Source organism: Streptomyces scabichelini (genome assembly GCF_011045015.1).
Taxonomy (GTDB): domain Bacteria; phylum Actinomycetota; class Actinomycetes; order Streptomycetales; family Streptomycetaceae; genus Streptomyces; species Streptomyces scabichelini.
Genome location: NZ_JAAKZY010000011.1, coordinates 56,132 through 99,073 on the forward strand (window position 1 = coordinate 56,132; position 42,942 = coordinate 99,073).

Here is a 42,942-nt window from a genome sequence, read left to right on the forward strand (position 1 = left end):
TCCGCAGTTTCGAACCGGGTGAGGGCTGGTTCTGGAACTACGAGACCTCGGAGGTGTACGAGTCCGGGCCGGAACTCGCTCCGCCGCTCAGCCACCCGGCGGACCAGCCCGCGCCAGGACCCGTGGGCCGGGTCCCGGCGAACTGGGCCGACACGCTGCGCTGACGCGGGCGGGCGTGTTGTGAGGCCAACTCCGGTCATTTCACTGTGAGTTGTCCGAACTCGACGATGCCGCGGGTGCCTTGGCCGCCGTGGGCCGCGGTCATGAAGACGCCCACGTCCTGGGCTGCCGCCGCCGCGCCGGGGGTGGCGGTGCCCACGGTGGTCCAGGTCGTGCCGTCGGTGCTGTAGGCGCCGGTGTACGCCGCTTCCGACCGGGTCAGCCGCAGCATGAGCGGCGCACTGGTGGAACCGGCCGTCTCGATGCGGTCGATCCGCCCGTCCTCACCCGAGGACCAGGACAGCACGCATCCGTTGGACGGGGTCACCGCGAGATTGACGAGACCTGAACTCCCTTGCGCCGCGAGGTCGTTGCGGACGATCAGTCCGGCGCGGGCCCAAGGACCCGTCGCATCCTGGGAGTTGACTCTCACCGTGGCCGTGGACGACGTACCGTACACGCCCGGCAGGTAGATCGCGCCGAACTCCTGCGTGGCGCCCCACAGATCGGCGCCGCCGCCTTCGACGGCGAGTTGTTCGCCCAGCTGCCCGAAGACCGCGTCGTTGAAGTCGGCGGTCCGGTACGGCTCCTGGACTCCGGTGCCCGCGAGCAGGCGTACGGAGGCGGCCGCCCTGCCGGACGCGCCGACCGGAATCCGGGTGACCAGCGTGTCCGCGGCGCCGGTGAGGCCGATGCGGTAGGACGCGGTGAAGCTCTCGCCGGGCGCGACGGAAGCGGCGGTCACCGGGCCGAGCGGTGTGGCGGTCAGGCCCTTGGGCGGTGCGGCGGAGAGGGTCACATCCGTCGCCGGGGCGAACCCGTTGCGGTTGGTGAAGGACACGGAGACCGTGACGGGACGGTCGGGCGACACCGCGCCGTGGTCGGCGGTGGCGCTGAGCCGCACGCAGTACGGGTCGGCGGCCAGAATCCTGCGTGCCTCCCGGGCCAGCCGGTACGCATCGCCCTTGGGCGTCGTCGGGAAAGTGCCGTGGCTGCGGTTCCAGGCGTCCTCGATCTCGTACCAGTCGATGGCACGCGGCTCGCGGTCGTCGGTCAGCGCGGCGGTCAGCTCGTCGAAGTACGCCGACCAGCGCTTGTGGTAGAGCCCGGACAGCAGCCCGGACCACTCGCGGTTGGCGTAGTCGTGCAGGCCCTCGTCGGCGCTCGCCCGGTCGCCCCACGTGGTGAGGATCGACCGCGCGTCGTACTCCAGCCGGTCCTTCTCGGCGACGCTCGCACCCCAGGAGCGGGCATCGGCCAGCCACCGGCCGAGCAGGTGCTGGGGTGAGGCGGCGAGCAGGGTGTCCATGAGCCGCATCCAGTCCAGCCAGGTGCGGGTCAGCTTCCCGAAGAGGGGCGCGTTTCCGGTCTCGTACGCCGCCTTGATCTGGGGCAGCAGTACGCGGGTCCGGTTGGAGAGGGTCTGGCGCGCGATGTCGGTCAGGTCATAGCGGTAGGCACTGCTGTCGCGCAACTCCTGTGACACCAGGAGGAGTTCGGTGAGGGCGGTGTCAAAAGCGGTGGTGTCGTAGCGGTCGGCTTCGGGGCCCCAGGATGCGGCCTTGTTCGCCGTCAGGCTCGGGCGCGCGCCGAACAGCCCGTCGGGGGCCTCGCTCCACGCGTCCTTCCGGGTCATGCCGTACGCGGTCTCGCGGATCGTCTGCCAGGCGGCGAGCGCGTGCGGGTCCTTGCCGCCGTAGCGGGAGGTGGCGTACGCGGCGAACCAGTCGTCGAGGTCGATGGTGCCGGGTGTCCACGCCAGGTCGGTGAGGAGCGCGAGCGCGGGCGCGTTGTTGTCGGCGGCCTCCGGCATCGCCGCGATCCCGGCGAGCGCACTGCCCTTCTTGTCACGCCACTTGGGGTACTGCTCCACCCAGTCCGGGGCGTTGGCGCCCATCGGCGTGTGGCCGCCGAAGTTCCAGATGCTGCCGAAGGCGTACGGGGTGCCGCCCCAGTCGCTCTCCCGGTCCGTGACGCTGGTGTAGCGGTCGGACAGGCCGTCCACGATCAGCATCCGGGACTTGTCGACCCCGTCGAGCAGCGCCTTGGACGGGTTGGACTGCCAGCCCAGAATGGCCCAGATCGCGCCCGGGTGAGCTTTCTGCAGCGCCCCTTCGACGGCTGCCGCCGCCTCGTCCACCGGCACGTCACCGGGGTTGCCGCCCTCGTGCAGCAGGTCCATCTTGTACATCGTGCTGTCGCCGAAGCGCTCCGACTGGGCCCGGTAGAAGGCGGCGGACACCTCGTCGAAGGCCGTCGTCCGCGGGTCGAGCCAGTCGGGTCGCTTGAAGGCACCCCAGTCGCCCTGGGGGACCACGGCCGCGTCCCCGCCGTGTTTGGCGACGAAGTCGTCCGGCACGGTGCCGAAGTAACCGGGCAGCACCGGTGTCATGCCCAGTTCGCGCACCCGGTCGGTGATCTTCCGGGCGAGATCGGCACGCCTCTCGATGAGTTGCTTGGACACCGGACCGCCGAACCCCGACATGTTCTGCAGCAGCCACCACGGCTGGTGGGCCGGTGCCGGAATCCACGCCCGCATCTCGGCGTCGGAGTAGCCGAACTGCCGGAAGGTGTCGTAGTAGACGGCGTCGCCGCCGGTGTAGACAAGCACCCTGTTGATGCCGTGCAGCGCGAGCACGTCCAGCTCGCGCTCCCACGCGTCCCAGTCCCGGTAGGGGCCGGTGTAGCCGTCGTTGGTGTCGTTGAGCGCGAACCGGTGCGGCACGTTCGCCGATCCGGTGATCTCCCCGTCGGGGGCGGGCAGCAGCCTGGGGAGGTTCAGCTGTTCGCCGTTCCAGGAGATGTCGGCCTTCGCCGCCCGCGCGAGATAGGTGTTGAGGCCGGTGAGCAGCACCGCCGGGCTGGTGCCTTCCACGGTGATCGCCCCGGCCCGGCCGGTGACCTTGAACCGGTCGGCGCTGCCGGCGCTCAGCGCGCGCAGCGTCACCTGCCGGTGGTGGTCGGGCAGCAGCCGTTGCAGCGCGACCGATGCGGGGGTCGTGTCGAACGGCTTCGCGTCCTGGTCCGCAGCCGCGGGTGCGGCGTGGGCGCCCGGCTGCGGCGTCAGCAGCACCACTGAGCCGAACGCGGCAGCTCCGGTCAGCAGACGTCTGCGGCTGAGGGGTTGATTGCCTGTCATGAGCGTCCTTCCAAAACTTTTCGGATCTTCCGAGCCGCGGTGCGATGCGGTCGCACCGCACCGCACCGCACCGCGGCTCGGTTCAGGCGACGGTCATCGCGAAGATGTGCAGAGCGGGTCCACCGCTCGGCAGGCCGTCGCTGACCTTCGGCAGCACGACGGAGTGCAGTTCCTTGTCCTCCAGGTCGACGCCGAAGGTGTAGAGGCTGACCGGGTTCCTGTCCTGGCCCGAGGGGGTGTTGCGGTACGGCAGTACCACCGCGGCCGCGGGGTTCGCCCAGTACCAGTCGGGGACGTCGACGGAGAAGGCCTGCTCCGTGCCGTCCGCGTACACGACCTTCCCGGGCCCCTTGCCGTCGCCCCAGGTGGAGGTGCCGAGGAAGGCCAGCCGCGAGCCGGTGCCGGACAGCCGCACGGTCTGCCCGGAGGACACCACGTTGTCCTTGGCCCCGGGCTTGGTTTCCGGCCAGGTGAAGGTCGTCCCGCCGTAGGTGACCGAGGCCCCGGGAGTCAGTCCGACCGAGGCCAGCGCCTGGGCGGACAGGCTGGAACGCGAGCCGTCGATGTCGGCGGTGGTGGTGGCGTCGTCGGAGGAGATGCCGGCGTTGTCGAAGGCACTGGCCAGCGACCTGTACGGCAACAGCAGCCGCGAGGTGGCGCGGGTGCAGTCGGATCCGTCCTCGTGCACGTCGAAGAGCGCGTGCGCGATGCAGGGGACCACCCCCTCGGCGTCGTCGGGGAGCCGGGTCTTCCAGGTTCGGGTGACCGACCGTCCGGGCGCGATGTCGCCCAGGTTGTCCGACTCCTCGATGTCGCTCACGGCGAGGTAGAGAACGGTGCCGCGCAGGGTGATGCCGGTGGTGTTCTTGAGGGTGGCGGTCAGGGTCACGACCTGGCCAGGACCGGGGGTGGCCGGGGTGATGGTGAGGGAGACGGGCGGCGGGAGGAAGTCCTGTTCGGAGCGGTAGGCGGCCTGGGCGAGGCTATGGGTTGTCATCTCTACTCCACTGAGAAGTGGTCGAACACGGCCTGCACGGTGGTGCCGGGGTAGTTGAGGTTCACGGCGCTCGCCACCACGCCGGCGTCCAGGGCGCCGCTCGCGGAGGGGACGTTCGCGCTCGCGACCTCGCTCCAGGAAAGGCCGTTGTTGACGCTGGAGTACGCGGTGTACGTGGTGCCGTCGCGGACCAGGCGCAGCCAGGCCGGGTGGGTGGAGCCGCCGCCACCGGCCCAGGTGTCGAGCCGCCCGTTTCCGTCGCTGTCGGTCATGAACTCCAGGCCGAACGACTTCGACATCGTGAGTACGGCGTAGCCGCCCTTCTCCGGGGCGGTCAGGTCGTTGGCGACCGCGATCCCGTACTTGGCGGTGGGGTTGTCGCTGCCGGTGAGGCTGACCGTTTTGACCTGCACCACGCTCGCCTCGGCGGCGGAGCCGGGAAGGAGGATGCCGCCCTTCTCGTCGGTGCCGCCGGAGAAGTCGCGGCCGCCCGCCCAGATCACCAACTGGCTGCCGTACTGGCCGAACTTGGCGTCGTCGGTGGTGGCGAACGTCCGGTACGGGTCCCGCACCTCATTGGGCTCGTACGGCACGGTGACCGTCTTCGCGGACCGCGCGCAGTCGCTGCTGCGCCCGTCGACGTCGAAGACCACGTGCGCGGTGAACGACACGTTCCCGGCCACATCGGCCGGCATCGCCGTCTCCCAGCGCCGGGTTGTCTTCGCGCCCAGCCGCAGGTCGCCGAGCGGGATGGTCTTCGCCGCCGTGGTGGCGCCGGGGTTGATCAGGTGGAGCACGGCGTTGCGGAGCGGGAAGGGGCAGTCGTTGGTGAGGACCGCGGTGGCGGTGACCGTGTCACCGCTCGCCGGCTCGGCGGGTTCCGTGGTGACGGTGAGCGTGGGCCCCAGGGTGTCGAACTGCGTACCGTTACTGATTCCCATGCCGGTCACCGGGCCCAGTCGACGGTGAAGACATTGGCGATGTCGCTGGGCAGCGAGGACGGGACGGTGATGTTGATCTTTCCGTCACCGCGGGTCCACCTCAGACTGCCGCTCGTGCCGAGCAGCCGGATCCGGGACGTGGCGCTGATGGGGATGTCGCCGGGCACCGAGAGGGTGCCGCTGGGCGCGCCCAGCACGATGATGTTGAACTTGCCCGGGGAGACGGTGTAGCGGATGCCGAGCGAGCTGCCCTCCTCCTCCGCCCGCACCCAGGGCGTCGACCCGTAGATCGCCGGGCCGTTGACCTTCAGCCAGGCGCCGATGTCCCGCAGCCGCTCCTGCATGATCTCGGGGATCGTGCCGTCCGGCCTGGGACCGATGTTGAGCAGCAGGTTGCCGTTCTTGCTGACCACGTCGGCGAGCAGCTGGATCAGGAACTCGGAGGTCTTGTAGTCCTCGTCCGGCTCGTGCTTGTTGTAGCCCCAGGAGTAGCCCATGGTCATGCAGCACTCCCACTTCTGCGGATCCATCGTGGGATTGGTGCGCTGCTCGTACGTCGCGAAGTCGAAGTGGGTGTCGAACCGGTCGTTGATCACGACACCCTTGGGGTACTTACGGTTCTTGGCCTGGTTGTAGTAGTGGGCCAGGGGTTCTTCGCTGCGCCACGGCGGTTCGCCGGTGGGCCGGAACCACTGTCCGTCCGCCCACAGCAGCTCCGGGTCGTAGCGGTCGATGATCTCGTAGAGCTGCTTGAGCTCGTAGTCGCCTATGTAGTCGTCGACCGGCTTGTAGCCGGTCATCGGGATTTCCTTGTCGGTGTAGAAGTTGCGCATCGGCCGGCCGATCGCCGGGTTGAAGTACTCGCCGAGCGAGTAGTACAGGCCCGGGCGCACGGTGCCGCGCTTGCGGGCCGCGGTCATCAGCTCACCGACGAGGTCGCGCTTCGGGCCGTACGCCACTGAGTGACGGTCCGTCACCTTGCTGGGGTAGAGGGCGAATCCGTCGTGGTGCTTGCTGGTCAGCGCGAAGTACTCGGCGCCGGCCTGCTCGAACAGCTTCACCCAGGCGTCGGGGTCGTACTTCTCGGCCTTGAACTGCGGGATGAGGTCGTCGTAGGTGACGTCTTCGCCGTAGGTGTCGCGGTGGTACTTCCACTCGGCGGTGTCCTTGGTGCTCTGGTACCAGAGGTACCACTCGGAGGCGCTTCTCGGCGTCGCGCCGGCGATCACCGAGTAGACGCCCCAGTGGACGAAGATGCCGAACTTGGCGTCCTTGTACCAGCGCGGCACGGGATGGGTGTCGAGGGACGCCTTGGTGGGCTGGTAGTCGGGAATGCCCGCGGCGCCGGGCGCCACACCTCGGGCGAGGGCCTGGGCGGTGCCGGGCGGGGCGAGCAGCACCGCCCCGCCGAGGGCGGCCGCGGTGGTCATGAAGTGTCTGCGGTCGACTGCCATGAACGTGCCTCTCACTGGTGGATGGAGAAGGAGTCGAAGAGTGCTGTCGTGGTCTGGCCGGGGTAGTTGAGGTTGACGGCGCTCGCGACCATTCCGGCGTCGCCGGTGCCGGTCGCGGACGGCACGGTGGCGGTGGCGACCTGCTGCCAGGCGGTGCCGTCGGGGCTGGCGTACGCGGTGTAGGCGGTGCCATCGCGGACGAGCTTCAGCCAGGCGGGGTGGTAGGAGGAGCCGCCGCCTGCCCAGGTGTCCAGGCGGCCGTCACCGTCGCTGTCGGTCAGGAACTCCAGGCCGTACTGCGCGGACATGGTGAGCACCGCGTAGCCGCCCGCCTCGGGCGCGGTGAGGTCGTTGGCGACGGCGATCCCGGCCTTGGCGGAGGGGCCGCTGCCGGTCTGACCGACGACGCGGGCGGTCACCGTGCCGGACGGCGGCGCGGCGTCGGCGAGGTAGACCGCCGCCTTCTCGTCCTTCCAGCCCGACAGGTCCTGGCCGCCCGCCCAGATGGCGAACTGGTCGCCGTTCTGCGCGTATTGGGCCTCTTCGGTGGTGGTGGCGGTCGTCCGGTACGGCGCCCGCACCTCGGACGGAACGGGAGTCACCGTCGCGTCCACGCTGTCGGAGTCGTGGCGTGTCCGGCCGTCCTGGACGAAGGAGGTGCGTACGCCGATCTCGTGGGTACCCCAGGCCGCGTCGGCCGCCGGGGTCACCGTCCAGGTGGCGGTGGCGCTGTCGCCCGGGGCGAGGGAGCGTATCCGTACGCTGCCGGCCGGTTCGGCGGACCAGCCGTCGGGGAGCGCGAGGCGAGTGCTGACCTGAGTGACCGCCGTGGGACCGGTGTTGGTGACGGTCGAGGTGATCTCCGTACCGTCACCGCCCGCTTGCAGGGTCGGCCGGTACGGGGTGAGCCGGACGCGCGCCGACGGGCAGTCGCGGGCCGCCCCGAGGGTGGCGAGGTCGACGGCGTCGGCGAACGCCTTCATCCCGGTGTCGTTGGGATGCAGATGGTCACCGGAGTCGAACGCGGCGCCGTACCGGGTGGGGTCGTCCGGGTCCCGTACCGCCTTGTCGAAGTCGGCGTAGTCGTCGAAGACGCCACCGGAGTCGCGCACGAACGTGTTGACCTTCTGCCGGTCGGCCTCCTTCGCCTCGGTCCACCAGTCGCCCCAGCCGCGATACGGGACGACGGTCGCGCCGATCAGGCGCAGCCCGCGGGCATGGACACGGCGCCCGATCTCCTTCATGCCGTCGATCACCTGATCGCCGGTGGCACCGCCCCAGCTGAGGTCGTTGACGCCCTCGAACAGGACCACCGTGCGGGCGCCCGGCTGCGACAGCACGTCGCGTTCCAGCCGGTCCAGCGCCGACGGGTTGCCGTCGACGCCGGCCGTGATCCGGTTGCCGCTGATGCCCTCGTTCAGCACTCCGGCTGTGGACGAACAGGCCGACAGCCGCCCCGCCAGATAGTCCGGCCAGCGCCGGTTGGCGTTCGCCGTGGAGGACGCCCCGTCGGTTATGGAGTCGCCGAGCGCCACCACCGCGCCCGCCGTGTCACCGCCCTGTACGTCGACACCGGTCAGGAACGGGAAGGTGGAGTCGGTTCTGGTGAAGGCGTCCCCGTCGGCGTCCGAGGCGTGGTCGCCGCCCCCGTCGGGTGTCCAGTAGACGGTCTGGAGACCCATCCAGTGCTGGCTGATGTGGGTGAGCCGGCCGGGGAAGTACAGGCTGACGACCAGTTCGCTGCGGGCCGGCACGGGAACCCGGACGGCATCGCTCACCGCCTGCTCTCCGGCGGCGATCGTCACCTCGTCCTCGCCGCCGAACCGCAGCTCGTATGGTTTCGCGACGCCGGAGCCGCCGTCACGTCGCCCCACGGTGGCGTGCCCGATCGTCACCGGCTCGGCGGTGAACCCGTTGGTCAGCCGAATCCGTACGCTCGACCCGCCCGCGCTCACCCGCACCGGTATCCGAACCGTCACCTCCGAGGTGCCCGGGTCGTACGAGGCGTGCTGCGCGGTCGCCCAAGTCCCGGTCCACTCCCCCGGCTTGGCCCCGGCCTCGGCCGAAGTCGCCGGGAGCAGGGCCGCCAGGACGGCCACCACGGTCGCGGTCAGGGTGGCGCATCTTCGGCGTCCACGCAGGTGTCCAGGTCGATGTCCACGTAGATGTCCAAGCACGGGTCCTCCTCAGGAACAGCCGCGGCCGAGCCCGAGCGCGGCGAGGTCGATGGAGTCGGCGAAGGCCTTCATCCCGGCGTCGTTGGGGTGGAGGTGGTCACCGGAGTCGTACGCCGCACCCAGCCGCCGCGGGTCCGCCGGGTCCCGTACCGCCCGGTCGAAGTCGGCGTAGTCGTCGAAGACCCCGCCGGAGTCCCGGACGAACTCGTTGACCTGCTGCCGCCGGGCCTCCGTCTCCTCGCTCCAGCCGCCCCAGGTGAAGTCCTTGTACGGCGTGATCGTGGCGCCGACGACCCGCATCCCGCGCTGGTGCGCCCGGTCGGCGATCTCCGTCATCCCGGCGATGATCTGCTCGGCACTGGCCCCGCCGAGATCGTTGATGCCCTCGAAGAGGATCAGGGTCCTGGCTCCCGGCTGGGAGAGCACGTCGCGTTCGAGGCGGTCCAGGGCCGAGGGGTTGGTCGCGGTCCCGGCGGTGATCCGGTTGCTGGTGATGCCCGCGTTGAGCACCCCGGCGCCGGGCAGGCAGGCGTTGAGGCGGGCGGACAGCAGGTCGGGCCAGCGCTGGTTGGTGTCGGCCGTCGAGAAGGACCCGTCGGTGATCGAGTCGCCGAGCGCCACCACCGACCGGGCTTTCGGCGCGGTCACATCGACGCCGCTGAGGAACGGCCAGCTGGTGGTGGTCCAGGTGAAGGCGTCACCGGCGGTGTCGGCGGCGTGGTCACCCGCCCCGTAGTCCGTCCAGTACACGGTCTGCTGCGCCCACCAGTGATCGGTGATGTGCGTGACCTGGCCGGGCAGATGGAGGCTGACCACGAGGTCGGCCAGGGCCGGTACGGAGAGTCCCACCGGATCGCTGACGGCCTGGCCGCCCGCCGGGATGGTGACCGCGCGCTTCCCGCCGAACCGCAGGTCGTACGGGCGCGCCACGGCGGAGCCGCCATCGCGCAGCCCCACGGTCGCGTGCCCGATGGTCACCGGGTCGGTGGCGTAGGCGTTGGTCAGGCGGATGCGTACGGATGAACCGCCGACGCTGGTGTGGACCGGCATCCGTACCGTCACCTCGGACATCCCCGAGACGTCGTAGTGCTCGCTCGGCGCGGTCGCCCAGGTCCCCGTCCAGCCGCGCCGATCGTCCTGCTGACCGGCCTCGGCGGGCGCCATCGTCCCCGCCACGACGGCCGCGACCGCCAGGAGCAGAGCCGCGAGCCTGCCGCGGATCCCGTGCATGTGCCGCCCCTTACCGTTCCGCGCCGGTGCGCTTGAGTGCCTCGTACGCCTTGGTGGCGCCCTTGGCCTTGAGGTTCACGAAGGCCGGGGTCACCCCGAGCGGGGCCGCGTATCTCTTGAGCGTCACGGGACCGCGGACGACCTTGCCGTTGGTCACGTCGCGCCATGTTCCGGTCGGCAGGAAGACGTCCCGGGTGGTGCCTTCGTCGAGCTTCGGCGCGGCCAGCACGGCCGGACCGAGCATCCACTCGTCGGCGACCGTGTAACTCGCCTCGTCCTTCGGGAAGTCGAAGAACAGCGGCCGCATGATCGGATCACCGGTCTTCAGGGTGCTCTGCACCTGGTCCCAGATGTACGGGGCCAGCCGCTCGTGCGTCGCGATGGCCGACCGGTAGAGGTCAACCGTCTCCCGGTCGTAGCCGACCCAATCGCCGGTCGTCGCGTCCCGGACACCGGTGGGCGAGGTCGAGGCGTACATCAGCGGCATCAGGGAAGCCGCCTGTGCCCAGCGGGCCAGGACCTGCTTGGTGGGCGGCGGGTAGCTGAGCGAGCCGCCGATCATGTCGGTCTCGACGAACGGGTAACCGATCGTCGAGACCGCCAGGTTGGCCGAGACCGCCGCGCGCAGCCCCGCGAAAGTGGTCGGCTTGTCGGCCGTGCGGGTGGCGAAGCCCTTGTCCTGCGCGGCGTTCCAGGCGACCCGCAAACCCGCTCCCTGCTGGTCGAACTCGTCGGCCAGCTCGGTGCCGTACTTCACGTAGTCGGCGCGCGTGGCCCCGGGATAGGGGGCGCACCGGTCGTCGAAGAAGGCGGTGTCGAACTTGAACCCAGCGACCCCCAACTCGCTTGTCTGCGCTTTGAGATCCTCGGTGTACCACTGCCGCGCGGCCGGGTTCGCCAGGTCGATCAGCCCGGTCTGGCGGCCGTTCCACCAGGTGAACAGGCAGGGTTTGGTCGGGTCGGACGGGTCCTTCAACAGATAGCCGTTGTCGACGGCTTCGGAGAAGTTGGCGGCGGTCTCGGGCATGTACAGGCCCGTCCACATGCCCAGGTCGAAGCCGAGGCGGCCCAATTCCTTGGACAGGCCCGGAAGATCGGGGAAGCGCTCCTCGAAGTCGGCGGCGATCACGCTCTCCTCGATCTGCAGGGCGTGTCCGCCGAGCCCGGCGCCGACCAGTGCACGGGCCCAGTCGAGGACGTTCTCCTGGTTCTGCTCGCCGTAGAGCTGGGCCCAGGAGTTCCACAGCGGGGTGGCGTACTGCTCGTAGGAGGTGTCGGAGCGCTCGGGCTTGCCGACCAGCGCGATGTGGTCGCGGTAGACCTCGGCGGGGGTGTCCTCGACGAAGACAGTGGAGGCGGCGGGCCGTTCGCCGGTGACGGTGAACTCGCCGAGTCCGTTGCCACCGGAGTTGATCCGCACGTCCATCGGATCGTTCGTTTTCGCGCGCAGCCCGGTGGCACTGGAGGTGTACCAGAACGGGGAAACCACCTGGTACGACGCCGGGCTGAACCCGGTGTCCACCAGCTGCCCGGAGTCCAGCGGCCACGGCTGGACGGTCTGGTCGCTGTTCTCGCCGTGGCCGTACCAGTGCCCGGCGCTGTTCAGCTCGTACGCCGTGCTGAGCACATCAGCGGTGGCCCCGGACAGCGACCAGTCGACGTCGTACCGATCGGAGCGCAGCGTGATCTTCAGGGCGATGGTGACGCCCGGCAGGTCGGTGGCGGCGGTGACGCGCAGGGTGTTGCCGTCACGCGTGCTGCCGGTGACCTCCCGGACGAGGTACCAGTCGCCGTCGATCCGGAACCGGAACGCGGCGGGCGAGGTGGCCAGGACGGTCCTGCCTTCCCGCACCGTGGTGAGGGCCAGCCGGTCTGTCGCGACGTGCAGTTCGTAGCCGGGCGTCGCAAGGGTGATCGGCCCGGTTTCGGCGGCGGTCGCCGGGGCCGCTGTGCCGAGCAGCGGGGCGGCCAGGATCAGCGCTGCCGAGCAGCGGCGGACGGTTCGCCTTCCGATAGCGGGCATCAGGCACCGCCGCCGCAGGTCAGCTTGGCGTCCGCCCAGTCCGCGTGGTCGAGGGCGTTGCCGTCCCCGGCGTCCGAGACGACGAGTTCGAGCCGCCGCGCGCCTGCCACGTCGACGTCGATCTCCTTCGTCGCCGTATCCCGGTCGACGGTGCCGCTCTCGTAGACGGGCGTTCCGTCGGCGAGGACGGTGTAGGTGACGGTGGCCGGGCCGTCGGACCGGCCGTAGGTCTCCTGGTCGAGGCCGAGCGCGGCGTGGAAGGTGGTGCAGGTGCCGCCGAGCCACACCTGGGCGCTACTGCCCGCGTGGGTGCCGAGGCCCTTGTCGTAGACGGTGTCGTGCAGGGTGAGCGGCAAGCCGTCGCCCTCGGCGTTCTCGCCGTTGGACTGGTCGCGTTCGACCGGCCCCCAGCCGTTGCTGCTGGACTGGAACGGCAGATCGCTGACGTAGTGTTCGCCGGCCGTGAGCGGCGGTGGCTGCGCCGCCACCACCTGTTCACCGGTCACCGAACCGGGTTTGCCGCGCTGGGTGAAGTCGGCGGTGACGCGGATGATCGCGACGGTGCCGGTCTTCTGGTCGGTGGGAACGGTGACGGTCCACTGGGCCTTCGCCGAAGCACCGGGCTTGAGGGTGCCGAGTCGCACCGGATCGGCCGGGGTCGCGGTCCAGCCGTCCGGCAGGTTCGGGCTCAGCGTGAGGTCGCGGAGCGTCTGGCCGTTGTCCGGAACGGCGGCCGTCGCCGTCACCTGGTAGCTGTTGCCCGGCTCAACGGTGTCGGGGGCGTCGACGGTCACCCGCGCCGGGGTGGCCGGGTCGGCGTAGGTGGCGGCGTCGTAGGCCGGGGCGGCCACATCGGTGACCTTCAGCGAGGAAGTGACATTGCCGAGTGTGGTGAGGCCGACCTTTCCGAGGCCGCCGCTCTTCGCGTCCTCGCTCCACGAGGCGATGGCGATGGTGTTCTTGCCGTCGGCGCGCAGAATGCCGTTGGGGATGGGGAAGGTGTGCTGGGGGCCCGTGTCGTTGACGTAGTGGCCCATCAGCCAGCCGTTGACATAGATGAGGGCGCGGTAGTTGCGGTCGGGGTCGTCGGTGATGGTGACGCCGACGGAGACGTCCTGGCCCTTGGGCAGGCGGGGGTTGAAGGTGGTGCGGTACCAGGCGATGCCGGGGGTGTTGTCGGTGGCCGGCAGCGTGGCGTCGTCCCAGGAGCGGTCCGGGTAGCCGGGCAGGGTCCAGCCCGAACGCTCCCCGTACAGGCCGCCGTTGTTCATGTGCCCGCGCACGGTGTCGACGGGCTGCTCACCGCCCCGGGCGCCCTGGATTCGCCAGGTGATCTGCGCGTCGGATCCGGCGAGATAGGCCGTGGTCAGGCCGCGCGGCTGCTTGTGGTCGTCGCTGTTCCAGGTGAAGTCCTCGTTGTGGCCCATGGTGCCGACCAGGACGGAGATCACGTTCTCCTTGCCCTTGTGCAGCAGGCCTTCGGCGATGGGGAACGTCTTGCGGCCGGTCTGGCTCGTCCCGGCGAACTTCCCGTTGATCCATACCGAGTACGCGCCCACCGCCGCCGACGAGGTGTCGGGGTTGGTGGCGTATCCGGTGAGGGACAGGGACTTCTCCGTGCCGGTGGCCTTGAAGCGGCCGCGGTACCAGACGTAGCCGTGGTGGTAGCCGTACTCGTCCTGGTAGAGCACCGGCAGAGTCCCGGGCTTGGTCGGGTTGTTGGTGGTCAGCTTGTCGGCGTACGTCCAGGACGAGTCGTCGAAGTCCGGGGCGGCCTCGGGGGTTTCGGCGGACGCCTTCCAGCCGGTCAGCTCGGGGAGCTTGACGTCCTTCGGGCCGGGCACGGTGCCCAGCAGGCTGCCCGAGGAGGTCGGTTTCACCTTCAGGGGTACGCCGTTCCAGGTGACGGTCCGTACGCCGGGTGGGGCGAAGACCTCCAGCGGGCCCGTCTTCTTCGCATCGCCGGTGAGGGCGAGCGTCGTCCGGCCGGTGACAGACGCCGTACGGACCAGTTCGGTGCCGCGCTCCAGGACCGGACCGGCCGCCGTGTCCTGCCGCCAGAATCCGGCGGCCTCGTCGTCGGTGCCGATGAGCAGCAGCAGATCGGGGCGACCGCCGCCCTGGACGAGGACCCGGGTGAGGCCGGAGTGGGTGTAGTCCAGCTTCAGGTCACCGCGCTCGGCATCCCAGGTGGCGTCCGCCTTGCCGTCGAGCACAGTGACCTTGGGCTCGGTGGAGTAGCGGAGCACGGTCTGTCCCGGGTCACCTTCGCCGCCGTACAGCACGGCTTGCGTGCGGTCACCGGTCCGGGTCCGTGTGCTGGTCAGCAGCTCACTGGTGGAGTAGACGAGCCGCTGGCCGCCGCCGAGGTCGTGGCCCGCGACGAGGATCTTGCCGGTCTTGCCGTTCAGCCGTGCGGTGACCGGATACGTGCCGTCGGGGGTCTGCCAGTCGAAGGTGGTCGTGGCGTCGGCGTCGGCCATCGGGTCGCCGTGCCGGAGGTAGAGGAACCGGGTGTCGGTGTCCGGGTTGGCGCGGGCCTCGATGTGCACGGCGTTGTTGGACGAGGCGGGTGCGTCGGCCGGATCGGTCGCGGTGAGCGGTCCCGTGGTGGTGTAGAAGAGGCCCTGCCGCTTCATCTCGTCGTAGTCGGCGCCGGTCTGGCGCGGCTCGCTGATCGGTGCGCCGTAGTCGTACGAGGTGTAGACCTGACGCGGGTCGGCGAGCCAGCCCCAGTTGGTGCCGCCGTAGGTCATGTAGAGGTTCTCGATCGTCGTGCCCTGCATGACCTCGTGCTTGTTGACGATCTTCTGGTAGGCGGGGCCCATCTTCTCCCGGCACTTCTCGTAGCCGGTGTCGCCCCACGTCTGGAACCAGCCGGTGCCCGCCTCGAAGATCGCCAGCGGTGCGTCGTCCTGCTGCCGCTTGAGCGTGGGCAGCCACCACTCCCCCTTGCAGAAGGAGTTGTACTGGTCCAGCTCGCCGACGAAGTCCAGGCCCTCACCGCCCGCGTACTGCGGCATCGGCTCGTTGCCGACGAGGGGCACGGTGATGCCGTCGGCCCTTACCTGCTTGGAGAGTTCGACGATGTGCTCGCGGCCGTCCGGGTCGTACAGCTCGTTCTCGACCTGGTAGAGCAGCACCGGCCCGGTGCCGTCCGTGACCTGGCGGCGGGCGAGGATCTTGTCGATTTCCTTGAGCCACTCGCGGGCGGCGTCGAGATATTCGGGATCGGTGGAGCGGGCCTGTCCCTTCTGGGTCATCAGCCAGCCGGGGAAGCCTCCGCCGTCCGTCTCGGCGTTGATGTACGGCCCCGGCCGGGCGATGACATAAAGCCCTGCCTCCTCGGCCATGTCGAGGAGCTTGTCGACGTCACGGACACCGGTGAAGTCGTAACGGCCCTTCGCCGGGGAGTGGAAGCCCCAGTCGAAGTAGATCGAGACGGCGTTCATACCGCTCGCCTTGATCTTCTGGAGCACGTCGCGCCACAGGTCGGGGCTGGGGAGCCGCCAGTAGTGGAACTCTCCGGACCAGACGAAGAGCCGCTCGCCGTCGACCTTGACGGAGTACTTGTCGTAACTGACCGTGTGCGGCGTGGCCTTGGCGGCCATGCCGTCCTCCGCGACTTCCGCGACTTCGGCGGCCGGGACCGTGGCGTGGGCGGGCACCGCCGCGGACAGGACCGCGAGCAGTACGGCGGCCAACGCTGCGGCCAGCAGGGGACGCAGGTGTCCGACGCGGGCGAGGTTCACGAGGTGCCTCCCGCACAGGTCAGCTTGGCGCCGCCCCAGTCCGCGTGGTCCGTGGACACATCGCCGTCGCCGTCGACCAGCAGGTCCAGCCAGCGGGCGCCGGTCACGTCCACGTCGACCGCGGCGCCGGCGTCGGAGCCGTACAGCACCGGGGTGGTGGCGAGGGAGCGGCCGTCGGCGATCACCTGGAAGGAGACGCTGCCGTTGTCGCCGACCTCGTCGTCCACCCCGGCGGTCGCGGTGAACCGGGTGCAGCCGCCGCCGAGATAGACCCGGACCTGGCTGTTCGCGTGTACGCCCAGGCCCTTGGCGTAGGTGGTGCCGCCGACCGAGAGCGTTCGCCCGTCACCCGCCGCGGACTCGCCGTTCGAGGCGTCCTTCTCGACCGGGCCCCAGCCGTTGACCGCCTTGACCAGGGTCAGGTCGCTGACGTAGGCGTCGTCGGACAGCCCCGGCGGCGGCACCTGCACGGCGCGTACACCGGTGACCGTGCCCGGACGGCCGGGCTGCGTGAGCTGGGCGGTCGCGGACAGGACGGCGTAGTGGACCGGGTCGCCGGGCGGGGTCACGGTGTAGGCCGCGGTCACCGTGTCGCCGGGCCGGACCAGGTCGAAACGGGTGGTGTCGTCGGTGGTCGCGGTCCAGCCGTCCGGGACCTTCAGCGCCAGCTCGACGTTCCGGGCGGTCAGCGCGTCCTTCGGCACGGTGAGGGTGACGGGGACCTTGGTGGCGGTGCCGGTGCTCAGGAACGGCTCCGCGTCGACGGTGACATGGGCGCCCGCCGTCGGCATGGCGTAGGTCGCGGCGTCGTACGAGGGGGCGCCCACCGCACCGACCTTGATCCCGCCCGCCGTGGCGCCGAGGTCGACGAGCTTCGCCGAACCCGGCCCCGCGCCGGCCTCGGTGGACCACACGGCCAGGGCGATGGTGTTGCTGCCCTGCTCGCGCAGGATGCCCTTGGGGACGACGAATCGTGTCTGCGGTCCGGTGTCCGGCAGATAGCGGCCGATCAGCCAGCCGTTGACGAAGATCTGGGCGCGGTAGCCGGTGTTGCCGCCCGCGGCCTCGGCGAGATCGAGTGCGATCGCGTTGTCCTGGCCCTGCGGCAGGTCGAGCCGCGCGGAGGTGCGGTACCAGCGCACGCCGGGCCCGGTCTTCCCGGTCTGCCCGGAGAGGGTGGTGCTCTTCCAGCCGCCGTCGGGGTATCCCGGCAGCGACCAGCCGGCCCGCTCCCCGTACAGCCCGCCGTTGTTGTAAGGGCCCCGGGCGGTGTCGACCGGATCCTCACCACCCCGGCTGCCCTGGATCTTCCAGGTGAGGGTGGAGGCCCCGCCGATCACCTCGGCGGAGAGCAGACCGCGCGGCTCCTTGGAATAGTCGTGGCCCCATTCCTCGTTGTGGCCCGCGTTCTCCACCAGGACGGACAGCACGTTGTCCCCGCTGTCCTTCAGCGTGTCCGCCGGAATGTCGAAGGTGTGCGCGCCGTCGCCGGAGGTGCCGAGGTGGCGGCCGTTGAGCCAGACCGCGTACTGGCCGGTCCTACCGGTCTTGGCGTCGAGTGCGAGCGCGGTCGCAGCACCGGTGGTTCTGAACCGGCCGCGGTACCAGACGTTGCCGTGGTGGTAGCCGTACTCGTCCATCGCGAGGACAGGCAGCGAGCCGTCCAGGGCGGGGTTGTTGGCGGTGAGGTGGTCGGCGGTGGTCCAGGCGGAGTCGTCGAAGCCGGGAGCGGACTCCGGTGCCTCCTCCTTGTACTTCCACGTCGTCAGCGCGGGCAGCCCGACCGGGCGCGGCGCCTGGGTGACGGCGACATCGCGGCCGTTCCAGGTCACCTTCTCGGCGTCCGCGATGACCTCGATCTTGGTGGCCTTGGTGGAGTCGCCGGTCAACTTCAGGGTGCCGTCGGCCAGTTCGGCCGTACGGACGAGGGACGGTCCGCGTACGAGGACCGGGCCCTTGGCGGTGTCCTGCCGCCACCAGTGGGCGGTCTCGGCGGTGTCGGCGATCAGCAGTTCCATGCCGTTCACCAGCACCCGGGCCAGGCCCTTGTGGGTGTAGTTCAGCCGCAGGTCGCCGCGTTCGGCGTCCCAGGTGGTGGTGACATCGCCGTCGAGGATGGTGACCTCGGGCCGTTCGGCATACCGCAGCACGGTCTCGCCGGTCTCGCCCGCACTCCCGTACAGCATCGCCACGTCCCGGTCGCCGATCCGGGCGTGCGTCATGATCTCCGAGGTGGAGTAGACGAGCCGCTGGGTCTTGCTCAAGTCGTAGCCTGCGACGAGCAGTTTGGCGTCCCGGCCGTCGACGGTGATCGTGCCCTGCTGCGGTACACGCGGGTACTCGCCGTCCGCGCCCTTCAGCGACAGGGTGGTCTCGTCCTTGTCCTTCACGCGGGTGTCGGCGTGCCGGACGGTGAAGAACTGGGTGCCGTCGTCGGGATTGACGCGCCGGTCGATGCGCAGGGCGTCGTCGGACGGGGCCGGGGCCTCGGCCTTGTCGGTGCGCGCCAGCGAGGTCACGGAGTTGACCATGTACCCCAGGCGCTTGAACTCCTGGTACTTGTCCGTCAGTTGACGGGACTCGTTGATCGGGGCCCCGTAGTCGTACGACGTGTAGACCGCGTTGGGGTCGGCGAGCCAGCCCCAGTTGGTGCCGCCGTACGTCATGTAGAAGGACTGGCCGCTCACCCCGGCGGCGATGTTCATCTTGCTGAACACCCGGGTGAAGTCGGTGCCGGTGAGTTTCGCGCAGTCCTGGTATCCGGTGCCGCCCCAGGGGTCGAAGGCGCCGCCCTGTGCCTCCGGGATGATCAGCGGTGACTCGGGCTTCCACTCATTGACGTACGAATAGTCGGGCAGGTTCTTCCAGGTGTCGGGGTCCTTGCAGTCGAATCCCTGCGGGTAGGCGTCGAAGCCGTAGATGTCCGGGGCGCCCTTGCCGCTGACCCAGTTCTTGTTGGCGCCACCGTCGTTGACGAAGGTCGGGACGTCGATGCCGTCGGCCCTCGCCCAGTCGATGAGCGTCTGCATGTAGTCGGCGTCCTGACGGCCGCCCTGGTACTCGTTCTCGACCTGATAGAGGATCACGTTGCCCGTGCCGCGCGTGAGTTGGTGGCGCGCGATGATCGGGTTGATCCGGCTCATCCACTCCCGGGCCGCCTTCATGTACTCCGGCTCGGAGGTGCGGTTCACGCCGGCCTGTGTCTTCCGCCAGGCGGGCATGCCGCCGCCGGAGACCTCCGCGTTGATGTACGGGCCCGGCCGGGCGATCACATACAGGCCCGCGCGCTCGGCCTCGTCGAGCAGCCGCTCCACGTCACGGGTGCCGGTGAAGTCGTACGAGCCCGGCTTGGCCGAGTGGTAGCTCCAGTCGAAGTAGAGCGAGACCGCGTTGAATCCGCCCGCCTTGATCTTCTGGAGCACATCACGCCAGGCATCCGGGCTGGGCAGCCGGAAATAGTGGAACTCGGCGCCCCAGATGTACAGGGGTTTGCCGTCGACCCGCACGGAGTACTGGTCGTAGGTGACGGTGTGCGGGGCCCTCGGCTCCTCTTGAACCGGTGCCGCGGCAGCGTTCGCGCTGGTCAGGGGCATGACAGACAGGACTGCGGCGAGCAGCAGGGATCTCCACTTCCCCCTCATGACGTCAGCCCCTTCACGACTGCCGCCCGCGCGGTCTCAATGTCGTTGACGTCCTTCGTCCGGCCGTCGAGGTTCCGGGTCGCGGTGGTGAGGGCCTCCGTCAGCGCCTCGCTGTCGGCGCCGCCGTCCTTCTTCCGCAGCTGGGCGATGAGTTCGTAGTCCTCGATGCCCTCCTTCAGCTGCTCCCAGCGGATGCTGGACATCGGGCCGTCCTGGCCCGGGTAGACCAGGTACTCGTCGCCCTGCGTGAAGATGTGCACCGGCTGCTTGAAGGGGTCGCTGGTCCAGCTGTTGTACGACCAGCGCAGGAAACCGTCGAGGTTCCGCTGGGCGGAGATCCAGGGCAGCATCCGCGACTCGACGGCGGGTGAGTACGACAGCGTGTTGGGGTGGGCCGGCGCGCCGTACACATAGAAGGTCGTGGTCTTGCCTGCCTTGCGCCGCTCCGCCACCTTCTCCTTCGTCATCGCGTCGATGCCACCCCAGTCGACGGACAGGTTGGACGCGACACCCTCGGTGCTGATCGAACCGGCCACGGAGATACGGTCGTCGAAGGTCGGCGCGACCTCGTGGACGAAGTCCTTGACGACCGTCATCGTGCTGATGGGCCGCTCGTCGAAGGACAGCCAGGTGTCCTCCAGCCAGCCCTTGGCCTTCAGGTGCTTCTCGAAGGCGGGCAGGAACGCCCCCCATGCCTCGCGCCAGCGGTCCCCGCCGAGGTCGACGTTCTCGTAGACGGTCTTGCCGGTGCGGGTGTCGGTGTAGGTGAGGTGCTCCTGGTCCTGGAACGCCAGCATGGAGAACGCGCCGATGTCGGGGCCGAGACCGGCACGTCTGGCGGTCTGGACGTACTTGTCCCAGCGGCCGAAGTCGAAGGAGAACTTCTCTCCGTTCCAGGTCCAGCCCACCATGCTGGTGTACGGCGTGGCGGTCTGCGACTCCCGGGTGCCGAGCGACCACTGGTGATGCCACGGGTTGTCGACGATGGTGGTGTTGATGACCTTCTGGCCGCGCGAGGCCAGGTCGCGGTTGTACTTCTCGATCAGCTGCCAGTGCTGGTCGGACCAGAGCTTGACGCCGTGGTTCTTGGCCATCGTCTCCGGCTGCGCCCAGACGTCGAGGAAGAAGTCGTAGTCCTTCGGGTCGGGCACGCTCGCGTCCGCGACCTCGATGGTCAGCGGGTAGGTGGTCTGGGTGCGGCCGTCGGCGTTGACCTTCACCGTGCCGGTGTAGGTGCCGGGCTCGGCCGACTTGGGGATCTGGAAGGTGAACCACAGCGGCTGCGCCGCGTACGCGGGGACGTCCACGGAGGACCGCTCCTCGAGCGCGTCGCCGACCACATCGGGGTTGCGGTCGCCGGACACCTCCTTGCCGGAGCTGACCTGGTCGATGGTGGCGGACCAGTCGACCTCGCTCTTGGAACGCTGCACGGGCACGTACTTGACGAACCGGACGTCCGTGTCGGCGCCGGACAGCTTCGCTCCGCCCGGCCCGGTGAGGTCGCCGACCACGGCCTTGACGTCGTCGAGGTCCTGACCGGAGGCGATCGCCAGTTGCGCGGAGACCTGCTCGTTGCGCACGGCGGAGAGCTTGAGCTCCTTGGTGTCCTTGCCCTGGATGGCGGTCATCGGATAGCGCGGGACCCGCTCCTCCGCGGAGCCGGCGAAGGAGCCGGTGGGAACCCAGGTGATGGTGTCCCTGGTGCCCATGGCGTCGGCGACCTTGACGGTCAGCCAGGTGGTGGTGGCCTTGGAGTTGAGGTCGGAGCCGGTGGTCGTGCCAGTGGGGCCGGTGACGGCGATCGCGGTGGTGCTCGCGGCCACGACGACGCCCGCGACGAAGCCGGCGACAACTGAGGACGTACGTGCCATGGGGGTGGGTTCCCTCTCTCACGGCTGTGCAGGGAGTTGGTCCCCGGCAGACCCCCCGGGGGGGTGGGAGGCCTGCCGGGAAGCGGGGGTGGTGACGAGTGACGCCAGTGGCTTCAGTGCTGTCAGTGGCGCCTGTGGTGTGTCAGGAGGTGACGGAGAATCCGCTGAAGACGGCTTCGATGTTCTCGCCCGGATAGTTGACGTTGGCCGCGCTGGCGACCATCCCTGCGTCACCGGTGCCGGTGGCCGACGGCACCTGGGCGGTGCCGACCTGCGACCAGGTCTCGCCGTCCTTGCTGGCGTACGCGGTGTAGGTGGCGCCGTCCCGGGTCAGCTTGAGATACGCCGGGTGGTAGGTGGAGCCACCGCCCGCCCAGGTGTCGAGCTTCCCGTCGCCGTCGCTGTCGGTCATGAACTCCAGGCCGTACTGCTCGGTCATGACCAGCACCGCGTAACCGCCCTTCTCCGGCGCGGTCAGGTCGTTGGCGAAAGCGACACCCGCCTTGCCGACCGGTGAGGCGCTGTCCTGGGAGACCAACTGGGCCTGCACGGTGGCCTTCTCCCCGGCCGCGTCGTCGCGGTAGATGACGCCCTTCTCGTCCTTCCAGCCGGACAGGTCCTGGCCGCCCGCCCAGATGGCGAACTGGTCGCCGCTCTGGGCGTATTGGGCGCCCCCGGAGGTGGTGTCGGCCGTCAGGTACGGCTCCTGCACGCTGCCCGGGGCGGCCTTCACCTGCGCCCGCACGGTGTCGGACACCTTCTGCGAGCCGTTGGATCCGGTGTAGGTGACGGTGCCGGTGAGGTCATGGCCGGCCCAGCGGGCGTCGTCGGCCGGGGTCACCGTCCAGGTGGTGGTGAGCGTGGCGCCGTTCTTGAGGGACGGCGCGGTGGTCGGGCCGGTCGCCTTGGCGGTCCAACCGTCGGGCAGGTCCAGGGCCGCCTTGGCGTTCTTGAGGGTCCCGGTGCTCCAGTTGGTCACCTCGGTGGTCACCTCGAACGGCTTACCGGCGTCGGTGGACGGGGCGTCCGGGGTGATCAGGACGGAGGCGGCCGGAGCGTCGTCGCGCTTGAGCGCCTTGACGGCCTTGTCGGCCCCCTTGGCCTTGAGGTTGACGAAGGCCGGGGTGACGCCGAGCGGCGCCGCGTACCCCTTGAGGGTCTTGGGGCCGCGGATCACGGTGCCCTGGTTGACGTCGTACCAGGTGCCCGGCGGCAGATGGACGGAGCGGGTGGCGCCCGTGCTGAGCTTCGGCGCGGCCAGCACGGCCGGGCCGAGCATCCACTCGTCGGTGACCGTGTAACTCGCCTCGTCCTTCGGGAAGTCGAAGAACAGCGGCCGCATGATCGGATCACCGGTCTTCAGGGTGCTCTGCACCTGGTCCCAGATGTAGGGGGCGAGCTTCTCGTGGGTCTCGATCGCCTCCCGGTAGAGGTCGACCGTCTCCTGGTCGTAGTCCACCTTCTGCCCGGTGGTGGTGTCGTTGGTGTCCACCGGGGAGGTCGACGCGTACATCAGCGGCATCAGTGAGGCTGATTGCGCCCACCGCACCAACACGTCCTTCGTAGGTGCGGGCTGGCCACCGGAGCCGCCGATCATGTCGGACTCGACGAACGGGTAGCCGATGGTGGAGATGGCCAGGTTCTGGGTGGCGGAGGCGCGCAGGGAGTCCCAGCCGGTGCCCTTGTCGACCTGGCGGGTGACGAAGCCCGCCTCGTGGGCCGTCTGGTTCCAGTGCACTCGGATGCCGGCGCCCTGGAGGTCGAACTCGTCGGCGAGCTGCGTACCCAACTTCTGGTAGTCCGTGGCCTGGTGGCCCTCGCGCGGCGCGCACTTCTCGTCGAAGAAGCGGGTGTCGAACTTCAGCCCGTCGATGTCGTACGTGTCCATCAGCTTCTTGAGGTTGCCCTCGTACCAGGCCTTGGCTTCGGGGTTGGCCAGGTCGATGATCCCGGCCTGACCGTTCCACCAGGTCACTTCACAGGGCTTGCTGGTGTCCTTGGCGTCCATCAGCAGATAGCCGTTGTCGACCGCGTACTGGTAGTTCTCGGAGTCCAGGTTGATCCACAGGGTGACCCAGATGCCGAAGTCGAACCCCATGTCGTGGATCTTCTTGGAGAGGCCCTTGGGATCAGGGAAGGTCTTGGGATCCCAGGTCAGATTGCCGTAGTTCGACTCCCACTTGTCGTCGAGCTGGATGGTGTGCCCGTCCAGACCGTTGTCGTAGAGGTCGGTGGCGTAGTCGAGCAGTTTCTCCTGGTCGATCTTGGTGTAGAACTGCGCCCAGGAATTCCACAGCGGCTTGGCGTACTGCTCGTACGTGGCGTCGCTCTTGGTCGGCTTGCCGACGATGCCGATGTAGTCGCGGTAGACCTCGAGCGGGGTCGACTCGACGAACACGGTGGCCTTGTAGGTGTCGGGCGACTCGACGATGAACTGGCCGAGGCCGTCCTTGCCCTTGTTGAGCGCCACGTCCATGACGTCCCCGGTGTCGACGTAGAGGCCGGTCGACTTGGAGGTGTACCAGAACGGGTCGATCATGTTGTACGACGCCGGGCCGAAGACCTCGTGGTCGACCTCGCCGGTGTCGAGCGGCCACGGCTGGTTGACGCCGGGGCCGCCCTGCGGGGTCTCCGCCTCGCCGTGCCCGTACCAGTGGCCCGCCGACTTCAGGTCGTACGCCAGCCCCAGTTGCTCGGGGCTGCCGCCCTTGACGTCCCAACTCAGCTCGTAGCGGTCGGATTTGGGTGTCAGCCGCGCCGTGACGGTCGCCGCGTCGAGCGTGGTGTCGGCGGTGAGGCTGAGGACGCCGTCCTTCCACGACCAGTCGGTGACGTCCGTGGCGTACTGCCACTTGTCGCCGGCCTTGAAGCGGAGGGCACCGGTGTCACCGCCTGCGGTGTCGAGCACGACGCTGCCCGAACGGCTGGTGGTGAGGGCCAGTCGGCCCTCGGTGGCCACGGCCACGCGGTAGCCGGGGGCGTCGCGCGTGGCCGGCACCGAGACGGCGATCGCCTCGTCGGTCTTCGTCAACTGCGGTTCGGGGGCGGCCCGTTCGGCATGGGCAGCGGGGGGTGTGAAGGCGAGGGCCAACGCGGCGGCGAGGAGAACACCGAGTCTGCGGGGAAGGGTGCGCACCACTCATACTCCTTCGGCGGAGGGAGGGGAACCGTGACGGTTTCTTGCTTGCGACGCTCACTGTGATGCTCGTTTGTGCTCGATTCCGCAGATGTTCTTGCGTAAAACGTCATCTGTCAACAGCAGCCTCACCGGCCCCCGAGGCCTTGTCAGCCCCCAAAAACCCTGACTACCTGGGCGGTTGAACTCCCCATCGCCTCTGAAGAGACGGCACGGGACATCGGCATCCGACGGTAAATTCCCTGTGAACCACGCGTACTGTCGGCGATGGAGTCGCCCAAGCGTCGTCGTCCGACGCACCATGAGGGAAAGCCGGAGGAAGGCGACAGCGATGATCGACACATCGGCGTACCCGGGCTCAGCCGGGCCCGCTCCCTACCTGCCCATCGCCGAGCACGGGCTGATCGGCGACCTGCGCACCGTCGCGCTGGTGGGCACCAACGGCACGATCGACTGGTACTGCTGTCCGTCCTTCGACGCCCCGAGTGTCTTCGGCTCGATTCTCGACGCGGAGCGCGGCGGGTCCTTCGAGCTGGCCGCCGCCGTGCCGGCGACGACGAAGCAGTTCTACTTCCCGGACACCAACGTGCTCATCACCCGCTTCCTCACCGAGGACGGGGTGGGTGAGGTGCAGGACTTCATGCCGGTCGCCGACGAGACGGCCGCGGCGACCGAGGCCGACCGGCACCGGCTGATCCGGCGGGTGGTCTGCGTGCGCGGGTCCCTCCCGTTCCGCGCCCGGATCGCGCCGAGGTTCAGTTACGGAGAGCACTCGCACACCCTGCGGCAGCTCGAGGACGTGGCGCTGTTCGAGTCCGCCGACCTCTCGCTCGCGCTGACCGCCACCGTGCCCATCGAGTGCGATGATCTCGACGTGACCGCGGAGTTCAAACTCGGCCAGGGCGAGGAAGCGGTGTTCGCGCTCGACCGGGTCGACGGTGACATCGAGGCACGCGGCTGCCCGCACGCCGAGGCGGACGAGCAGTTCGCCGCCACGGTGGCGTTCTGGCGGCGCTGGCTGTCCGCCTCCCAGTACCGCGGCCGGTGGCGGGAGATGGTGCACCGTTCCGCGCTCACCCTGAAGCTCCTCACCTACGCCCCGACCGGCGCGATGGTGGCCGCGCCGACGACCAGCCTGCCCGAGCAGGTGGGCGGCGAGCGCAACTGGGACTACCGGTACCTGTGGGTCCGGGACGCCGCCTTCTGCGTCTACGCACTGCTGCGGCTCGGCTTCACCACCGAGGCCAAGGGGTTCATGGACTTCCTGTCCGAGCGCGTCGACCGGAACGGCGGCGGGCCCTCGGGCCCACTGCAGATCATGTACGGCATCGACGGGCGCACCGACCTTCCCGAGCGCGAACTCGACCACCTGGAAGGACACCTGGGCTCCGCGCCGGTACGCGTCGGCAACGCCGCAGCCAAGCAGCTGCAGCTCGACATCTACGGTGCCCTCATCGACTCGATCTACCTCTACGACAAGTGGGGCGAGCCCATCTCCAGCGACCACTGGGACGCGGTCTGCGCCCTGGTCGACTGGGTCTGCGAGCACTGGGACCAGCCCGACGAGGGTGTCTGGGAGACCCGCGGCGGGCGCAAGAACTTCCTGTACTCCCGCCTGATGTGCTGGGTGGCCATCGAACGCGCCATCCGCATCGCGCGGCGCCGCGGACTGCCCGGCGAGCTGACCCGCTGGGCCGGGGTCCGCGACACGATCTACCGGCGGATCATGCAGAAGGGCTGGTCCACGACCCGGCAGGCGTTCGTCCAGCACGAGGACGACCATGTGCTCGACGCCGCGGTACTGATGATGCCGCTGGCGAAGTTCGTCTCCCCCACCGACCCGAAGTGGCTCTCCACCCTGGACGCGCTGACCGCCGACCTGGTGTCGGACTCCCTCGTCTACCGCTACGACCCCCAGGCCAGCCCCGACGGCCTCCGCGGGGAGGAGGGCACCTTCTCCATCTGCTCCTTCTGGTACGTCGAGGCACTCACCCGCGCCGGCCGGCTCGACGAGGCCCGGCTGACCTTCGAGAAGATGCTCACCTACGCCAACCACCTCGGTCTGTACGCGGAGGAGATCAGCCACACCGGCGAGCAGCAGGGCAACTTCCCGCAGGCCTTCACCCACCTGGCGCTGATCAGCGCCGCGTTCAACCTCGACCGCGCGCTGGGCTGAACCGCCCTGCGGGTGGGCACGTCGCCCGGCGGCACTGTGTCAGTGGTGCGTGCCAGGATGGGGACCGTGTCGACGACCGCTTTCACCACGCCGTTCATCGGCCGCGAGGACGAACTCGCCGGGCTGACCCGGGTACTGGAACGTGCCAGGGCCGGTGAGGCGCGTGCCGTTCTGGTGGCGGGGGACGCGGGTGTGGGCAAGACGCGCGTACTGGCCGAGGCCGCCGGGCACGCCGTGGAGACGGGCACGACCGTTGTCACGGGGCACTGTGTCGACCTGGGTGACGTCGGCCTGCCGTATCTGCCGTTCACCGAGATCCTCGGCGTGCTCGCCGCCGACGAGCGGTTCTCCGCCACTCTGGCGGAGCACCCCGTCGTCGGCCGACTGCTCGGCGACGGCGACGGTGCCCTACGGGACGCGGGCAGCCGGCTGCAGCTCTTCGAGGACATGGCCGCCCTGCTGGCCGACCTCTGCGAGATCACTGCCCTGCTGCTGGTGATCGAGGACCTGCACTGGGCCGACCAGTCCTCCCGCGACCTGCTGCGCTTCCTGCTCAGCCGCGGGATCCTCCAGCGATCCGCGGGCGGCACCCCCACCCACCGACTGGCGGTCTTCGCGTCGTACCGGGCCGACGATCTGCACCGCCGCCACCCGCTGCGCCCGCTGCTGGCCGAGCTGGTGCGGCTGCCCGCCGTCGACCGCCTGGAGCTGCGGCCGATGCCCGACGCCGAGGTGGCCCGACTGGTACGCGCCCAGCGGGCCGCCCCGCTGCCGGAGGCCACCGTCCGCCGTATCGTCGAGAGCGCCGAGGGCAACGCCTTCTATGCGGAGGAACTGCTCGCCGCCACCACCGACACGCTGCCCGGCGGTTCCACTCCGGCGTCCGCCGTGCCCAGCGGCCTCGCCGACGTCCTCCTCATCCGCTTCGAGCAGCTGTCCGCCACCGCCCAGCAGGTGCTGCGCACGGCCGCCGTCGCCGGGCGCCGCGTCGAGCACGAGCTGCTGCACGACGCCGTCGGCCTGCCCGAGCAGGAGCTGGAGTCGGCGCTGCGCGAGGCCGTCGGCCGGCAACTCCTCGTCCCCGGCGAGGACGACACGTACTCCTTCCGGCACGCCCTCATCCGCGAGGCCGTCTACGCCGATCTGCTGCCCGGCGAGCGGGTGCGCCTGCACCGCGCGTTCGCCCGGCTGCTGGCCGGTCGGGGCCACCCGGCCGAGAGCGCGGCGGAGCGCGCCCACCACTCCCGGGAGAGCCACGACCTGGCCGACGCCCTCGCCGCCTCGCTCGAGGCCGCCGACCACGCCGGGCGGATCGGCGCGCCCGCCGAGGAACTGCGCCACCTCGAATCCGCCCTCGACCTGTGGTCGGCGGTGCCCCGTTCCGCACTGCCGGACGACGTCCCCGACACGGTGACGCTCACCCTGCGTGCCTCAGCGGCGGCCGCCCACGCCGGCGAGACACACCGGGCGGTCGCGCTCACCCGCGCCGCGCTCGCCCGCGTCGGCTCGGACACGGACTCCGAGCTGGCCGCCCGCGTCCGGTACACCCTCGCGGGCAATCTGATGCGGGTCGACAGCCTGACGGCGGCGTTCACCTACAGCAGCGAGGCGCTCGCCATGATCTCCGCCGAGCCCCCGTCGCGTACATGGGTGTGGGCCGCGGCCACGCACGTCATGGCGGCGCGATACGTGGGCGAGGACGAGACGGCTCGCCGGGTCGCACTGCAGGCCCTGCGCGTCGCCGAGGAACTCGACGTGGCCGACGCCCGCGCCGACCTGCTGATATCCCTGATCGGTCTCGAAGCGCACAACCGCAGCACCCCGGAAGGCCGGGCCCGGCTGCGGGAGGCACGCGAGCTGGCCCGTCGCGCCGGCAACATCCCCGTCGAGATGCGCGCGCTCTTCAATCTCTCCATCGGCTCGTACGAATCCAGCGATCTGGACGAGTGCCTCACCTGGCTCTCCGAGGGCCTGGAGCGCGCGGACCGCGCCGGGCTCCTCTCCTCGCCGTATCCACTGGAGATGCGCTACCTGCACTCGACGGCGCTGTACACCCTGGGCCGCTGGGACGAATGCGTCCGGACGGCGGACGCCGACGCCGAAGGGCTGCCCGCGGCGGGCGCGTTCGCGATCGGTCCCGCGCTGTACGTGGCCCTGGCGCGCGGCGACCACACGGCCACCGAAAGAGCCCGTGCCCTGCTCGACGGACCGTTCGACTGGATGGCCACGCTCGTCGCGGGCATCGTGCTCACCGACGCCGCGGCCCTGCGGGGCGAGGCGGAGGCAGCCGTCGAGCAGATGCGTACGACGCTCGCGGCGCTCTCCGACGACTCCGGGATCGAGCGCCCCGATGCGGCTGTCCGGCTGGCGGCCCTCGCCCTGTCCGCCGTCGCGGACGCGGCCGCGGAGCTGCGGCTGACCGGCGACGACGCCGGGGCCCGCCGCTGGGCGGACACGGCGACGGAGCTGGTGGACCTGGCCCGGATCACGGCCTCCAAAGGTGAGGACGGCACACAGCAGGGCCCCGAAGGACTGGCATGGCTGGCCCGCGCGGAGGCGGAATGGGCGCGCGCCACCAGCGGGCCGGATGTCGAAGCCTGGGAGAAGGCCGTCGCCGCGTTCGGCTACGGGGACGTCTACGAGCAGGCCCGCTGCCGACTCCGCCTGGCGGAGGCCCTGGTGACGGCGGAGCGCCGCGACGAGGCGGCCGAGCACGCCCGCGCGGCGCGCGACACGGCCGTCCGGCTCGGCGCGGTGCCACTGCGCGACAGCGTGGACGCACTCGTCCGGCGAGGCCGCCTCGCCCAAACGACGACCGCGGCGGATGGGGTTCCGGTGCTGACCTCCCGCGAGAACGACGTCCTGCGGCTCCTCGCCCTCGGCCGCACCAACCGCCAGATCGGCGAGGAGCTGTTCATCAGCGGCAAGACGGCGAGCGTCCATGTCTCCAACATCCTCGCCAAGTTGGGCGCCGCCGGCCGCACCGAGGCCGTGGCCCTCGCCTACCGCGAAGGGCTGATCGAGCACGGGACGACCACGACCGGCTGACGGCCGCATCCAGCTGACGGCCGCGGCTCGCGAACGGCCTGCCGGCCGCCTCATCCCCCGTGACGCAGCATCCGCATCTGCTCGTCGAGCGGGGCAAGCCCGACGTCACGGCGGCGTTCGTCGAGCGTGTCGGGGCAGCGGGTCGGGTACGGGCGGAATGTCGAGGGGTCGACGCGCGTGCCGTAGTACTGCGGCTGGCCCAGTTCGACGGCGCAGTGGTCGGCGATGTACGCGTGATGCAGGGCGGGACAGCGCCCGTCCGCCGTGGCCTGGGCGATCAGGTCGCGGCAGCTGAGCTGGAAGTCGAGATCCGGGGCGTGCAGCAGGATCATCAGGGCCGCCGTCGACGCGGGCGCGCCCACCAGGTCGGCGGTCGGCCAGGCGTGCCGGCGGACGATCGCCTTGAGCGCTTGGGCGTTGTCCTTGCGGCAGTCGATGATGCGGCGGCGAAGGGACGGCGTGCGATTCCGCTGCGCCTGCCGCATGAGCCGCTGTTCCTCCTCGGCCCTGCGGACGAGCTCGCGGGCGAGAGCGGAGGCCAGCGCGGGGAGCACCGCCGTGCGCCCGTTGCGGGGAGCGTCGAGGGCAGGTTCCGTGGATTCCTCGTGCGGCGCGTCGTGGGTGAGGTGCCTCGAGGCACCGGAGCCGTTCATGAGGGCTCCTGGAGCGCCAGCGTGAACCACACGCTCTTGCCCGTGGCGCCGGGGGCGGGCAGCGCGACACCCCAGTCGTCGGACACGGCGGCCACGATGGCGAGTCCGCGTCCGCACTCCTCGGCCGCGTCCGCCGTACGGAACCGCGGAACGGCCGGCGAACGGTCGGCGACCGTCACGCGTACGTCATGGCCGGTGCGCTCGACGATGACGGTGACCGTGTCGCCGGAATCGGAGCTGCCGTGTCTGACGGCGTTGGCGAACAGCTCGTCCGTCGCGAGGACGGCGTCGTCGAGCTGCTCCGGCGTCAGCCGCAGGAGTGTGAGGTGCGCGGCGACGGCGCGGCGCACGACGGAGGCGCGGGACGGCTCGGCGGGGACCACGGTGCGCAGCAGGTGAGGCTCTCTGACAACGGCCGGGACGGCCTCGACCGGCCGTGCCGGACCGGCGGGCGTGTCGTGGTCCGCGCCAGGGGTCAGTGAGGGCGACGGCCGACGGCGGTGCGCACTGGATGCCGTCATCGTGCCTCCTTCATGTGCAGCACGGGTGAGGGCGGTCTCGGCGGCTGCACGTGCAGCCAACAGTGCGGAACGGTCCATCAGCCAGGGGGTGCGGGGGTTGTCCGGTTGCGGGGGCGTAGTGGTGGGGCATGTATGTTCGATCAGGTGACGAACGTGAGTGAAAGCCAGGCGGTGAAGCACCGGCACGGCGTCACCGGATGGTCCGGCGTGAGCGGCAAGCGCGTACTGGTCACCGGTGGCACCCGGGGACTCGGCGAGCAGATCGTGCGGCTGCTGGCGGCCGAGGGAGCCCATGTGGCGACCTGTGCACGCACCGCACGGGATCTCAAGGCACTCGCGGAGTCGCTGGACGCCGCGGGGACCGACCGGTTGTTCACGCGGGCGCTCGATGTCACCGAGCCGGAGCGACTGGAGAGCTTCGCCCGGGCCGCGGCGAAACACTTCGGCGGCCTGGACGGGGTGGTGGCCTGTGCGGGCGGTTCGCACGGCCGCGGCTTCGAACAGGCGGGCGCCGACGACTGGGCCGCGACCTGGGAAGTCAATGTCGGCCACACGGCGCGGCTGGTACGGGCCGCGGTCCCGTATCTGCGGGCGGCCGGCGGCGGCTCGGTCGTGGTCATCTCGTCGATCTCGGGCTGGAAGCCGGGACCGAACGCGCAGTACGGCGCGGCCAAGTCCGCGCAGATCCATCTGGCCGCCTCGCTGGCCCGCGAACTCGGACCGGACGGAATCCGGGTGAACGCCGTCTCCCCCGGCTCGATGCTCATCCCCGGCCGCCGCTGGGACCGTATGCGCAGGGAGGACCCCGAGGCCTTCGCCGCGTTCCTGGCAGCCGAACTGCCGGGCGGCCGGCCCGTCGCGCCTCAGGAGGTGGCCCGCGTGGTGGCGTTCCTGCTGTCCGACTGGTCGAGCGGTATCTCCGGGGCCCATCTGCCCGTCGACCGCGCGCAGAACGCCCCGTCCCCCGACGGCTACTGAGCCGGCACCGGTCCCGGTCATGCCGCCGCCCCCAGCACGGGGCGTGACCTGCGCTCGAACTCCTGCACAAGGGGTTCGTGGCAACGGGGCTCAAGGCGTCGGCGGAAGTCGCGCAGGGCCTGGATCGACCGCTCGCTGTGCACGGAACTGAGGGTGTCGAGCGCCTCCGTGGCCGTGCCGATGGCCTCGTCCAGCCGGTTCTGCTGGAGGTGGGCGGTCGCCAGTACGGAGCGGCTGATGGCCTGGCGCCTGCGCCGGTCGGCGTTGGCGCTCACGGACTCACCCGCCGTGCGCTCGGCCTGCGCGGCAAGACCGAGGTCGCGGAAGCACAGCGCGGACTCGGCCTGCAGGTAGTGGTGGTCGAGGAAGCGGACCCACACGGACTCCTGCGCGGCTCCGCGGCTCGCGTCCAGCTGCCGCTCCGCCAGGCGCAGGGCCTCGGAGGTCTCGCCCGAGCGGCCCTGTGCCGCGTGTCCGCGCGCCGCCATGGCGTACAGGCGCATCAGGCCGAGCGGGCTGCCCGCTTCCTTGGCGGTGGCGATGCCCGCACGGGCCAGGGCGACCCCTTCGTCCGGGCGCCCGAGGTTGGTGGCCAGGTGGGAGAGGCCGGCCAGGATCTGACCGCCCAGGACCCGGTCGCGGCCCTCGGCGCACAGTCTCAGCGCCTGCGTCATGTAGCGCTGCGCGAGGCCGTACTCCCCCGCGTCGTACGAGCTCCAGCCGGCCATCGCGGCGAGGCGGGCCGCGGCCGCGTACAGCAAGCGCTGCTGGTGCGGGGGCGTGCCGCGCCGCTGGAGCATCGGGACGACCTCGGTGGACAGGTAGTGCACGATGCTGGTGCGGACCCCGCCGCCGCCGTAGTGGTTGTCCATCTCGTCGAACATGCCGATCATCGCGTGGACCTGCTCGACGGGGCCGCTGTCGGCCACCGACGCCAGCCGAGCGGCACTCTGGGTCTCCACCAGCCACAGCAGCCACTCGCGCTGAGGGTTCGTCAGGGCGTCGGCGACGAAGGGGACCGCGCCGAGGAGGCTGCGCCGGGAGATGTCCGTGGAGCCCAGTTCGGCCAGGGTGTGCAACGTCTCTGCCAGGTCTTCGCGGTAGACGAGCGCCCGGCCCACCACCGGGCGCTGCTGCTCGGGCAGGAAGCCGAGATCCGTGGGAGAGACGGCGCGGCCCAGCCGCTCGGACAGGACGGCGGCGATCAACTCCGGTGCGGTGCCCCGCGGTTGCTGGCCGTGCAGCCAGCGGGTGACCGACGCCTTGTCGTAGTTGGAGTCCATGCCCTGACGGCGGCCCAGTTCATTCACCCGGTGAGCGAGTGAGGCGTACGAGCAGCCGGCGTCCTTGAGGGCGGCCGCCAGTGCCTTGTTGGCCCCGGCGGAGCCCTTGGCCGGACTTCTTGGTTGTCCGTCGGTCACGGTGGCCATCCAGGTCTCGCATCGCGGTGCGCGGCGTCCCCGTACCTGCCGTAGCGATCAACTCCGGTGCGGTGTAGCTCGGTTGAACGCCGTCGCCGCTGACTGTGCGACAGGTCACCCGATCACTATGACGGGCTACAGACTCAGCCCGCAACACGCGTTCTGATAATTTCAGAACTATCCGCATCGCTCTGTCTCTGTCAGCATCGACGTGGCACACTGCTGGCTGTGACGGCCGTTCCGGGAGGGTGGACGTGAGCGACAACCGCTCTGGCGGCAGCGCCCCGACCGTCCTTCGGATGGTTCTCGGCAAGCGGCTTCGGCATCTGCGGGAACAGGCCGGGGTGTCGTTCGAGGACGCGGCACGGGCCCTGGAGGTGACCCCTCTGACGGTCCGGCGGATCGAGAAGGCCGAGGTCGGTCTTCGCATCCCGTACGTGAAGGAGTTGCTGCACACCTACGGAGTTCCGGCGGCGGAGGTCGACGACTTCCTCGCCCTGGCCAGGGAGGCCAACCAGCCCGGCTGGTGGTACAAGTACCGCGACGTGCTGCCGGAGTGGTTCAGCGCCTACGTGAGCCTGGAGAGCGAAGCCAGCGTCATCCGGCTCTACGAACCCCATTACGTCCCGGGCCTGTTGCAGACGCACGACTACGCCACCGCACTGATGCGGGTGGGGTTCCCCAACGAGTCGAAGGAGGACATCGAACGCCGCGTCACACTGCGCCTCAAGCGCCAGGACCTGCTCGCCAAACCGGAGGCACCCGCCATCTGGGCCGTTCTGGAAGAGACGGTGCTGCGCCGCCCGGTGGGCGGACCCGAGGTGATGCGGGCTCAGATCGACCGGCTGAACGAGGCGCTGGACCTGCCGAAAGTCCGGATCCAGATCATCCGCCTCGACACGGGCGCGCATCCCGGCGCGTACGGCCCCTTCCACTACTTCCGTTTCGGCTTCTCCGAACTGCCCGACGTCGTCTACACCGAGAGCCTCGCCGGCGCGGTCTATGTCGATCAGCCGGCCGACGTCGTCTCGTATCTCGAAGTACTGGACCGGATGTCCGTGCAGGCGGAACCGGTCGCCCGGACCAGGTCCATCCTGGGTGAACTGCGCAAGGAGTTGTGAGACATGGATTCCACGGACCCCATCTACAGCGGCATGCCGGCCGGCGATCTGGGAACGGAGGGCTGGCACAAGCCCTGGAGCGGTACGAACGGCGGGAGTTGCGTCGAGGCCAAGCGGCTGCCCGACGGCAGCGTCGCCGTCCGCCAGTCCACGGACCCGGACGGGCCCGCGCTGATCTACACCCGGGACGAGATGCTGTCGTTCCTGGAGGGCGCGAAGTCCGGCAAGGCCGACTTTCTGGTCGCCTGAAGCTCCGGATCGGTCGCCCCGGCCCCGCTTCAGTCGTCCCGGAACCCGCATCGGTCGCCTCGGACCGGCATCGCGAGTCCGTTTCGGACCGCACACCACTACGCCCGCACAACCGGAAAACCCGCACGCGGACTCCCCTCGTGCGGGTTGCCCGGCCACACTGAGGAAGTCGGTCGTCCGGAGGGAGTGGTATGCACACGCTCCATCAGGCCGTCGCCCAGTGCCGAACGCTGGTCGTCGAAGGCTGTGACGGCATCGGCAGGAGCGGTCTGCTCGCCGAACTGGCCCGCCACGGATTCCTCATCAGACGCGCGCGCGGACATCTGCACCACGTGGACCCGACTCAGCCGTACCGTGAACTCCTCGCCGCGCCCGGCCGGCTGGCCGTCGACGGCAGCATCATCCACGAACTCGTCTACGGGCCGTTGCGCCGGGGACACTCCCGGGTGACCTGGATCCAGGCCCTCGACTTCGCCGAAGCCGTCGCCGAACGCGACGGCGCCCTCGTACACCTGACGGCCCCTCACGAGCAGCGGGCCGCCGCGGACACGGAGAAGGCCCAGGCGGTCAGCGCGTACGAGCGGGCCTTCCGCACCCTCGCCCAGCACGTCCCCGTGGTCACTGTGGACGCGGGCGGCCTCAGCCCTCCCAGCCGTGCGCCCGCCCCCTCTCCCTTTTCAACTGGGGCAATGCGAAGGGCAGTTGACGGTAGGTTAACCACACACCACACCGCGTGACGCACGGCAGGAGAATCTCATGGCAGACGGCCGGCCCACCCCCGAAGAGGCTCTGTCCAAGATCGACACAACGGTGCCGCACTCGGCCCGCATCTGGAACTACTGGATGGGCGGGAAGGACAACTACGAGGTCGACCGGGTGGCGGGTGACGCCTACCGCGAGACCGCGCCGAACATCGAGACGATGGCCCGTGCCTCCCGTGACTATCTGATCCGCACGGTGACCTTCGTGGCCGGCGAACTCGGCATCCGCCAGTTCCTGGACATCGGCACGGGCCTGCCCTCGTACGACAACACCCACCAGGTCGCCCAGCGCGTGGCACCCGAGTCCCGCATCGTCTACGTGGACAACGACCCGCTGGTGCTCCGGCACGCCCAGGCCCTGCTGACCAGCACCACCGAGGGCGTCACCAACTACATCGACGCGGACCTGCACGAGCCCGAGAAGATCATCGCGCAGGCGGGCGAGATCCTGGACTTCACCAAGCCCGTCGCGCTGATGCTCATGGGAATCCTTGGCCACATCCAGAACTATGAGGAGGCCAAGTCGATCGTCCGCCGCCTCCAGGCAGCCCTGCCGTCGGGCAGCTATTTCGTGCACTACGACAGCACCGACACCGACGCCGCCCTCAAGGAGGCCCAGGAGGGCTACGACGACACGGGCGCCATCCCGTACGTGCTGCGGAGCCCCCAGCAGATCGCCGCGTACTACGAGGGTCTCGAACTGCTGGAGCCCGGCATCGTGTCCTGCCCCCTGTGGCGCCCGGAGCCCGGGACGTCGCCCGAGCCCACGGACGTCTACGGTGGCGTGGCCCGCAAGCCGTGACCGGTCGTTGATCAAGGACACCGGTCGTCTGTCAGGGACCCCGGTCGTTGGTCAGGTGCGTGGCGCCGGCTCGACGTTCTGGTTGAGCCGGAACAGGTTCTGCGGGTCGCGGTCGGCCTTGACGCGGGCCAGGCGGGCGTAGTTGTCGCGGTAGCTGGCCCGCACCCGCTCCTGGCCCTCGTCCATCATCATGTTCACGTAGGCCCCGCCTGCCGAGTAGGGGTGCAGGGCGTCGAAGTAGTCGACGGTCCACCTCTTGATGCTCTCGGCATTGGCCGGGTCGGAATCCACGCCCGCGTAGACGGACGCCCAGCGTGCGTCGCGGTAGCTCCAGGCGGTGTCCGTCGGCGCGTGGTCGTGGACGGCGCCGTCGATCGGGTACAGGTGCATCGTCGACTTCCAGGTCGGCAGTTCGGCACCGAACTTGGCGTGTTGGCCGACCGCGTCGCCGGGGATGTCGTTGACGAAGTCCGCGCGCCAGTACCACTGGTCGCCGGGCGGGTAGAGGCCGTCGAACGCGGACTGGATCGCCGGGTGCGGCATCGGCGCGGGGCCGTGCAGCAACGGTGTGGGCAGTGCGTCGAGCAGCGGTGCCATGGCCCGTGCCGCCGCGTCCGTGTCGTCTCCCGCGTAGCACCACACCACACCGGCGATCTTCCGCAGGTGAAGCTCCTCGGGGAACGGCGGGGCCGGCGGCACGGAGCCGAACAGGAAGAAGCCGTTGAGGTCGCGCGGGGCGTGCGGGATGAAGTCGCGGTAGGCGGTGAGGACTTCGGCGCCGAGTTCGACGGGCCAGAAGGTGGGTCCCGCGACGACCGTGCTCACCTCGTGCAGGCGGAACAGGAACGAGGTGACGACGCCGAAGTTCCCGCCGCCCCCGCGGATCGCCCAGTACAGGTCGGTGTTCTCGTCCGCGCTCGCGCGTACGTGCGCGCCGTCGGCCAGGACGAGTTCGGCCTCCAGGAGATTGTCGATGGTCAGCCCGCACTTGCGGCTGAGATGGCCGAGGCCGCCGCCCAGGGTGAGACCGCCGACACCGGTCGTGGAGATGATGCCGCTCGGGGTGGCCAGACCGTGCTCGTGGGTGGCGCGGTCCACTTCGCCCCAGACGCAGCCTCCGCCGACGCGGACGGTGCGGGCCCGCGGGTCGACCTCGATGTCCTTGAGCGGGGACAGATCGACGACCACACCGTCGTCGCAGGTCCCCAGGCCCGCTCCGTGGTGACCGCCGCCGCGCACCGCGAGCGGAAGGCCGTGGTCGCGGGCGAAGCCCACGGCGTGTGAAACGTCCTTGGCATCGACGCAGCGCGCCACGAGGGCGGGCCGCCTGTCGATCATCCCGTTGTAGACGGCGCGGGCCTCGCCGTAACCGGAATCGTCCGGACCGATCAACTGGCCCGCGAATCCGGCGAGTTCCTGACGGGCTGCTTGTGCCGGCGTCATGGACATGCGTATCCCCCGTTGAGTCCGGGGCCCTTCGACGGGCCCGATGCGCCTGTTCTAGTCCGCCCTCCGCAGACACGGATATCCGTGGCCGCCACCTAGCTCACCGTCGGCGGCTACCTACGTCTCGGCGCCGGGCAGCATGCCCAGTTCCGTGGCGCGGTCGGTGACCTGGCGCCGGGTGCTTGCGCCCAGTTTGTCCAGTACCGCGGAGACATGGTTGTCGACGGTACGGACCGACAGCACGAGCCGGTCGGCGATCTCGGGGTTGGTGAGCCCCTGCACGAGCAGCCGCATGACCTGGAGCTGGCGCTCGGTGAGGCCGGCGGGATTGTCGCGGGTCGCGGCGAGCGGGCCGCGTGGGATGTGGCGTACGCCGAGCCGGCGCAGCTCGCCGCGGATCAGACGGGCCAGCGGTTCCGCATCCAGCGCATCCAGACCGGCGAGCGCGGCGAGCTTGTCCGCAGGGTCCGGGCTCTCGGCGAGCGCCGCGGCGTGTTCGTACGGGCAGCCCGCCGCCTGCCAGGCCTGCGCCGCCTCACGCCATCGGCCGGCGGTCTGCAGGGCATACGGATGGTCCGAGCCGTCGGCAGGGACCGGATGTCCGGCCTTGGCGAGCCAATAGCCGAGTTCCGCCCGGTGCGGCACGGCGGCCAGGTAGCGCGCCTGCTCGAAGGCCTCACCGGCGGCCGCCACCACGGCGGGGTGATCACCGCGCAGCCAGGCGGACTCGGCCATGGCCGCCGCGACCGGTCCGATGCGCTGCAGCTCACGGGCGCGTACGGCGATCTCCCAGGCCTTGTCCAGCAGTTCGTCGCCACCGCTCCTGCCGCGGCGGATACGCACCCGCCCCAGCACGGTCAGCGCGGGGCAGCGGGCGGGTACGAACTCGTGGGCGCCGATCTCGGCGTGCTTCTCCGCGTCGTCCCACGCTGCGGCGGCGAACCGGCGCAGGGCCATCTCGACGTGGAAATAGCTGAGGAAGCCGAGGTGCTCCGCCCGGTCCGCCAGCTCCATCGCCGGGGCCAGGAAGCGGTCGGCCTCGGCGTACTCGAGGTTTTCGAGGAGGGTCCAGATGAGGTTGGCGTAGGAACGGCAGGCGTGGTCGACCTCGCCGGCCGCCAGCGCCACCTTGAGGCTCTCCTCCACCTGGGCGCGCCCGAGGGGGTCACCGGCCCGCCAGCGTGCGGAGCCCACGTTGTTGAGGGCGTGCGCGAGGATCGCCGGGTCGTCGGTGCGGTGGGCCAGGGCGATGGCGCGTTCGCCGATGTCGATGGCCTCGGTGTGACGGTCGGAGAGCATGTGGAGCTGCGAGGTGTTGCTGAGGGCGAGCGCGAGCAGCCGGTCGTCGCCCGCGTCCTCGAGTACGGCGATGGCCTCCCGTGCGGCACGTTGTGCCTCGTCGGCGTCGCCGGCCCACCAGTGGATCCGTGACAGCCAGCGCAGGTCCGCGCCGAGCGCCCGGGTGTCGCCGAGGGAGCGGCGCAGGGCGACGGCGTCCCGCTCCGCGCTGACGGCGGCAGTGGAGTCCGCGATGGTGTAGCTCTCGACGGCGTACCGCTCCAGCAGGTCGGCCAGTTCGGCCGCGCCGAAGCGGTCGCGATGCCGCAGTACGAGCCGCAGATGGGCCGCGGCTTCGCGATGGGCGCCCGCGTCGGCGGCGTCGCGCGCCGCGTCGGGCCCGTACCGCACGATCGCCTCCTGGTCGCCCGCCTCCGCCGCGTGGTGCACGACGCGTGACGGGTCGGAGCCGGGGGCGGCGACGAGCGCGGCGAGCACGGCTCGGTTGAGCTCGATCCGTCGCGCGGCGGGCAGCGAGTCGGCGATGGCGCGGCGGATCAACTCGTGGCGGAAACCGGCCCGTTCGGGGGTCACGGTCAGCAGGCCGCGCCGCTCGGCCGCCGCCAGTTCGGCCACGCCGTCCGTGAGCAGCGCGTCGACCAGCGGGCGCTCGACGGCGGACGGCACCACGGCGAGCTGCTCCAGGGCGTCCCGCGTGCGGTCCTCAAGGCCGCGCAGCCGGGCCAGCACGGCGTCGACCACGGTCGGCGGTACGCCACCGGTGCCGCCGGCGGCCACCACCTCGGCGACGAAGAACGGGTTGCCCGACGTCACCGCGTACACCTCCGCCGGATCCAGCCGGCTGGCCGCGCTCAGTCGGTGCACGGCCTGAGGAGAGAGCCGGGACAGCGGGAGACGGTGGACCCGCTCGGCTCTGGACACCTGGCCGAGGAGGTGCCGCAGAGGGTGGGCGCGGTCCAGTTCGTCGTCCCGGTACGTCAGCACCAGGACGGCCGGGAGCCGCTCCACCCGGTGCACGAGGAACCGCAGCGCGTCGAGCGAGGCCTCGTCGGCCCAGTGCACATCCTCGACGACGAGCACGGCCGGGTGCGGGGCCGCGGTCAGCTCCGCCCGCAGGGCGTCGTACACCCGATGCCGGTCGCCGCCCTGCGTGAGCAGCCGCGCCAGCTCCGGGCCGACACTTCCGACGAGGTCGCGGAAGGGCCCCAGCGGCCGCCGGGTCGCGAGGTCGTCGCACTCCCCCACCAGGACGCGCGAGTCGGCGGGCAGTACGCACGGCATGGCCTTCACCAGGCTCGACTTGCCGATTCCGGCCTCTCCGAAGACGAGCGCCACCGAACCGGCTCCGTCCGCCGCGTCCCGCGCGGCGGCGGCCAGTCGGTCCAGTTCGTGGTCCCGTTCAAGGACCCCCCGATCCACGGCGCAATTCTGGCACGCGCGGGGCGTTCCGGAACCGTTTGGGTTCGTATCTCCTGTTCGTATCTCCTGCCCTGCGCACGCCGGGGCGGCCGTACGAAGCGCCGTGCAGGGACGCTTCGTACGGCCGCTGTCACCGTGGGGGCACCGTGGGGGATTACCTGTAGGTGATGTCCGAGGTGCTGTACTTGCAGTTCGTGCTGTCGGGGCCCGTTCCGACGGCGGTGTTGTTGTTGTACTTCTGGCAGGGGACGACCTTGCGGCTGGAGTCGTTGAGGATCGTGATCCCCTTCAGCGTCGCCACGTCGTTGCGGTTGACGTTGATGCCGACGAGCCGCGCGGTGGAGCCCGTTCCGGTCACCTCGATGTTGTTGAGGTTCACCTTGCGCGTGTACGACGTGGAGCAGTCGCCGCAGGAGCGGTAGAGCGTCTTGAACTCCTGTACGGCGAAGTTGGAGATGTTCACCGTGCCGGGCCCGTTGTGCTGGAAGACCTTGTCGGCGGCCTTCTTGGCGCCACCGCCGATCACGTTGTACGTGGAGCCGCCACGGAAGGTCGCGGCGTCCTCGCCGACATCCGCCCACCACACGTTCTGCAGGGTGCAGTCGCCCTCGCAGTGGATGCCGTCGGCGCCGGGCGCGCCGATGATGACGTTCTTCAGCGTCGCGCCTGCCGCGAGCTTGAAGATCGGGTCCTGGCCCTCCTCCTGGCCGTCACCGGCCAGGTCCCCGGTGCCGTAGAACTGCTTCATGCCGTAGTCCTTGGTGCCGGACACGGAGATGGTGGAGGAGGTCCCCTGGCTGCCGTTGGGGGTCGGCCAGGTGGCGGCGCTCGCCGGGGATGTGCCGACTGTCGTGATCATGACAGACGAGAGGCCGAGTGCGGCCAGCCCGCCGATCAGTGCGCGCCTGCGGGCGCGGGGCTTTGCTGGTGAAGTCATGTCCCGATGCCTTCTTCCAGTTGGGGGGGTCGTCAGATCTTTCCGGCGCCCGCACCGGACGTCACCGAGGCGACGACGGACGAGGCGGGCTCGGCGGTGTAGCTGTAGGGCGGATTGGTGAAGGTGCCGACCCGCGAGACCTCGGTGGCGGCTCCGCCGAGGTCGTTGCCGCGCAGGTTGGCGTATCCGTCGACGTCGCTGCTGCGGTTCGTGGTTACCGCGATCTTCGTCGTACGGAAGACGTTGTTCTCGACGAGCATCTGGGCGCCCATGCGGGAGTGCACGGCGGTGTCGGCGCCCTCGACGTAGTTGTCGTAGAAGTGGCCGGTGCCGAAGCGCAGGCTGGGGATGCGCGAGTAGATGTTGCTGAAGTGGTTGTGGTGGTACGTGACCTTCAAGTGCCCGGTGTCTTCACTGGCGTTGTTGTCGCTGTGGCCGACCAGCGAGCCCTTGAAGTGCTCCTTGAAGGTGTTCCAGGACACCGTCACGGAGTCCGAGCCGTGGTTGATGTCGAGCAGACCGTCGTAGTAGTCCTTGTCGTGGCTGCGGTCCGCCGAGAAGGAGTTGTGGTCGATCCACACCTTCGTCGACTCCTGCACCGTGATCCCGTCGGCGGGCGCGACCGGCTTGCTGATGTTGAGGTTCCGGACGACGACGTTGGTCGCCTCCTTGATGCGCAGCCCGCCACCGGTGAATCCGGACGACGAACCCGCGCCGAGCACCGTGGTGTTGGAGCCGATGTCGACCTGACCGCTCAGCGAGATCAGGCCGTTGACCCGGACCACTTTCGCCGCGTTGCCCGTGACGGCCGTCTTGAAGGCGGCCAGGGTCGAGACGGTGACCGGTGTCGCGTTGCCGCCGCCGGTGGTCCCGGCGCCGAAGCCGATGGGGGCGGTCTCGGCGGCGCCGGCCGACTGCGGGAGCACGAGCACAGTGACGGTCGCGAGGGCGGCCGCGGCGGCCGCGGCCAGTGTGGGTCTGTGTGCTCGTGTGCGTGGGGGGCGAGTACGCATGCGGGGTGCGTCCCTTCAGGAAGACCTGGTGGGTCATGTACGTGACTATCGTTCGACATACTGAACGCGGTGCACAGGTAGATCCACCCGACGCGAGATGCGCAGGGCTCTTGAGCGTGCAGTTCCGGGGCGGTACGAACTCGGGCGGCCTCTATCTCAGATATGAGATAGGAGGACGCCGGGTCACTGTTCTGAACGGACCGTAGAGGGTAAGCGCTTTCTGGTCAACGGTTCGGACCGAACGGGTTCGGCCATATGGGAGCGCTTCCACAGGTGCGGCGCTAGGACGCCGTGCGGGATTCCAGATCGCGGCGGGTGTCGTTGCCGTACACGCCCGTTTCGTCGCCCCGGATGCCGTACCAGAGCTGGAACCGCGCCACCGCCTCGGTCAGCGTGGCGTCGTATGTGCCGCTGGTCGTGCCGTCCTGGTACACGTTCGGGATCTTCAGCAGCCGTTCCTGGAGCTCGCTCACCTCCGGACCGCTGGCGCCCTCGCGGAGGGTGCCGGCGCCGTCCGGGTCGGCCGAGCTCGGCGGCGGGGCGACCGGGGCGGCCGGGGCGGAGGGGGAGGCGGCAGG

General features: G+C 70.1%; 27 protein-coding genes (1 of these 27 running past the window's edge). 8 read left to right on the forward strand and 19 right to left on the reverse strand.

The features are described from left to right. Window positions 1-164 carry the final stretch of a UBP-type zinc finger domain-containing protein gene (locus G5C60_RS05830; RefSeq protein ID WP_165255193.1) on the forward strand. It extends 187 nt beyond the left edge of the window, so the window shows 164 of its 351 coding nt (coding positions 188-351); its start codon lies off the left edge, out of view; its stop codon occupies window positions 162-164. A gap of 32 nt (window positions 165-196) precedes the next feature. On the opposite strand, the gene G5C60_RS05835 is transcribed toward G5C60_RS05830, so the two are convergent. The 11 genes from G5C60_RS05835 to G5C60_RS05885 all read right to left on the reverse strand — a co-directional run bounded on the left by G5C60_RS05835 (window position 197) and on the right by G5C60_RS05885 (window position 24,520). Next, window positions 197-3,298 carry an alpha-N-acetylglucosaminidase gene (locus G5C60_RS05835; RefSeq protein ID WP_165255195.1) on the reverse strand — a complete coding sequence of 1,034 codons (3,102 nt, stop codon included), beginning with the start codon at window positions 3,296-3,298 and terminating at the stop codon, window positions 197-199. A gap of 82 nt (window positions 3,299-3,380) precedes the next feature. Beyond that, window positions 3,381-4,295 carry a beta-glucosidase gene (locus G5C60_RS05840; protein ID WP_165255197.1) on the reverse strand — a complete coding sequence of 305 codons (915 nt, stop codon included), beginning with the start codon at window positions 4,293-4,295 and terminating at the stop codon, window positions 3,381-3,383. Window positions 4,296-4,297: 2 nt separating this feature from the next. Then, complete coding sequence (locus G5C60_RS05845; RefSeq protein WP_165255200.1) at window positions 4,298-5,236, reverse strand: hypothetical protein; 939 nt, start codon at window positions 5,234-5,236, stop codon at window positions 4,298-4,300. A 5-nt stretch (window positions 5,237-5,241) separates the two neighbouring features. Beyond that, window positions 5,242-6,690, reverse strand: a complete 1,449-nt coding sequence (locus tag G5C60_RS05850) for an alpha-L-fucosidase (RefSeq protein ID WP_165255202.1) — start codon at window positions 6,688-6,690, stop codon at window positions 5,242-5,244. A gap of 11 nt (window positions 6,691-6,701) precedes the next feature. Continuing rightward, complete coding sequence (locus G5C60_RS05855; protein ID WP_338145706.1) at window positions 6,702-8,792, reverse strand: GDSL-type esterase/lipase family protein; 2,091 nt, start codon at window positions 8,790-8,792, stop codon at window positions 6,702-6,704. An 84-nt stretch (window positions 8,793-8,876) separates the two neighbouring features. After that, the gene (locus G5C60_RS05860; RefSeq protein ID WP_165255204.1) at window positions 8,877-10,097 is read right to left on the reverse strand and encodes an SGNH/GDSL hydrolase family protein; all 1,221 of its coding nucleotides are present in this window, start codon (window positions 10,095-10,097) and stop codon (window positions 8,877-8,879) included. A 10-nt stretch (window positions 10,098-10,107) separates the two neighbouring features. After that, entirely contained in the window at window positions 10,108-12,120 is a 2,013-nt protein-coding gene (locus G5C60_RS05865; protein ID WP_165255207.1) for a glycoside hydrolase family 31 protein, read from the reverse strand. Beyond that, on the reverse strand, window positions 12,120-15,872 hold the full coding sequence (locus tag G5C60_RS05870; protein ID WP_338145707.1) for a beta-galactosidase: 3,753 nt from the start codon (window positions 15,870-15,872) through the stop codon (window positions 12,120-12,122). The genes G5C60_RS05865 and G5C60_RS05870 overlap by 1 nt, the downstream gene beginning before the upstream one ends. Next, a complete protein-coding gene (locus tag G5C60_RS05875; RefSeq protein WP_165255209.1) occupies window positions 15,869-19,513 on the reverse strand; it encodes a beta-galactosidase in 3,645 nt (1,214 codons plus the stop codon). Before G5C60_RS05875 ends, G5C60_RS05870 begins: the two co-directional genes overlap by 4 nt. Beyond that, the gene (locus G5C60_RS05880; protein ID WP_165255221.1) at window positions 19,510-21,384 is read right to left on the reverse strand and encodes a DUF4091 domain-containing protein; all 1,875 of its coding nucleotides are present in this window, start codon (window positions 21,382-21,384) and stop codon (window positions 19,510-19,512) included. The genes G5C60_RS05875 and G5C60_RS05880 overlap by 4 nt, the downstream gene beginning before the upstream one ends. Before the next feature lie 142 nt (window positions 21,385-21,526). Then, the gene (locus G5C60_RS05885; protein WP_338145708.1) at window positions 21,527-24,520 is read right to left on the reverse strand and encodes a TIM-barrel domain-containing protein; all 2,994 of its coding nucleotides are present in this window, start codon (window positions 24,518-24,520) and stop codon (window positions 21,527-21,529) included. Between the two features lie 331 nt (window positions 24,521-24,851). Here G5C60_RS05885 and G5C60_RS05890 point away from each other — a divergent pair, with 331 nt between their 5' ends. Beyond that, complete coding sequence (locus G5C60_RS05890) at window positions 24,852-26,696, forward strand: glycoside hydrolase family 15 protein (RefSeq protein WP_165255224.1); 1,845 nt, start codon at window positions 24,852-24,854, stop codon at window positions 26,694-26,696. Between the two features lie 57 nt (window positions 26,697-26,753). Further along, window positions 26,754-29,744, forward strand: a complete 2,991-nt coding sequence (locus tag G5C60_RS05895; RefSeq protein WP_165255276.1) for a helix-turn-helix transcriptional regulator — start codon at window positions 26,754-26,756, stop codon at window positions 29,742-29,744. A gap of 50 nt (window positions 29,745-29,794) precedes the next feature. Here G5C60_RS05895 and G5C60_RS05900 read toward each other — a convergent pair whose 3' ends face one another. Both G5C60_RS05900 and G5C60_RS05905 read right to left on the reverse strand, forming a co-directional pair. Further along, window positions 29,795-30,397: a DUF6624 domain-containing protein gene (locus G5C60_RS05900; protein ID WP_241266533.1), complete on the reverse strand. Its 603-nt coding sequence runs from the start codon at window positions 30,395-30,397 to the stop codon at window positions 29,795-29,797. Next, on the reverse strand, window positions 30,394-30,918 hold the full coding sequence (locus G5C60_RS05905) for an ATP-binding protein (RefSeq protein WP_165255227.1): 525 nt from the start codon (window positions 30,916-30,918) through the stop codon (window positions 30,394-30,396). The genes G5C60_RS05900 and G5C60_RS05905 overlap by 4 nt, the downstream gene beginning before the upstream one ends. A 153-nt stretch (window positions 30,919-31,071) precedes the next feature. Between G5C60_RS05905 and G5C60_RS05910 the strand changes: the two genes are divergently transcribed. Next, on the forward strand, window positions 31,072-31,896 hold the full coding sequence (locus tag G5C60_RS05910; protein WP_338145710.1) for an SDR family NAD(P)-dependent oxidoreductase: 825 nt from the start codon (window positions 31,072-31,074) through the stop codon (window positions 31,894-31,896). 17 nt (window positions 31,897-31,913) lie between these two features. Here the strand turns inward: G5C60_RS05910 and G5C60_RS05915 are convergent, their stop codons facing one another. Beyond that, window positions 31,914-33,326, reverse strand: a complete 1,413-nt coding sequence (locus tag G5C60_RS05915; RefSeq protein ID WP_165255231.1) for an NsdA family TPR-like regulatory protein — start codon at window positions 33,324-33,326, stop codon at window positions 31,914-31,916. Between the two features lie 290 nt (window positions 33,327-33,616). Between G5C60_RS05915 and G5C60_RS05920 the strand changes: the two genes are divergently transcribed. From G5C60_RS05920 to G5C60_RS05935, 4 genes are all read left to right on the forward strand, one after another. Then, entirely contained in the window at window positions 33,617-34,438 is an 822-nt protein-coding gene (locus tag G5C60_RS05920) for a helix-turn-helix domain-containing protein (protein WP_165255281.1), read from the forward strand. Window positions 34,439-34,441: 3 nt separating this feature from the next. After that, window positions 34,442-34,687: a DUF397 domain-containing protein gene (locus G5C60_RS05925; RefSeq protein ID WP_165255233.1), complete on the forward strand. Its 246-nt coding sequence runs from the start codon at window positions 34,442-34,444 to the stop codon at window positions 34,685-34,687. A gap of 191 nt (window positions 34,688-34,878) precedes the next feature. After that, window positions 34,879-35,424, forward strand: coding sequence for a hypothetical protein (locus tag G5C60_RS05930; protein WP_241266534.1), 546 nt, complete (start codon window positions 34,879-34,881; stop codon window positions 35,422-35,424). A gap of 19 nt (window positions 35,425-35,443) precedes the next feature. Next, on the forward strand, window positions 35,444-36,250 hold the full coding sequence (locus G5C60_RS05935) for an SAM-dependent methyltransferase (protein WP_165255235.1): 807 nt from the start codon (window positions 35,444-35,446) through the stop codon (window positions 36,248-36,250). Between the two features lie 51 nt (window positions 36,251-36,301). Here the strand turns inward: G5C60_RS05935 and G5C60_RS05940 are convergent, their stop codons facing one another. The 5 genes from G5C60_RS05940 to G5C60_RS50955 all read right to left on the reverse strand — a co-directional run. After that, window positions 36,302-37,699 (reverse strand): FAD-binding oxidoreductase, encoded by a 1,398-nt coding sequence (locus G5C60_RS05940; RefSeq protein WP_165255237.1) that lies wholly within the window; start codon window positions 37,697-37,699, stop codon window positions 36,302-36,304. Between the two features lie 114 nt (window positions 37,700-37,813). Beyond that, window positions 37,814-40,414: an AAA family ATPase gene (locus G5C60_RS53550; RefSeq protein ID WP_165255239.1), complete on the reverse strand. Its 2,601-nt coding sequence runs from the start codon at window positions 40,412-40,414 to the stop codon at window positions 37,814-37,816. 154 nt (window positions 40,415-40,568) lie between these two features. After that, window positions 40,569-41,351: a pectate lyase gene (locus tag G5C60_RS05950; RefSeq protein WP_165255242.1), complete on the reverse strand. Its 783-nt coding sequence runs from the start codon at window positions 41,349-41,351 to the stop codon at window positions 40,569-40,571. Window positions 41,352-41,383: 32 nt separating this feature from the next. Beyond that, window positions 41,384-42,364, reverse strand: a complete 981-nt coding sequence (locus tag G5C60_RS05955) for a pectate lyase family protein (protein ID WP_165255244.1) — start codon at window positions 42,362-42,364, stop codon at window positions 41,384-41,386. 281 nt (window positions 42,365-42,645) lie between these two features. Further along, window positions 42,646-42,942, reverse strand: a 297-nt coding sequence (locus tag G5C60_RS50955; protein ID WP_206439130.1) for a peptidoglycan-binding protein, incomplete at its 5' end; no start/stop codon positions are given.

What these genes read in the sequence shown, in the direction of transcription:
- G5C60_RS05930 (WP_241266534.1), top strand. Translation starts at nt 34,879, where the DNA reads ATGCACACGCTCCATCAGGCCGTCGCCCAGTGCCGAACGCTGGTCGTC.
- G5C60_RS05860 (WP_165255204.1), bottom strand. Translation starts at nt 10,097, where the DNA reads ATGCACGGGATCCGCGGCAGGCTCGCGGCTCTGCTCCTGGCGGTCGCG.
- G5C60_RS05835 (WP_165255195.1), bottom strand. Translation starts at nt 3,298, where the DNA reads ATGACAGGCAATCAACCCCTCAGCCGCAGACGTCTGCTGACCGGAGCT.
- G5C60_RS05880 (WP_165255221.1), bottom strand. Translation starts at nt 21,384, where the DNA reads ATGGCACGTACGTCCTCAGTTGTCGCCGGCTTCGTCGCGGGCGTCGTC.
- G5C60_RS05915 (WP_165255231.1), bottom strand. Translation starts at nt 33,326, where the DNA reads ATGGCCACCGTGACCGACGGACAACCAAGAAGTCCGGCCAAGGGCTCC.
- G5C60_RS05900 (WP_241266533.1), bottom strand. Translation starts at nt 30,397, where the DNA reads ATGAACGGCTCCGGTGCCTCGAGGCACCTCACCCACGACGCGCCGCAC.
- G5C60_RS05905 (WP_165255227.1), bottom strand. Translation starts at nt 30,918, where the DNA reads ATGACGGCATCCAGTGCGCACCGCCGTCGGCCGTCGCCCTCACTGACC.
- G5C60_RS05935 (WP_165255235.1), top strand. Translation starts at nt 35,444, where the DNA reads ATGGCAGACGGCCGGCCCACCCCCGAAGAGGCTCTGTCCAAGATCGAC.
- G5C60_RS05865 (WP_165255207.1), bottom strand. Translation starts at nt 12,120, where the DNA reads ATGCCCGCTATCGGAAGGCGAACCGTCCGCCGCTGCTCGGCAGCGCTG.
- G5C60_RS05875 (WP_165255209.1), bottom strand. Translation starts at nt 19,513, where the DNA reads ATGAGGGGGAAGTGGAGATCCCTGCTGCTCGCCGCAGTCCTGTCTGTC.
- G5C60_RS05845 (WP_165255200.1), bottom strand. Translation starts at nt 5,236, where the DNA reads ATGGGAATCAGTAACGGTACGCAGTTCGACACCCTGGGGCCCACGCTC.
- G5C60_RS05950 (WP_165255242.1), bottom strand. Translation starts at nt 41,351, where the DNA reads ATGACTTCACCAGCAAAGCCCCGCGCCCGCAGGCGCGCACTGATCGGC.
- G5C60_RS05925 (WP_165255233.1), top strand. Translation starts at nt 34,442, where the DNA reads ATGGATTCCACGGACCCCATCTACAGCGGCATGCCGGCCGGCGATCTG.
- G5C60_RS05940 (WP_165255237.1), bottom strand. Translation starts at nt 37,699, where the DNA reads ATGTCCATGACGCCGGCACAAGCAGCCCGTCAGGAACTCGCCGGATTC.
- G5C60_RS05920 (WP_165255281.1), top strand. Translation starts at nt 33,617, where the DNA reads ATGGTTCTCGGCAAGCGGCTTCGGCATCTGCGGGAACAGGCCGGGGTG.
- G5C60_RS05955 (WP_165255244.1), bottom strand. Translation starts at nt 42,364, where the DNA reads ATGCGTACTCGCCCCCCACGCACACGAGCACACAGACCCACACTGGCC.
- G5C60_RS05890 (WP_165255224.1), top strand. Translation starts at nt 24,852, where the DNA reads ATGATCGACACATCGGCGTACCCGGGCTCAGCCGGGCCCGCTCCCTAC.
- G5C60_RS05840 (WP_165255197.1), bottom strand. Translation starts at nt 4,295, where the DNA reads ATGACAACCCATAGCCTCGCCCAGGCCGCCTACCGCTCCGAACAGGAC.
- G5C60_RS05895 (WP_165255276.1), top strand. Translation starts at nt 26,754, where the DNA reads ATGGGGACCGTGTCGACGACCGCTTTCACCACGCCGTTCATCGGCCGC.
- G5C60_RS05850 (WP_165255202.1), bottom strand. Translation starts at nt 6,690, where the DNA reads ATGGCAGTCGACCGCAGACACTTCATGACCACCGCGGCCGCCCTCGGC.